We start from the raw sequence: 57,671 nt of genomic DNA, 5'->3' as shown, positions 1-57,671 counted from the left end.
GACAGCCTCTCCACTTCCCTCTGCGTTTTCCCAAACTCCACAATAAGGATCGCGGTCTTTGCCGCCAAGGCCACCAGCAGCACCAAGCCAATTTGGCCGTACAGGCTGAGGGGTTCCTTTGCGATGAGCAGTGCGGCGATGGCGCCGACGATGGCAATCGGTACCGAGAGGATGATCGCGAACGGCGTCAGAAAGGATTCGTAAAGGGCGGCCAGGAACAGGAAGGTAAATATCAGTGAAAGCACCAGGGCGATGGTGGATGCGTTGCCGGCTTTGCGCTCTTCATAGCTGGAATCGGACCAGTCGTATTTAAAGCCGTCGGGTAGTGTTTCCCTGGCCACGCGTTCGAGCGCATTCATGGCATCGCCGGAGCTGAATCCCCCGGCGGCGTTGGGGCCGCCGCTGATCTTGGCGGCATCATAGGTGTTGTAGCGCTTGAGGGTAACGGCGCCCAGGACCGGTTTGGTACTCAGAATGGCGGGTAGTGGTATCGGTTCGCCTTTGTTGTTGGTGATATAGATTTTTTCCAAGTCGCGTTCCTGTTGCCGGAATCTGGATTCGGCCTGCACCATGACCTTGAAGGTCTTGTTGTACAGATTGAAGTCGTTGACATAGATGGCGCCGAGTTGGGTCTGCAGAGTGAGGAAGATATCGCTGATTTTTACACCCAGGGTCTTGGCTTTTACACGGTCAATATCCAGCCGGATCTGGGGTGAGCCGGCTTTGAATATTGAGAAGGCGCGGGCAATTTCAGGCTGTTCGGTGGCGGCTGCGGAGAAGTCCTGAACTACCTTGAATAGTTCCTGCGCGCCGACGCCCTGGGTGTCTTCCAGCATGAAGGAGAAGCCCGCCATGGTTCCGAGGCCGGGAATGGCGGGTGCGCCGAACACCAGAATCTGTGCTTCGGGCAGCTGGGCGAATTGTGCCTGGTATTTCTGTTGCAGCGCCTGCTGTGAAACATCTGGTGACTTGCGTTCGTGCCAGGGCTTGAGTTTGGCAATCACCATGCCGGCATTCGATTGCAGCATGACATTGAGCAAGCTGAAACCATTCACCGACAGCACTTTGTCGACGGCCGGGTCTTGCATCAGGGTTTCATTAATCTGGTCGATTACGCTCTCGGTGCGCGCCAGTGCCGCCGCTTCGGGCAGCTGGACATCCACCATAAAGTAGCCCTTGTCTTCATCGGGAATGAAGCTTTTGGGTACGGACTGGAATAGTAAAAAGAGGCAGGCGAACAGGCCGGCAATGATGATGAGGCTGAGCAGAATATGGCGCGCGAGCCAGTCCACTATTTTAAGGTAGCCGCTGGCCACTTTCTCAAAGCCCCAGTTGAAGCCGCGGATCACTACGTTGGGTTTGCTGTGGCCTTCCTTCAATACGGTAGAACAGAGCGCCGGGCTCAATGTCAGTGCGTTGATCATGGAGATCAGTACGGCAACGGTAATGGTGGTGCCGAACTGTCCAAACATGCGACCGGTCATGCCGGGCAGCAACATCGTCGGCCCGAATACCGCGAGAAGAACCATCGATGTGGCAACAATGGGGCCTGATACCTCTTGCATGGCTTTGGCCGTGGCGGCGCGCTTGTCCAGGCCTTCTTCGTGCATGATGCGCTCGACATCCTCGACGACAATGATGGCATCGTCGACGACTACCCCAATGGCGAGGATCAGGCCGAACAGGGTGACCGTATTGATGGTCATTCCCATGGCGTAGAGGACGCCAAGGGTGCCGATAATAGACACTGGTACAGCGAGGGTGGGGACCAGGGCGGCGCGTACATTGCCGAGAAAAAGGTAGGTTACGATGATGACCAGGATGATCGTTGCGATCAGGGTGAAAATCGTTTCTTCGAGGGATACCGCGATAAACTCGGTGGTGTCATGACCAATGACCGCTTCAACACCTTCGGGAAAATATTGCGAAAGTTCTTCTACTTTGGCTTTTACGTTCTCGGCAACCTCCAGTGCATTGGCGTCCGACAATTTGTAAATTGCCAATAGCACGCCGGGGCCATTGTTGTATTCACCATAGCCTTTGTAAATCTGTGCGCCCAGCTCCACCCGCGCAATATCCTTCACGCGGATGACGCCACCTCTTTCATCGGCGCGCAGCACGATTTCCCCGAACTCTTCTTCCGAAGTCAGGCGGCCTTTGGTGGTGAGTACATATTGGAACTGGGTGGAGTCGGGCGATGGTGGGGAGCCCAGTTGCCCAACGGCTGCCTGAATATTCTGTTCCCGTATTGCCCCGAGTACTTCCGGTACGGAAATCTCGAGGTTGGCCATTTTCACCGGATCCAGCCAGATCCGCATACCGTAATCCAGCGGGCCGATGATTTTGGCTTCGCCGACACCGGGTACCCGCGCCAGTTCATTGAGCAAATTCAGTGAGGCGAAGTTGGACAGAAAAACGCCGTCAAATCGCTCATCCGGGGAAAACAGGTTCACCACCATCAGCATGTCGGATGAGCGCTTGCGAACCTTGATACCGCGCTTCAACACCTCCGGAGGCAGGGATGGCTCCGCCAGTGCCACCCGGTTTTGTACATCCACCTGCGCCATGTCGTCATCGGTGTTCATGTCAAACGTCATGAACAGCGTGTAGGTGCCATCGCTGCCGGAATTGGAGGTCATGTAGACCATGCCTTCGGCACCGTTCACCTGCTCTTCAATGGGGATGGCAACGGCGTTTTTTACGGTCTCGGCATCGGCACCGGGGTAGGTGGCAACCACGGAAATTTTGGGTGCGGCAATGTCCGGGTACTGATCCACCGGCATGACGATAGCGGCAAGCGCGCCCATAAAGGTGATCAATATGGCGATCACAAAAGCAAAGCGCGGGCGACGGATAAACAGGTGGCTGTCACTGCTCACAGTTTAACGGTCCGCGCTACTTGCCGGTGTCATAGGGGGTGTAGACGTCCCCCGGCTGGTTTTGCTGCCGTATTTCCATGGTCGACCTCTGGTATTCCTGGAAGGCTTCCCGCTCCCTGCGGAGCTGTTCGCGCAGCGAGTGGGGTGCCGGGCGCAGGTTTGGTGGCGTGGGGTCTTCGAGCTGCTCGATTTTGACGGGCGTGACTTCAACGGCATCGCCCGGGCTCACTTTCTGTAGTCCTTCCACCAGTACCCTGTCGCCCACTTTGAGGCCTTTGGGTACCGCCCAGTTGGGGCCGATGCGCATGCCCACTTCAATATTGGCCCGCTTGACCTTGCTGTCTTTATCCAGCAGGTAGACAAAGTGGCCCTGCTGGTCCTGGGAAACCGCCTTCTGTGGAATGACGATGCGTTCCACTTCTTCCAGAAGCTTGCCGTGCAGGGTGACATTTTCTTCGGGCAACAGCAGGCCGTCCGGATTGTGGAACAGGATGCGGGCGGCAACCGTGCCGCGGGTGGCCGCAGCCGTGGCGTCCCAGGAGAAAAATTCCCCTTTGAATGGGTACACGGTGTCGCCCGGCAGCACGATGTAAAGCTCCATGTTCGGGATGGCGCGGCCCTGTTGCTTCAGCTTTTCGATTGCGCCGTAGAACTCGTTGTAGGCTTTCTGGCCAATATGGGCGAGGACATACACCGGGTCGACTTTGACGAGTTGGGTAATCGGCACCGAGTTTGGGAGGATGAAAAAGTCACCCACCGCGTAGTTGGGATGGCCTACGCGCCCGGAAAAGGGCGCGACGATCGAGGTGTGGGACAGGTCCTGCCTGGCCTGTTGTAGTGCGGTCTGGGCGGTGTTGAGCTGGGCTTCTGCCGCCTGCATGGCGGATTTTGCAGTGTCGAAGTCTTTTGCCGAAATGTATCCCTGTGGCCTCAGGTTTCTGGCGCGGTCAAAGTTGGCCTTCGTCTGCTCGTAAGTGGACATGGCTTCCGCGATGCTGGACTCCGCCGTCGCCACTTTGGTTTCGAAGGGGTAGGGGTCGAGCCTTACGAGTTCTTCGCCTTGCTTGAAATACTTCCCCGGTGCGATGTTCTGGTAGAGGATCCTTGAGGCGACCAGGGGGAAAATCTGCGCGGTCTCTATGGCTTCTACCACGGCGGGCACTTCAAAGCTGGGTCTGAAGCGCATGCGCTGGGCTTCAACCACCTCCACTTTTTTCGGTGGCGGTGCCGGTTTGGCAGCTTCTTTTTCCCCGCAGCCAAGCGGCAGCAGGCAGGCTGCGACAACAAGATTCCGCCAGCGAAGAAGGTTACGAAGAGATTGGTACATCATTTCCCGCAACTTGAGTGAATAGACCTATCTTCCTTAATCCTAGAGGGCTGGGTGGCAGCTGGCGAAGGACGGGCCAATTGTTGGCGCGAAATTAATGTAGCTCGTTATATTTGATCCTTTTGAGACTGTTCTTTCCGATGGATTTACCGGTTGTAGTGCACCGGTACCTCAAGGGTTTCTTTCACCTGTTCCATCACCACATAGCTGGTGCATTCCTGTACTTCCGGCAGGGTCAGCAGTGTTTCTCCGTAAAACTTCCGGTAAGCGCTCATATCCGCCACCCGGGCCTTGATCAGGTAGTCGAAACTCCCGGACACCAGATAGCACTCCTGTACCTCTGGCAGTTCCGATACCGCACTGCGGAAGGCTTCAAAAGCGTCCTGTGCCGAGCGGTTGAGTCGAATCTGTACGAACACCACCAACGCGGCATCGAGGTACTCGGGGTTGATCAGGGCGGTGTAGCCCTGGATTACCCCGTCGGACTCCATTTTCTTGACTCGCTCGACACAGGGGGTGGCGGTAAGGCCGACCTGGCGAGCGAGCTCGGCGTAGCTGGTGCGACCGTTTTTTTGCAGTACGCGGAGGATATTGCGGTCGATGGTACTGAGTTCGCTGGCGCGTCTTTTCATTGGTTTAACTCACTCCGTGGTCGGTCGGCACTCGGTAATCTGCGGGCGCTGAATGCACCTGCAGATCACCGACTGGGCGGGCTTGACTTGTCCGTGGCACAAAATTTGGTCTCGAATGGCTGAAAAACGTACTCTGCGCCACATTGCTAGTGGATTCCACTAATCATATTTAAAAACATGAAGAAATCCACTTGAAATTGCTGCTTATACTGCTGGAATCCAACAAGAGAAGGGGCGCGAAAAGCTGTGCTCAATACAGCTGCGCTCAATACAGAGTATCGAGGAGAAATCGTTATGTTGATCGGTGTCCCAAAAGAGATTAAGAACCACGAGTACCGCATCGGCCTGACTCCAGCGAGCGTTCGCGAGCTGATTGGTAATGGCCATGACGTAATCGTGCAAAAAGACGGCGGTTCTGCCATTGGCTTTACCGACGAAATGTATGAGCAGGCTGGTGCCAAGATCATCGAGAGTGCCGAAGAAATCTTCGCCACCGCCGATATGATCGTAAAGGTGAAAGAGCCCCAGCCCCACGAATGCGAAATGCTGCGCCCGGGCCAGCTGCTGTACACCTACCTGCACCTGGCGCCCGATCCCAAGCAGACTGAACTGCTGGTGAAATCCGGTGCAACCTGTATCGCTTATGAAACCGTAACCGATCGCTTCGGTGGCCTGCCGCTGCTGGCGCCGATGTCTGAAGTTGCCGGCCGCATGTCTGTACAGTGTGGCGCACACCACCTGGAAAAAGCTCAGGGCGGCCTCGGCGTGCTGCTGGGCGGCGTGCCGGGCGTAGCACCGGCCAAAGTACTGATTATCGGCGGTGGTGTCGTAGGTACCCAAGCGGCCAAGATGGCGCTGGGTATGGGTGCCGACGTGACCATTCTGGATCGCTCCCTGCCGCGTCTGCGTCAGCTGGACGATATCTTCGGTGGCGCTGTGCGCACCGAGTACTCCACCAATGACGCGATTGAATCCCACGCACTGGCGGCAGACCTGGTTGTTGGTGCGGTTCTGATTCCGGGCGCTGCGGCACCGAAGCTGCTGACCCGCGACCATATCAGCCGCATGAAGAAAGGCGCTGTGGTTGTGGACGTTGCGATCGACCAGGGTGGTTGTTTCGAAACCTCCAAGGCGACCACTCACCAGGAGCCTACTTACGTTGTTGACGGTGTAGTGCACTACTGTGTAGCGAACATGCCCGGTGGTGTTGCCCGTACTTCCACTATGGCCCTGAACAACGCCACCCTGCCGTTTGCGGTAGCCCTGGCGAACAAAGGTGCCAAACAGGCTCTGCTGGACGACGCTAACCTGCTGGAAGGTCTGAACGTACACGCCGGTATGGTGACCTACAAAGCCGTTGCCGATGTACTGGGCTACGAGTACGTAGATCCCAAGCTGGCCCTGCAGAAATCCGCAGTGGAATCTGATGTAGCTGCTTAAAAGCCATTGCTTTTGAGTAGCAGAACTGAATTTTATCAGTTCTCTTCCGGGGCTACCCCAAGCCCCGCTCTGTGAGACCCGGCAGTGTCTTCTACTGCCTTTGCAGCCGCGCTTTTTAGCGCGGCTTTTTTGTGGGCGACAGAAATAGGTTTGTGGGCGGCAGAAGTAGTGCTGCCAGTTAGCTTGCCGGAAAAAGCCGGCTGAGCAGCACTGGCAGTGCGGTTTCTACCCGCAGAATTCTCGGCCCAAGGTGTACCGATTCAAAACCAGCTTCCTGCAGTTTTTCTACCTCGTAGGGGATAAAGCCACCTTCGGGGCCCACTGCCAGGGTGGTTTGCTGCCGAATGTCTATCGGGCAGGCGGAGGTGGTTACCGGGTGTGCTACCAGCTTGAGGGAGTCGCGGGCGAGTTCCGGCAGTTCATCTTCGACGAAGGGTTTGAAACGCTTGCGTAATTCAATCTGTGGCATGGCGGTGTCGACGGCCTGTTCCAGTCCCAGCAGGCACTGCTCGCTCAGTTTGTCTTCGGCGAGCCAGGGGCTTTGCCAGTAGGATTTTTCTACCCGGTAGGCGTTGATCAGATACAGTTTTTTTACACCCAGGGCAGTGGCGTGCTGAATGGTTCGCTTGAGCATTTTTGGGCGCGGAAGCGCCAGCAGCAGGGTAAGCGGCAGCCCGGGTGGTGCACTGCGGTACAGGCTTACCTTGAGGGTGATGTGCCGCTCGCCGCGCTCAGTGACCTCGCCATCGCCAATGTCGCCGTTGATCAAGCCGACTTTCATGGTGTCGCCGACTTGGGCGCGGTGGACTTCCGCAATATGTTGAAATCGGCGGTCTTCCAAACGTGCAATAACGGGATCAGTTCCGGGCGTGTTGCTCGGCAACCGCGAGTTGGAGGAAAGGCTACCCAGCGCAAAGTCTGCCGGGCTTAGCAGTATCAGGTTCATGGCAGCTTAGCGTTTGGCACTGGCAACGGCACCCTTGCCAATGCCCTCGTAAGCGCGCACCTGTATGTGTTTGCCGGGGTGATCCGAAGCGAGGACATCGGCGATGTACTGGGCCAGTTGTTCGACAGTGGTGTCGCAATCAAGCAGTTCGCAACGCTCTGCTGGGATGCTGAGTGCAAACTGCCCCTGGCGGGCGCTGTAGGCGAAGCGCAGTAGCTGGCCGTCTTGTGCCAGCAGGTCTTCCCGGGTGCCCAGATAAATATCGGCCCAGCGTGTCGCCCACAGGGATTCCAGTTCACGGCTGCGCTCGCCGTCTACATCAATACGAATACGGGAGCGGTGGCCGTGGGCAATACGTTGGCAGTTGCCGTCGTGTTTTTTCAGGCCGTGGCTGTAGTGGTAAAACGGGGTATCGATGACTTCACTGATGAAGTCGAGACTCAGCTGGTCAACGCTGGTGGGGAAAATGCCGTCCAGTTGCTGCACACACCACTTTGCAACCGACGCCGGGGTGATCTCGTCTGCAGTTACCAGCGCAAAGGCTTGGGAGGGGCCGCTGACCGTAATGGTGTCGCCATTGCCGAGCTTCCAGTCCAGTTCCACCCGGTCGTCACGCTGTTGTAGGGTTAGCCCTGGGGCGAGGGTGGGGACCAGCAGACGGTGATCCAGCTCGGTATCCAGCCAATTGCGCAGGGTCTTTTTGACGATGCCGAAGTCGCACACCATGCCCTGGTGATCCAGGGCGCCGTCCAGTGCTGCATTGGCGAGCCAGGTTTCACCAACGATACCGCGGGTCTGGTGGAGGTAACTGAAGTCCACGTTGGTGAGGCTGTCGACAAACAGGTGCATAGGTTTTCCGGCTAGAAATTGGCTGAAAAGTAAGTGAATGCCCGGATTCGGGCGCGGCACAGTATAGCTTTTTGGCGTTGTAAATTGTGGCCCTGTTACAGGGATTTTGCTGAGGGTTCTTCCCTCAAGTAAATCGAGCAGAAATTGGGGGTGGCACCTGGCGCCTGGAGTCTCTATAATCGCGCCCTCTTCGAGTGCAGCCGGCTTCTCACATTGAGTTGCAGTGCTAATCTGATTGCTCGAAGCGTTGTGGCGGCCCTTCCGGTCTCCTCGCAATGATCAGCTGTGAACCCCGCCAGGCCCGGAAGGGAGCAACGGTAGCAGTGACATCATGTGCCGGGGGTGTGCTGGTTGGGCTGCCTCCAATCTCTTCCTTCCTCTTCTATTTTTATCGCTCTTCCGCTCTTCGTTTGTTTTCCGTTTCCATAAATTTCCGAACGCCGTCTGTTCCTCTGTCGATTTTGTCTGAATTCTGAGCACTCCGTATCTGGGCTGCTTACATCGCTTTGCTTCGGTTTCGAAATTTTTGCCCAAATAAAGCGGGATACGGGGAATATTGTGCCGATGTGCCTGGGGGATCCCCTGCTGCATCTCGGCAGCGGGAAACCATGTGCTATAAATCGCGACAGTTCCTTTTTTCTTTTTGCCCGGTTTCGGGTGCCGCTCACCAGATAATTCGAAAAATTGACCAGAGGATGTCGATGAAAAATCTAGCATGGGTAATTGCCGCCGCCACTTTGGCCCTGGCGGGCTGTGATGGTGGAAACAACCAGTCAGAGTCAGCGAAGGGCGCGGCGCCATCATCTGCCGAAGCAGTTTCCTATGGTGCGGATACCACTGCTGCGGGCACGGTGGCGCAAGCCGACAGCGCCAGCGGCACCCTCGATGCGCAAGACGCCAAGGCATTTCTCGATAGTGCGCAGGCGCGGCTGGAGAAGATTGCCGAAGAGGTGAGCCATGCCAGTTGGCTCGCATCAACCTATATCAATGTTGACTCTCAATATACAGAGGCACTGGCGGTCGAGCGCTATACCTCCCTGGCGGTTGAGCTGGCCCAGCAGGCGGCAAAATTTGACGATGTCAAACTGGACCCGGAAACCCGGCGCATGCTCACCATGTTGAAGCAGGGATTGGTATTTCCTTCGCCGAACGACCCCAAGTTGACGGCGGAACTGGCGCAGATCGGCTCAAAAATGCAGGGAATGTATGGCGCAGGCAAGTATTGTCCGGGCCAGAAAACGGGTGATGATGAGCCGGCCGGTGATGGCGAAGAAACGTGTTACACCCTGACGGAAATGGGCCAGAAGATGGCCAACAGCCGCGATCCCAAGTTGCTGAAAGAACTGTGGGTGGGGTGGCGCAAGGTATCTCCGCCGATGAAGCCACTGTACGAACGCCAGGTCGAGATCGGCAATGCCGGGGCCAAGGAGCTGGGGTATGACAATCTCAGTGTGATGTGGCGCTCCAAATACGATATGCCCGCCGATGCCTTTGCTGCGGATATGGATAACCAGTGGAGCAAGGTAAAACCCCTGTATGAAGCGCTGCACTGTCACGTGCGCGCCAAACTGAACGAGCACTACGGTGATGATGTGGCGCCGGCTTCGGGCAAAATCCCCGCGCACCTCCTCGGTAATATGTGGGCACAGGAGTGGGGCAATATTTACGATATCGTCAAAGACGACGATATGGAGGCACCTTACGACCTCACTCAGCTGGTGGTGGATTCCGGCATGAGTGAGAAGGATATGGTGAAGGTTGGGGAGAAGTTCTTTACTTCCCTGGGCTTCAAGCCGCTGCCGGAAACCTTTTGGGAGCGTTCGCAGTTCGTGCAGCCCCGCGACCGCGATGTGGTCTGCCATGCCAGTGCCTGGAACCTGGATGGTAAAGACGATATCCGCATCAAGATGTGTATCAACAAAACCGGTGAAGACCTGATCACGGTGCATCATGAGTTGGGGCACAATTTTTACCAGCGCATCTATAACAATCAGCCGTTTCTCTACAAAGAAGGGGCCAACGACGGTTTCCACGAAGCGGTTGGCGATACCATTGCGCTTTCCATCACCCCGAAATACCTGAAAGAAATCGGGCTGATGGATGAAATTCCCGGTGAAGAAAAAGACCTGGGTTACCTGATGCAACAGGCGCTGGACAAGATTGCCTTCCTGCCATTTGGCCTGCTGGTAGATAAGTGGCGCTGGCAGGTGTTTAACGGTGAAGTAGCGCCGGGGGATTACAACAAAGCCTGGTGGAAGCTGCGGGAGGAATACCAGGGAATTCAGGCGCCGGTTGAGCGTTCCGAGGCCAACTTCGATCCGGGTGCCAAATACCATATCCCCGGCAATACCCCGTACGCGCGCTATTTCCTGGCCCGTATCCAGCAGTTCCAGTTCCATCGCGCGCTGTGTGACGCAGCGGGCGAAACAGGACCGCTACACCGTTGTTCCATCTTCAAGAATCAGGCCGCCGGCAAAAAACTGCGTGACATGCTGGCGATGGGTGCGAGCAAACCCTGGCCGGATGCCATGGAAGCCCTGACCGGCCAGCGCGAACTGGATGCCTCGGCCATCGTGGATTATTTCCAGCCCCTGATGGTGTACCTGCAGGAGCAGAACAAGGATCGCGAGTGTGGCTGGTAGGTGGTACTGATAGGCGGTACTTGGTAAGCGGCACCTGGTTAGCGGCACTCGGGAAGCTGTCAGGCGCGGCCAGTTGATTGGTTTTGACTATGGCTTGGATATGTAAGGGCAATTTTGAATTGCCCTGCGTGAGCTTATCATGACGATCAGTGGCCGTTTTATCGATGCCGTAAAACACAGTATTTTTTTACGGTAACCCTTGAAAAGTTAGGATAAAGCGGCATTAAAGGATCTGAACCCTAGCCAAAAGAGGTTGCAAATGAGCGATATTGATATCGGTATTGGTGCCAAGGACCGCGAAACGGTCGCCAAAAGTCTGAAGAAGCTGTTGGCAGATTCCTACACCCTGTATTTGCAAACGCACAACTTTCACTGGAATGTGACCGGGCGACTGTTTCGGGAATTGCACCTGATGTTTGAAGAGCAATACACCGAGCTGGCGACCGCCGTGGACGATATTGCCGAGCGAATCCGCACCCTGGATGTTGTCGCCCCGGGTACCTACAAAGCCTTTGCTGAGCTGAGCTCCATCAAAGAGGTAGAGGACGTTCCGGCTGCTGAGGAAATGGTGCGTATCCTGACCCAGGGGCACGAGGCGGTAGTGAAAACTTGCCGTGAAGCGCTCAAGGCCGCTCAGGAAGCCGATGACGAATCCTCGGTGGCGCTGGTGTCGGACCGTATGCGGGTCCATGAGAAAACCGCCTGGATGCTGCGGGCCACTACCCAGTAATAACGTATCTGACCGCGAATAAAACCGGCCCTAGGCCGGTTTTATTTTGCCCTTAGCTTTCGTTTTCTGTCCTTCCCTGTTTACCTCCTGACTCTTTACCTCCTGACTCTTTACCTCCTGACTCTTTACCTCCTGACTCTTTACCTTCTGACTCTCTTCTTCCTGACTCTCTTGATCCTGGCTCTATTCCGCATTTCTTCCATTGTTCCCCCGTTATTTTCTGTGCCAGATTGACGCCTTTCGTTCGTTGCGGCTTGCAAATAGTTACTGTGTGCTGCACAGTAACTACTGTGTGTGGCACAGTATGCGTATCAGCTTGGGGCGTAGATGACAAAAGCACCGGAAAAACTCGACAGGCTGGTAATGGAAGTGCGGCGAGGGGCCCTGACCCTCGCGGTGCTGCTGGCATTGCGGGAGCCGCACTATGGCTACTCCCTGCGCAAGGGTTTGCTTGCAAAGGGACTGGAAATTGATGAAGGCACTCTCTATCCACTGCTGCGGCGGCTGGAAGATCAGGGGCTATTGCGCAGTGAGTGGCAGCAGGAAGATGGGCGCAAGCGACGCTTTTATCAGATCGATGCCGGGGGGGAAATCGCCCTCGCGGAAATGCAAAGTGAATGGCAAAGCCTGAATGATGTAATCGGACAACTCACGGAGAAAGACTGATGGATTGGTTGCAGCGCTACGTGGAAAACGTCAAAACCTATTTGCCGGCTCGACTGCGGGAGGATGTGGGCAGCGAATTGTATTCGGGGCTGCAGGACCAGTGCGATGAGCTGGCGGATCGCCTGGGGCGTGCGCCTACCGAGCAGGAAGTCCTGGCACTGCTGCAGGAGCGCGGGCATCCGATGGCGGTGGCGGCGGCTTATCAACCTCGGCGCACCCTGGTCAGTGAGCCGTTGTTTCCCCTGTACCTGCTGGTGTTGAAATGGACTTTGCTGATACTTGCCGTGATGAGCGCGGTGGGAGTGGTGGCTTCCCTGCATGGCCAGGAAAGCCCCAGTTTACTCACGGCGGTCATTGGTTGGCTGGCCGGTGTTTACGAAGGGGGGATTCACGCTTTCGCCTGGGTGACTCTGGTGTTTTACCTTGCTGGCGAAGGACTTGGTTATCGCAAAGTCTTTGCCCGCTGGAACCCGCGCTCGCTGCCGAGAATTGTAAACACCGGTAACCGGGTTCCGCGCTTTGATTCTGCGGTGGAGTTTGTTGTCACCTTGTTGGCGATGGCGTGGTTGAACGACCTGTGGCGATTGCCCGGCGCAGACGGTGGGTCGTCACTGGTTTTGTCGCCAGCACTGGGTGCCATGTTGCCCTGGCTGAATATTGCCCTTGGCCTGAGTGTGGTTACATCGCTAGTCAAATTGTTCGCGCCTTATTGGACGTGCAACCGTCTGCTGATTGACGCGGCGCTGAATAGTTACTGGTTATTGCTGCTGGCGATGCTGTTGCGGGTCTATCCGCCGTTCTCCATCGAGTGGCGCAGTGGCGATTTCTGGCAGCCGGAGCAGGGTACCTGGCAGGTTTCGGTGGGTATCGTGATTGCCATTACTGCCTGGGATTTATTGGGTAATCTGCGGGGGTTAATTCGCGCGCGTATAGCGAGTTAAGCGCCGGTGGCGGCGGTTGCCGTTGTGGTGGTTGTTCTAGTCGGCGCTATCGATGGATTTACCCGTGGACAGCGCCAGGAAAGCCTGAGCCGGGGCCGAGAGGGCGCCGATACTTTTGGTCAAAACGCCCACTTCGTGCTCCACGATGGGTGCTGATAACGGGCGGCAGATCAGCCCGTAAGATTCCATCTGTGCCCTGCATAAACTGGGGACTGCACTGACACCGAGACCGGACTGCACCAATCTCCCGATGGTGCTGAGCTGATTGGCTTCACACAATAGCCGCGGTTTGGCCCCCGGGTCCTGGGCCTGAGCAAACGCGGCATCGGTCCAGCGCCGTACTGCGGAACCGCGGTTCATGGCGATAAACGGTTCCGTCCCCAGTTCCTGCCAGCGCACCTCCTTGCGCTTACCCTGTTTGTGCCCGGCCGGAAGCACTGCAACAAAGCGGTCTTTGGCGATAGGGTGAAATACCAGGTTGCCGAGATCATCTGGCCGAAAGCTGAACCCCAACTCCGCGCGTCCCTCCTGTACTGCATTTACTACCCGTTCCATCACGATATCTTCCAACACGATATTGATGGCGGGGTGCTGACGGTGAAAATAACGCAGTAAATCGGGCAGCGGATTCATGGCGAAGGCGGGGATGGCGGCCAGAGAAAGCTGTCCCTGTTGCAGCTGGAAGCGCTGCTGCACAGCATCCAGGGTGTTGTCCCAGTTGTGGAGTAGCTGTTGTGCTCGGTCCACAAACTGCGCGCCTTCCGGCGTCAGAACCAGCTGGCGGCCGTCGCGACTGAACAGGGCGCCCCCGAGAGACTCTTCCAGGCTGCGGACAGCAATGGAGATGGCGGGCTGGGAGACGTGCAGCTGGGCACTGGCCTCCGCCAGACTCTGGGTTCTGGCGACCGCGACAAAGGCGCGCAACTGCTTGACGGTGGTGCTCATGTGCGGGGACTGGCTCTTGATGAATGTTAAGTAAAATTTAATATTGGTTAATAAGTTTAAAATAGTCTTAAGTGTTAGACCAAGGCATGATTGTTCGCAGTGCGTTAAGGCCAATAATGGCTAGTATCCAAAATAAATGGCAAAGCACCGCTCGTAGAGAGTTCTGGTAAAGAGTTACAGACGGTGCCTTAAGCAGAGAGAGTCAGTATCCATGAGCAATCCCGCGCAGCCCCTGTGGCAACCCAGCCCCGAAGCGATCGCCGCTACTCAGGTGGACCAGTTCCGCCGTCTGGTCAATGAGAATCACCAGCAGACGCTGGCGGACTATCCGGCGCTGTATCAGTGGTCTGTTGAAAACCGGGAGGCCTTCTGGGGGCAGCTGTGGGATTTCGGAAAAGTGATTGCCAGTGAGCGTGGCGAACGCGTGCTGGGTAAGGATGTGATGCCGGGCGCCGAATGGTTTCCCGATGCACGCCTGAACTTTGCGGAAAACCTGCTGCGCTATCGCGACGACAAGATCGCCTTGGTGGAGCGGCTGGAAAATGGTCGCCGTCGACAGCTCAGTTATGCTGAGCTGTTCGCAAAAACCGAGCAGCTGGCGTCGGCGCTGGCTGGTGCCGGTGTGGGTAAAGGCGACCGGGTTGCGGGCTTTATGCCCAATGTCATGGATACCGTGGTGGCCATGCTGGCAACCGCCAGCCTTGGCGCCGTGTGGACTTCCTGCTCTCCGGACTTTGGTATCAATGGTGTGCTGGACCGCTTTGGGCAGGTGGAGCCGAAAGTGCTGTTTGCCTGCGAGGGCTACTTTTACAACGGCAAGACCATCGATTCGCTGCCGAGACTACAGCAGATCGTTGAGCAGATAAGCTCTATTTCCCAACTGGTAGTGGTGCCCGTTGCGCGGAGTGCCGAGCAGACCGCGGACGATATTGTCGGGCTGGATCGCGCAGTCACGCTGGACGCGTTTGTGGGCGCGGCACCGGAGCGGGCGCTCACCTTTGAGCAAGCGGAATTCAATCACCCCCTCTATATCATGTACTCCTCCGGCACCACTGGCGTGCCCAAGTGCATCGTGCATGGTGTTGGCGGCACCCTGTTGCAACACCTGAAAGAGCATCGCCTGCATACGGATATTTCCCGCGACGATACCCTGTTTTACTTCACCACCTGTGGCTGGATGATGTGGAACTGGCTGGTGAGTGGTCTCGCCTGTGGTGCCACCCTGGTGCTTTACGATGGCTCACCGTTTTATCCGGCGGCCCAGTGCCTGTGGGATATGGCGGACGAAGAGGAAATCAGTGTTTTTGGCACCAGTGCTAAATACATTGCCGCGCTGGAAAAAGCGGGCTGCAAACCGCGGGAAAGCCACAAGCTCGACCGTCTGCGCGCGGTGCTGTCCACCGGCTCCCCCCTGGCCCATGAAGGTTTCCGCTATGTGTACCGGGATGTGAAGGCCGATGTCTGTCTGTCGTCCATTTCTGGAGGCACGGATATCATTTCCTGCTTTGCCTTGGGTAACCCTGCACTACCGGTATATCCCGGTGAGTTGCAGTGCCGCGGCTTGGGAATGGCGGTGGAAGTGTGGAATGACGACGGCAAGCCGGTGCAAGAGGAAAAAGGCGAGCTGGTCTGCGCCAGCTCCTTCCCGTGCATGCCGATCGGCTTCTGGAATGATCCTGACGGCAGCAAATACCAGGGGGCTTATTTCGACAGTTGGCCCGGTGTCTGGGCCCACGGCGATTACGCAGAAATCACAGAGCACGGCGGGGTGATCATCTATGGTCGTTCCGATGCCGTACTGAACCCGGGCGGTGTGCGTATCGGCACTGCGGAAATCTATCGCCAGGTGGAGAAGGTCGAGGAAGTGCTGGACAGCATCTGTATCGGGCAGGATTGGCGGGATGACGTCCGGGTGGTGTTGTTTGTGGTGCTGCGTGAGGGCGTGACACTTGACGACGAACTGACCCAGAAGATTCGCACCACAATTCGCGCCAATACCACGCCGCGTCATGTTCCCGCCAAAGTGATCCAGGTACGGGATATCCCGCGTACCATCAGCGGTAAGATTGTCGAGTTGGCGGTGCGCAATGTGGTGCACGGCAAGCCGGTGAAGAATCAGGAGGCCCTGGCCAATCCGGAGGCGCTGAGGTTGTTCGAAAACCTGCCGGAGCTGTCCGGCGAGTGACTTTGTGACGGCGCTGCATTGTCGGCGCTGCATTGTCGGCGCTGCATAGTAAGCGCTGTATTGAAGCTCCACAGGTAACCATTCATCGACCCTGGGGGCAGCACGCTGAAGGCCGGAGCGAGTGATCGCCCGGCCTTTTATCCGCTTCCCCTGGCTAGTCGCTTTTGCTAGCCATCTGTTCTCCGCAGTCTATTGTGCGGCGTTCAGTTGGCCTCCACGTATCTACTGGCTCAGCCGAGCCTGCTCTTCATCCATTTTGCGCAATGCCATTCGGGTAAAGTAACCGCCCATCAGGCATACAAAGCCAATGATGCCCAGGCTGAGCAGGCCGGAAAAACTGGTGAAAAGGTCGATCATTGCATCCATGGTTGCCTCCGGGCTTTGTCTGCAGCGGGCACCTGAGTGGGTCCCGAGGGTTTGTCATTTACGGTTGTCTTTCACTGAGCTCAGTGTAAAGTGGCGCGCCCTGGGACCCTTGATCCAGATCAAGGGTGGCGACGAATGATGCGCTATGCCGCGCCAGCCAATCTGCGCTACCCTGTGGGTAATAAGATTTCTCAGTTCCTGTTTTAAACCGACGGCCGCAAACCAATAATTTCTAACCAATAACGTCACGGAAGATCAGCATGATTACATATCTGTATTGGGCCGCAGTCATTGCGCTGGTGGTGTTATGCCTGTTCGCCGGCAGCCGGCTGGGCAGTCTGGGCAAAGGCGCGATTGTCGCTGCCATCATCTTTCTCGCCGGTTGGCTCGCCTATTACTTCCACTTTGAACAGGTGTTCGTAAAACGCTTTGGCGGTGTGATGCGAATCTCGGTGCCAGAGGGGCATAGGCACCTGGGATCTACCTGGAAGGACGACAATCTCTGGGTTGAAAACTACGATCCGCGGACGAATGAGTGCATCTTCAGTGAGTATTCCAAGGGCAACCTGCTTGAAGGTCGGGTGATTATCAAGAATTGCAATCCGCTGATGGAGCGGGCTGGTAACCCGGCGGTGCCGCCACGCTAGTGATTGATGGGTGGCAGCCCTTGTGATTCGTCAGTAAATCACCGGTGTGGGCAGGGCAGAGCACCGTTTTTAAGTGTTGGGTGTAAAGACGGGTAAAGTTCACACTCCCCCGGCAACTTTCACCGATGTTCAGCATCGCAGTAGTGAAGATTGGCAAACGGATTTTGGTCTTGCACGATTCTCGTTTCGCTCCCAGAGCAAAATTTTTCTCCTTACTTATCGTCGCATTGCTGGCAGTGCCTGTGCTGCTGTGGCCGCAATCCGGCTTCGCGCTGCCGTTTTTTGACAAACTGCCCAAGTTCAAAGTACGAGTCTCCGAAAGCAAGGAGCTGCAGAATTGGCTGCGGGACAAGCTCGGTGAACAGCGTAAATCCAGCAGTGTGTTGAAGTCCTACGACGATCCTCTCGATGTTGCCCGCTATGAGCGCGGCACCTTGGAGAAACTGCTCCGTTCTCGCGGTTATTACGACGGCCGGGTGCGCCAGTCGGTCACCGATGGCGAGATTGAATACAGGGTGGTACCCGGCCCTGTTTATCGCATCAAGGCGCTGGATGTGAATATGCCACCGCGGGTGAAAGGTGGCTTTCCCGGGGTGGGGCTGAAGGTCGGGGATCCGTTGGAGGCCGAGAAGGTCACCGAGGGCGTCAAGCGCATTGAAAGCTACCTGGCGGACAACGCCTGCTTGCTGAATGTCGATGTGGATTACCAGGCAACGGTCATTCACAGCGAGCAGGCGGCCAAGCTGGAATACCGGGTAGCGAATAGTCCGGAAGTGCACATCGGGCAGGTCCACGTGCAGGGCCTGTCGACGGTGGATGAAGACTTTCTGCGCAAGCGACTGAAAATACAATCCGGGGACTGCTTTAACCGCAGCAAACTGGATGCGGCCAAGCTGCGACTGTTGCGCACCAACCTGATTGCCGGCGCTAATGCCGACGTGTCGGACCCTGAGTCGGGTATTGTCGATATCACTTTCACGGTCATCGAACGCAAGCATCGCACCATCCGCCTCGGGGTTGGTTACACCTCCGATGATGGCGGCGGTATTGCCGCAGGCTGGGAGCACCGCAATATTCTCGGTCGTGGTGAAAAAATCGAAGTCGAGACTCGGGTGTACGAGGCGAAGCAGTCCCTGAAGGGCGAACTGCGTGTGCCGAGATTCTTTCGCGATGATCAGGAATTTTCCGCCACAGCGGAAGCCTCCAATGAAGAGCGCGACGCCTACGATGCGGACTCGGTGACCATTGGTGGCACCATTTCCCGGCACCACACCAAGCACCGGACATTCAGTGTCGGCAGTGAGCTGAAGTTCAGTAAGGTGCAGGAAGAGGGTGAGGAGAGTGAAAACTATAACCTGTTGTCCTTTCCCCTCGGCATCAAGATCGATACCACCGACAACCTGCTGGATGCCCGGCGCGGCGCGACCGTTGCGATGGAAGTGAAGCCGTACTTTGACCTGCGCAGCAGTGGCACCCAGTTCACCAAAAATACCCTGGTAATGACCGGTTACCATACCTTCGATGAGGTTCGTTTCGACCCGACCCTGGCGCTGCGTATTAAAGCGGGTGTAATCAGCGGCGCGGACAACCTGGAAATTCCTGCGGACGAGCGATATTACGCCGGCGGTGGCGGTTCTGTGCGTGGTTATGCCTATCAGGCACTCGGGCCCCGACGCCTGATTCCGTCGACCGTCGCCGGTGAGCCGCCCACCCTGTCGGACCCCATCGGCGGGCGCGGCTTGAGTGAAATTTCGCTTGAGGGGCGTTTCCGCTTTACCGAATCCTGGGGCGGTGTGTTGTTTGTCGATGGCGGTAATGCCTATGCCGACCCACAGCCCAGTTTTGACGACTTGTATTGGGGGGCAGGTTTCGGGGTGCGTTATATCACCTCGTTTGCCCCGGTGCGGTTCGATATCGGTTTCCCGCTGGAAAGGCGTGAAGACGTCAATGACAGCGCCTATCAGATTTATGTGAGCCTGGGGCAGGCGTTCTGATATGCAGCATGAGTCACCAGCCAACCCTTCTCATCCGGATACCGGGCCTCTCAAGCGCCGGCGCAGACTCCGTGCGCCTCGCCTGGCCCTGTACGCCGTAATCCTGCTGTTGCCATTATTACTGGCAATTTTTCTGCTGGGGTCCGAGAGCGGCCGCGAGGCCTTGACCCGCGGTGGACTTTCCATTGCCCGGCATTATTTGCCGGATCTGGACATCACCGCGGAAGGGCTGCGCAGTCCCGAACTCGGGCGCTGGTATTTCGAGTTGTTGCGGGTGCGCTACAAGGAGCAGCCCCTGGCAGAAGCGCGCAAGCTCACTATCCATGTGGATTTGCAGCGTCTGTGGCGCAACCAGATCCATATTCCTGAGCTGAGTGCCGATTCGCTGCTGTTTGATAACACCGTGCTGGGGGAATACCTCCAGGCGCATGTAACCGAAGAAGAAGTGGAAGATGCCGCGGAAGAAGTCGACGATGCCACCATGCCGGCCATTTGGATCGAGCGTTTATCCGTTGGCCAACTTACGGTAATCGACCAGGGATTGAAAAATTTTCCTCAGGTTTCGGTAAATGGCTATGGCAGCTATCGCTGGCCGGACCGGGAATCGGAATTGTCGCTGAAGGTCGCTGAAGTGCAGGGCAAGCAGCTGCGCATACAGCTGGATGGCAGCATGCTGGATCAGGACAATTACCGGCTGACCCTCTCTGCCGATGAGCAGCCCGGTGGCTTCCTCGGCAAGATGCTGCAGTTGCCGGAAGGCGAGCGCCTGGATGCGGACGGCCAGCTGTTGGTCAAACTGTCTGGCGAGAACCAGTTACACCTTGCGGTTGAGCGATTCACCCTGCCACTGGTGCACCACAGCTTCGGTCTCACCGGCCGTGCGGATGTGGTGCTATCTCCCTGGTCCGTGGCAACGGACGACCTGGTGCTGACGGTGGACGATAGCCGCAATACCGTCAGCGGCAACATCAATGGCGAGGAAATGGCATTGCAGCTGCAGCTGAATAAACTGCCGCTCGCCATTTCCCAGCCCTGGCAGGACTACCTGCAGGGTGGTTGGCTGTCGGCGGATCTGGATATCCAGGGGCCACTGAAACAGCCCAGTGCCAACGGTAGCCTGGAACTGCGGTCCAGCTACCAGCAGCAACCACTTCACCTTACCGGGGAAGTGGAAACGCTCGCCGATGATATTCATATCCGCACCGCGCGACTGAAACTGGCCGACACACAGCTGGATGTCAGCGGCAGTGTGGATATCGGTGGTGAGTCTATTGACCTCAAAGGGCTTGTAGAACAGCTGTCGCTGGCGGAAATCCGAAAAATTCTCGTCGCCCTGGAAGAAACCCGAGAAGTGGAGATACCCGCAGAGCTGGATGGCACCATTGAGCGGTTGCAGGTTACCGCGGCTGGCCCTTGGGCTAATCCGAAGCTGACCGTACAGCTGGCCAGTGATGTGCAATATCAGGAGCTGGAAACCCGGCTCGAAGGGCAGGCTGCGGGTGACCTGAAGAAGTTTGCCATCAGCCATCTACTGCTAGAGGGGGAGAACCTGAGAGTTGGTGGTAGCGGCGAAATCAATATCGAGGGCAAAGCCCTGCAGTTTCAATTGGATGTCGCCGCGCGGGGATTCGAGCCGGAGCAGTTCGGGGTACCAGTGGATCCCGGCACTACGGTAGATCTGGATGCTGTGGTTTCGGTCAAGGGACCCTGGGATAACCCGAAAATGTCCGCGCGCCTGTCTTCGGATGGTCACTACCGCGAGTACCGCTATCGCCTGCGTGGTGGTGCCGCTGGTAACGCCGAGCAATTGACCTTCGATCGCCTGCGGCTGGATCTGTACACCGGTACCGCAACCGCAGCCGAGGCGGCGCCAGAGGGGGACCGCTCACTGGTTCCCGATGAAGTCGTTGATCCCGGCCAGGATTACCCGCTGGCGCAGTCCCGCGAACGCGTGACCGGAACCGGAGCCCTGGCGCTCGACGCTGAGCAGGCCCGCGAGCGCGGCAACGCCTGGTTGGAACTGAATGGTGTGGTTGAACCAAAGGCACAGCGCGCCAATGGCAGTGTCGCCGCGCGCAATATTCCCATCCGCATGGCAAAACTGGCCGGGGTGTCGCTGCCGCCGTCGCTGATGGGGGAAATCAGTATCGACGGCCAATTCTCCGGCCCGTTCAAATCGCCGCAAGCCAGTGCCAATATCCTGGGGAGCGGCGAATTCCGCGGCGAACCCTGGCACGTGCAGGGCGACGTGAGTTACGGCAGTGCGCAAGTGATGCTGTCGGAGGTCAAACTGCTGTGGGCCAACCGCAACCAGCTGACCGCCGACGGCAGCCTGAGTGAACAGGCGCTGGACCTGGAGGTGCGGGCGCAAGCGGTACTGGCGGACTTTGAGGAATGGATCAACGCCGATATCAGCGACAGTGGCGAGCTCAGTTTGTGGGCCACCGCCAAGGGAACGCCCCGGGAACCTGACCTGGCCGGGGAACTGAAAGTTCTGGGCCGGGCCCCGGCGCTGCGCGACGATGCACTGGTGCAATCTCCACTGACGTTGTTGCTCGAGTGGCAAACCCGCGCTGGAAGTTTGGAGGCCAATCTGGATGCCAGCCACGGTAGCCGCAGTGCGGCGGATGCCCGGGCGACCCTGGCAATTGCACCCATTCTGGAGCAGCTGTTCCGGGAAAAACCAGAAGGGGAGGAATTGCCGCCGCTGCCCGTGGATCTCGACGCGAACGGCACCGCGGACCTGGCGGCGCTGGGTGCCTTTTTTGATCCGGAAATACACACCATGCGCGGGCGTCTGGATTTCAACTTGTCTGCAGATGGAACCAGTATCGCCCCCAATGCCCGCGGCAAGATTCAGTTACAAGAGGGCTACTACGAGCACCGTCCCAGCAACACCCGTTTGCGCAAAGTGGTGTTTGTGGGGGAACTGACGCCAGATGCCTGGCGTATCGTGGAAGCGAGTGCCAGAGACGGAGATCGCGGAAGGGTGGACCTTGAAGGCGCGGTTACTTTCAATGCGCCGCAGCCGCCCAGCCTGAACTTCTCTCTTAACGCGAAGAAGGCGCACCTGTTGAATATGCCCGGCGCCAAGGGGGCATTCAGCGGTGAAATTCGTCTTACCGGTACCACCGACGACGCCCTGCTTGCCGGCTCGCTCAACTTGCGCCCGCTGGCGGTGCAGGTTGAGCATTTTATTGGCAGCAGCGTGCCGGAAATCGACGTGATAGAGGTGGAGATGGACAGCGGTGAGCGAGATATGGGACCGCCATTGATGGAACATATTCGCCTGGCGCTGGAAGTCGTACTGGATCAGCAATCTTACGTGCGCGGGCTGGGGCTCGATTCAGAGCTCAAGGGCAAGGTGGAGATTGCCGGCACCGCAGCCGATCCCCAGGCCTCCGGAACCTTGACCATCGTGCGTGGCAAATTCGACCTGTTGGGTAAAAAGTTCGACCTGCAGGACGGGCAGGTGCAGTTCGAGAACAACGTAGCGGCCATCTACGTGAAGGGGGTGCACACCTATGCCGAGGGGGAGATTACCGCGGAGATTTCCGGCACGACCGACGACCCCAAAATTGAGTTCAGTTCCAACCCCGCCGCCGCCCAGGATGAAATTTTCGCCCAGCTGCTGTTCGGCAAATCCCTGACGGATATTTCCCCGTTACAGGCGGTGCGCCTGGTCAGCGTGGTGCGCACCCTGCAAACTGGCAATACCGGGTTTGATCCGCTGGCCAGCACCCGCGACCTAGTCGGGCTGGATACGCTTGACTTTGAGTCTGAGGCCACCGATGAAGGAGACCAATATTCTCTCAGCCTGGGGAAATACATCACCAGCCGTATCTACCTGGAGCTGCAGCGTAGTACAGACCCTCTGAACCCCTGGCAGGCGGAGATGCAGATAGAGTTACGTAAAAATTTGCGCCTCGATATCAAATCGTCTGAGAACAACGAAAGCGGCGGCGGAAGTGTCGAATTGCAGTGGAAGAAGGATTATTGACCGACTATAAAAACTGAACACTATTAAAAATGATGGGAGCAATCGAAATGGAATATTCAATTGTGATTCTGGCCGCTGGTTACTCTCATCGATTTGGCAGCGATAAACGCCTGGCCAGTATCCAGGGCGAACCCATGTTGCTGCGCACACTCCAGACCGCCCTGGAAGCCGCGTCCAGTCTTGAAGATACCCAGGTCCAAGTAGTATTGCGTGCCCGTGACCCGGTCATCGGCAACGGTCTCAGCAAATTTCCCGTACAAGTCCTGCACGCACCGGTCTGGCCTGTTGGAATTGGCGCCAGCCTGGCATCGTCCGTGGAACAGATGCAGCGACAGGGTGCCAATCCCAAAGCGGTGCTGGTCTGCCTGGGTGATATGCCCTTTGTCGAACCTGAAACACTGGTGACCCTACTGCAGTCCGCGGAAGAAGATCGCATCTGTGTGCCGGTCTGTGCCGGAACCCGCGGTTACCCGATCGCCATAGGGCGGCGTTTCCTGTCAGCGCTCTCGCGCCTGCGCAGAACCGGGGTGGAAAAGGTGCTGCGCATCTACAGCGATGCAGTCATCGATGTTGAAGTGGCGGATCCTGCGATCAATTGCGATATCAACCGCCCGGACGACTTCCACGCAGCAGTGCGGCAGGATCTGTTCGGTAAAATTTTTGCATCTCCCGATACAGTACCGGGTGAGCCGCTTCCATCGCCGTTGGAATAACAAAATAGGCCTCCGTCGCCACCGCAAAAAACTCTGCCGGGGACTGGGCACCATAGGTATCCAAAACCGAGGGCTTCTCAACGGAAAGCGCGTCTGTAGCTGGTGAACTCGCTGTTTCACCGTGCAGGGCGTGAATCCTCTGCCGCAACTCCGCAAATGCCTCCCGCATCACCGGAGCCCAATTCTTCCCATCCGCACTGTTTTCAAATGGCGGTCGCCCGTCCACATAGCCGTCCTCTTCATCCAGCTTGTGCGCAAATTCGTGAATCGCCACATTGTGCCCCTGCTCGGGATGGGCGAGCCCCTGTCGAATGTCATCCCAGGAAAGTACTACCGGACCGCGGTAATGGGCCTCGCCGGCACGGGCGCTCAGGTGCGTGGATTGCACATGCCCCTGGTGGCGGGTTTCCTGCGCGACATAGGCATCGGGGTAGACCAGCACCGTTTGTAGTTCGGGATAGCAATTGTTGTCCCGTTGTAACAGCAGCTGGCAGGCGTGAGCGGCAATCACCACCCGGATCTCTTCGGTAATGACCTGCCCATTGCAGCCGACAAACTCCTTGTCCCGCAGAAACAGGCTGATGTTCTGTGCCAGCTCCTGTTGCTGCTCCTTGGGCAGATAGGAATAGAGGGCCAGCCGGGATTTAAGGATGGAGTACTGTTCCGCGGTCAGCTGGCGGCTGCGCAAATACTGCCGTCGCCAGCGTTGCCACAAAATAGGGACTACCCAAACCAGAACCGCGAGCAGGATCACGGCGAGAAAAGTCTTCAATACGATATTCCTTGTTTGCTACCAGGGTTTGCTTATATGCCGCGATATCACGATTACACGATTTTGCCTGACACTGCCGGACTTTTAGTTTTGCATGGTAGAGACTCGAGGTCGCCCAGTGTAGTGCCAATGTTGACGTCGAGTCAGATTCTGCGACCATATTCGCCGCGCCCGTCAGGCGGGACTCAATAAAAATGACTGTGGCTGAACTATTTTCGGCCGTTTTTGGAATGGTTTTTGGGATAGTTTTTGGGATTGTTTTTGGGAATAGGGACGGGGTATGGATACATCGGCGGCGACGCGGCAACTGGACGCAGACGAAACACACGGGACGAGCACCGGGCTCAGCAACTCGGTGGCGTCGGGCGCGGTTTGTGACAACGATTTTATGCTTGTACCACATGGGTTCGATGGCGCGCGTCACGCGCAGGTGTGGCTGGGAGCATTTGTTGAATCGTTACCCGAGAGGCTTTGGCTGCGCTGTGAGCCGTTACTCGATAATGGCGGCGACCTGCTCGCGCACGAGTCCGTCTGCCGTGATATCCCGGTTACATTGGGGCAGCAGGTATCGGGGCTCCACTATGGGGTGATATCCATTCCAACCCTGCCGGCTTGTCGTTACCGGCTCTCACTTTGGCAAACGGGGACCGATCCGCACGGTAATGCCCGCCCAATCAAATTGGCCGAGGCGGATCTTCGCGGGCAGCCAGACGGCCTGGGCGATGGCTTCAATGTCTGGTATGGCACCTGTTTTTATCGCCACGGGGATCACGGCGCGCTGGCAGAAGCACTGGATGCGTTGCCGCAAGCACATCGCCCGGATGTTTCTTTTCTCGGCGGGGATCAGGTCTACCTGGATACCGCGTTTTCCAATACCGGTTTCACCCTGGTACCCGGTTTCAGTACCCGCAACTTCTCGCTGATGGCGCTGCGCTCTCGCAAGCGAATTCGCCGCACTTTGAATGGCATTTTCAGCAAGGAATATCGCGCGACCTGGCGCGGCGGGCTGCGTCGCTTGCTGGCGAGCGGTAATCACTATTTCCTCGCGGGTGATCACGAGTTCTGGAACGATTACCCCAATCCTCCGGGCTTTTTACCAGTGCTCTGGTCGCGCAAAGTTCGCGATATTTGGAAGGATACTGCGCGTAGCCTGTTCGATGCCTATCAGTTGCCCCAGGGGCAGCCCTCCAGTCAGTTTGATATTGGTTCGGATCTCAGCTTCTTTGTACTGGACACTCGACTGCAGCGGGAACCTGGTCGGGATGGCCGCTTTACCGACAACAAAACGTTTACCCGTATGCAGCAGTGGCTGGAGGGGCTTCGGACGCCCGGAGTTCTGGTTCTGCCGGCCCCCATTCTCACCCGCTGGCAATTCCAGACTCCCGGTCGCGGCAAAGCCTTGAAAGTGGCACTGGGGTTCGGCGATCACTCCCTCGCTGACACTGGCCAATACCAGGACCTAGTGCGCGCACTGAATGCCTGCAGTCAGGATGTGTTGGTGCTGGCGGGGGATGTGCATTTCAGCCGATTGGCGCAGTTTGAACTGAACGGCAAACAGGTGGTGGAGGTCGTATCGTCGCCCCTGTCCTGCCTGCCCAGCGCTGCGGCGGTGCCCGATCAGGAGCCGGGACATTTTCCGCATCGACCCACCGACGACATTCGTGCACAAGTACGCTACCGGCATTCCGGTAGCACGCGCAACGAAAGACAGGGCGAAATCAGCAATAACAATTTCGTAACCGTGCGATTTACTTCGGTCGATGATGGTGTCAGTGCAGAAGTGCTGTGCTGGGATTTCAAAGCCCGGGATGCACAGGGTGCACCGAAAATTGATTGGGAAGAACGGCACATTTTATTGCGGCAGCGTTCAGTAGAGTCAACCTCCCTAGCTTGAACATTATTTTCACTAATTGGAGAGTCTTGTGCATTCCGCCTCACCCCCGGTCGCTCTGATTCCCGGCTTTATGCTGGATGCGACACTCTGGAATGAGTTCAAAAATTACCTGCCGGAAGACTGGTCCATCGTTGATGCCCCCCTCGGCGACGGGCCGACCATTCGCGATATGGCTCGCCAAATTGCCGAAAACCTTCCGCAGCGGTTTGTCTTGATCGGCTTTTCTCTCGGTGGCTATATCGCAAGACAGCTGGCTGCGGATTACCCGGAGCGTGTGGAAGCGCTGATCATTGTCGCCAGCTCGCTTCGCGAAGACACCGCGCAGCAGAAGAAAGCGAAAATGCAGGCGGTACAGGCGTTGACCCCGGAGAGGTTTCGGGGCCTGAGCAATAGCACCATTGCCCATTCGCTGCACCCGGACAATGCTGCGGATAAGGCGCTGGTTGCTTATATCAAGGAAATGAGTCGCCGGCTGGGATACCAAGCGCTGGCGACGCAATCGGCTCTGGATCGCTCCCAGGTCCCGGCGGCGACCATCGACTGCCCGACGCTGGTGATCGCGAGTCCGAACGACGCCTTGCGCTCACTGGAAGAAGCAGAAGAACTGGCGGCGGCGATTCCCAATGCCGTGCTGCGGCTGATTGAAGACTGCGGCCACATGATCCCGTTAGAACAGCCGCAGGCACTCGCGGAATCCATCGTGTGCTGGCTGGAGCAGCTCCGATAGCGAATTAGCTTTTGACCGCGGTTGCTTTTCCACTAAACAGTCCGGTGACAATGGAAATCAGCGCACTGATCCCCAGTAACCAGCAGTAGTGGATACTGCCCGCTAAAGCCAGCGGGGAAACTTTTGCCAGCGACGATGCCAGAAGTATCTGTGCGCCGTAAGGCAGCAGTCCCTGGACTGTGCAGGAGTAAATATCCAGTAGGCTGGCGCTGCGCCGCGGGTCCACGCCGTAACGTTCCGCCATATCTTTGGCCAGTTGCCCGGTAAGCAGGATCGCAACGGTATTGTTGGCCGTGCAAACGTTGGTCAGCGCTACCGCGGTGCTGATCCCCAGCTCGCCGGTTTTGCACCCGGGCTGGCCGCGGCTGCCGATCTGGCTGATGCGGTCGATCTGCTGCCCCAGCCAGGCCAGTCCGCCACCGGCGCGCATCAGGGCGCCGAGGCCGCCGATCATCAGCGACAGAATCAGAATCTCCTGCATGCCGGTGTAGCCTGCATAAATATCCTTGGACAAGTCCGCGATGGCGTAATCCGGCTGCAGGCCCAGCCCGATCGCGCCGGCGAGAAGAATGCCGATAAACAGCACCAGCAAAACATTCACGCCGCTCACCGCCAATACCAGCACCATGATATAGGGCAGCACCCGAATCAGCTCGTAGTCGCCGGGTGCGCTGACCTGTGCGGTAGTGCCGGAGAAATACAGCCAGATCAACGCAATGACAGCGGCGGGCAGGGCAATGAGCAGGTTCATGCGGAACTTGTCCCGCATTTTTACTCCCTGAGTGCGGGTGGCAGCGATGGTGGTGTCGGAAATGATCGACAGGTTGTCGCCGAACATGGCCCCACCCACCACGGTGCCGATGGTGAGTAGCATCGGTAATTCCGTCGCATCGCTGAGGCCCACCGCGATGGGGGCGATAGCGGCGATCGTACCCATGGAGGTACCCATTGCGGTTGCCACAAAGGCGGTGATCAAAAACAGTCCGGGTAATACCAGTGTCGGAGGTATCACACTAAGGCCGAGATTGACTGTTGCATCCACGCCGCCAACGGCCTTGGCGACACTGGCGAAGGCGCCTGCGAGCAGGTAGATCATCACCATGGTGATGATGGTTGGATCCCCAGCCCCGTGTATGAAGGTCTCAATACGCCGGCTGAGTGGGCCATGGGCAAGTAGAATAGCCAGGGCGATAGCGGGCAGAATCGCGACCGGAGCCGATACCTGGTAAAAGGCCATGTCCTTGCCCTGGGATTGATACCACAGGCCAGCGCCTACAAAGAGCGCGAGAAACAAAAGCAGGGGGAGAAGGGCGCGCGCTGAGGGCGCAGGGGATTGTTGTGCCATGGATACTACTGGACCGTACAATTCGCTTTCAGTTGCCGACAGCAAACGCCGGCAAATTTTGAAGGGCGCGGATTCTAAAGAGTATAGGTAACACTGGCTAATAATTTGTTGTGCGCATCGGGGATGTCGTCGTTATATCTGCAATACGGCTGGAAAATGGCCGAATAGTTGCAGGTATTATGAAAATTCGTCACGGCCGCCTATCATCGGGCGCAGTCATGAGTGTGGAGAATAAAAATAAATGTTGAACCGGCGTTCCTTTATTGTTGTGGGACCATTGTTGTCATTGCTGTTTTACGGGCTGCTTAGTCATCTGGGGATGGCCTACCTGCCGGCGGTGACTGCCGCAATTACGTTGTTGACCGTAATCTGGTGGATTACCGAAGCGCTGCCCATTCCCGCAACCTCCATAGTCCCCTTTGTATTGCTACCGCTTTTCGGAGTGGGGGACCACAAGCTGGTGGCGTCCTCCCTGGGCAGTCATGTGATTCTGCTGTTGATGGGGGCGTTCATGCTCTCCAAGGCACTGGAAAAAAGTGGCGCGCACGAGCGGCTTGCGCTCTACATGCTTAAGCTGGTGGGAGTTTCCAGCGGGCGCCGACTGGTTCTTGGGTTCATGCTTGCGGCAGGGCTGCTCAGTATGTGGATCTCCAACACCGCGACGACACTGATGATGCTGCCCATCGCTCTGGCGATTCTGTCCCGGGCGGATAACCATCGCCTGACCATTGCGTTGATTCTGGGGATAGCCTATGCCGCCAGTCTCGGCGGCGTGGGCAGCCCATTGGGTACGCCGCCCAACGTGATTTTCATGGGTATTTATGAAGAGGTCACCGGGCGCGAGTTCAGCTTCCTGAGCTGGATGAAGATCGGTCTGCCTGTAGTTTTGCTTACCCTGCCATTAATGGCGTTGTGGCTGACGCGCAGTATCCAGCTGCAGAAGCCACTGGAATCACCGGCAGTGGGGGACTGGCGGCCAGAAGAGGTCAGGACCCTGGCAGTCTTTGGGCTGGCGATTGTGTTCTGGGTAACCCGCAATGAGCCCTTTGGTGGCTGGAGCCAGTGGCTGAACGTGCCGGGCGCCGGTGACAGTACGGTTGCGCTGGCGGCGGTGGTACTGATGTTTATGGTGCCCAATGGCAAGGGCGGGCGACTGCTGGACTGGCCCACGGCAGAAAGCATTCCCTGGGGCATGTTATTGCTATTTGCCGGTGGTATCGCCATCGCCAAGGGATGTGTGGAATCCGGTCTCAGCGACATGATGGGGCAGGCACTGACGTTCCTGACCGCGATGCCCCTGTGGGTGATGTTGGTACTGCTGTGCCTGTCCGTTACGTTTCTCACCGAAATTACCAGCAATACCGCGACGGCTACTCTGCTGATGCCGATTCTGGCCGTTGTCGCGACCAGTGCCGGCTTCGACCCCATGGTGCTGATGATCCCGGCGGCCATGTGTGCAAGTTGCGCCTTTATGCTGCCCGTAGCGACCGCGCCCAATGCGATTGCCTACGGTACCGGTAAGGTGCGAATTCAGGAGATGGTACGAGAGGGGGCGGTACTCAGCGTGCTGGCTTCTCTCGTTATTGCCGCCGTCTGCTGGGTGATGCTGGTGTAGTCAGGTAGTTGGCAGCTTAATGATCTTTTAAGCTGCCATTTTGTGGTCAAATATATCGAAAATTGCGTCAGTATCCACCGAATGCTTCTCTCTGTTGTGGCAGGGCGCTATTCCTTGATCTGCTCCACTGAATTGGGTTTCCTATGGGGTTTCCATTCAAGCCGGAGGCAACCCAATAATGAAGAAAATATCCCTGCTCGCAGTGGCCAGCGTACTGGCGGCCTGCTCGGGAGAATCCCCGGAGACGACCAAATCCATGAGTGAAGCCGAGACGGTGAAACCCGCGGTATCGCAACAAGCCGCGGCGCTGACCTATCCGCAGACCCGCAAAGATTCCGTGGTAGATACCTACTTCGGTACCGAGATTACCGACCCTTACCGCTGGCTCGAAGATGATCGCAGCGCGGAAACGGAAGCCTGGGTGAAAGCCCAGAACAAGGTGACCTTCAATTATCTGGACCAGATCGGTTACCGCGATACCCTGAAGCAGCGCCTGGAAGCCCTGTGGAACTACGAAAAAGTCGGTTCTCCTTTCAAAGAGGGTGACTACACCTACTTCTATCGCAACGATGGCCTGCAGAACCAGTACGTCGTCTGGCGCAAGAAAGGGGACGGCGAAGCCGAGATTTTCCTGGATCCGAATAACTTCAGCGAAGATGGCACTACCTCACTGGCGAGCCTGAAGTTTTCTAAAGACGGTTCCATTGCGGCTTACTCCATTTCTGAAGGTGGCAGCGACTGGCGCAAGATCTTCATTATCAATGCCGAGACCAAAGAAGTACTGGAGGAACCGCTGGTCGACGTTAAGTTTTCCGGTATTTCCTGGAAAGGAAACGAGGGCTTCTACTATTCCAGCTACGACAAGCCGGAAGGCAGCGAGCTCTCTGCCAAGACCGATCAGCACAAGCTCTATTACCACAAGCTGGGCCAGGCACAGTCTGAAGACCAGCTGATTTTTGGTGGCACTGCGGAAGAGAAACGTCGCTACGTTTCCGGTTATGTGACCGAAGACGATCGCTTCCTGGTAATTTCCGGCGCGACCTCCACTTCCGGTAACGACCTCTTTATTCAGGATCTCACCAAAGCGGATGCACCGTTGGTGCCAGTACTGACCGATTTCGATTCCGATACCAGCGTGATTGATACCCAGGGCAACAAACTGTTCCTTGCGACCAACCGCGATGCGCCGAACAAGAAAGTGGTTACCGTGGATGCGGCCAAGCCGACCCCGGAAAACTGGCAGGACTTTATTCCGGAAACGGAAAACGTGCTCACCGTATCCACCGGCGGTGGCTATATCTTTGCGGAGTATATGGTCGATGCCCTGTCCAAGGTGTATCAGTACGATTACCAGGGCAAACGCGTGCGCGAAATTGCGTTGCCAGGTCCGGGCAGTGCTTCTTCACTCGGCGGCAAGTACGACGATGAAACCCTGTACTATTCCTTCACCAACTACAAAACGCCTTCCACTATTTTCGCATTCGATGTGAAAAAGGGTGAATCCAGTGTGTATCGCGAGTCCGGTGCGGAGTTTGATCCTGCGGGCTACGAGTCCAAGCAGGTGTTCTACACCTCCAAGGATGGCACCAAGGTGCCAATGATGATCACCTACAAAAAAGGCCTGAAGCTGAACGGTAAAAACCCGACCATTCTCTATGGCTACGGTGGCTTCAATATCAGCCTGACGCCTTCTTTCAGTATCGCCAATGCGGTATGGCTGGAGCTTGGTGGCGTTTACGCGGTGCCCAATCTGCGCGGTGGCGGCGAGTACGGTAAAAGCTGGCACGATGCCGGTACCAAACTGCAGAAGCAGAATGTGTTTGACGACTTTATCGCCGCCGGCGAGTACCTGACGGAACAGGGCTACACCTCCAGTGATTACCTGGCCATCCGCGGCGGTTCCAACGGCGGTCTGCTGGTGGGCGCGGTGATGACCCAGCGCCCGGATCTGGTGAAGGTGGCGCTGCCGGCGGTTGGCGTGATGGACATGCTCCGTTACCACACCTTCACTGCGGGCGCGGGTTGGGCCTACGACTACGGTACCGCCGAGCAGAGCGAGGAGATGTTCGAGTATCTGAAAGGCTATTCGCCGGTACATAACGTCAAAGTGGGCGTGAACTATCCGGCAACCCTGGTCACTACCGCCGATCATGACGATCGCGTGGTACCGGCGCACTCCTTCAAGTTTGCGGCCGAGCTGCAGTCCAAACAGCAGGGTGCCGCGCCCACCCTGATCCGTATTGAAACCAATGCGGGCCACGGCGCAGGTACGCCGGTGTCCAAGACCATCGAGCAGTACGCGGATATTTTCGGTTTCACCCTGTACAACATGGGAATTACCGAATTGCCGCAGAGCTAATCGGATTCAGATCTGGTACAGATCTGGCACTTTGGATTCGTTCAAACAAAACCCGGCAATCGCCGGGTTTTGTCATTTTATCGGCATCATTGGAATGGAGAATTCTCCGGGATGCAGGGCTACCTGCTTGTCGCCATTCGAACTATTATGCGGAACCTAATTTTACCCATGCTCAGGATTGCCACTGCCTCTGGTGCAGCACAGAAGCCTATGCCGTTACAGATTGAACTCGATTCGCGCCCGGCGATACTGCCGCTTTATTTTCGCGCCCTTACGGCCCGCAAATCCGGCTGCCCGGGACCCGCACAGGAGTCGGTGCTTGCCAGCGTCAGTCTGTGCGATCAGGCCATCGACCCCCAGCACTTGAATGCCTACCGTGAAGTCTGTGGCTTCGCCCCCGGCCACCAGGTGCCGGCGACTTACCCTTTTGTACTGGCGATGCCTTTGCAGTTGAAATTACTGGTATCCGAGGCTTTCCCCTTCCCGGTGCTGGGGGTGGTGCATACACGCAATCGCATAGTGCAGCACCGCCCAATACTGGAGAGCGAACGTCTGGATATCCGTTGTGAACTGGGTGCCCCGGTTCCCGTCAAGCGAGGCTACGAGTTTGAGCTGGTGACCAGGGTGCATGTTGGAGAGGCACTTGTTTGGGAATGTATCAGCACCTTGCTGAGTCGGGTTAAGCATCCGGACGGAAAAAAAGCGCGTCCGCCTGGAGAAGAGAAGGGTGCCAATCGCTCATTGAATTTCAATGAGGACACCGCGGAAAAGTGGCTGATACCCGCAGATACTGGTCGTCGCTATGGACGTATATCCGGCGACCGCAATCCCATTCACTTGAGCGCACCTACCGCAAAAATATTCGGTTTTCCCCGCGCCATTGCGCACGGCATGTGGACCAAGGCGCGATGCCTGGCCGGGCTGGAGCAGGGCACCTATGCCGGAAAACTGCCGGATCAGTTCACTCTGGATGTGAAGTTCATCAAGCCGGTATTTCTGCCCGCAGAGGTGCATTTCCAGTGGGCAGCGGGTGACGATGTCACCGGGTTTGCCGTCAGCAGCAGTGCGGGTAAGCGGGTGCATCTGTCCGGCCAGATAGCGTGCGGCTAAACTTTTGTTCTGTGCCGGGGGGAACTGTCTGAAAAATGAGCTTTGGTGTGGAAAATTTCCGGTCACCTGGAATTTTTTTGTGATCCAGGTTTGGCGCTCAGGAATAAGTTCCCAACTTGAGCCGTTGCTTTATTCAGTAATTGCCAGTCATCAAGAGGCTACACATAATCGCCCGTTAACAAAAAAATAAGTTAGTCCGGGGGATTTATGAGGCTGGTTAAATTTAGTGCAATTTTGCTGTCGAGCGTGATTGTTACTGCCTGCGGTGGCGGAGGTGGGGGGGATGGCGCTGGGTCCTCCAGCAGTAGTTCTTCCAGTAGCAGCTCGTCCAGCAGCTCTTCTTCCAGTTCGTCATCCAGTAGTTCGTCGAGCAGTTCCTCATCCAGCAGTTCTTCTGGTGGTAGCTCTTCCAGCAGCTCATCCGGCAGCAGTTCTTCCAGTAGTTCATCCGGCGGCAGTGAAAACCCGGTCGTGCAATTTACCCTGACCACCGAAGTGGGTGAGGGCGGCAGCATCGAGCCGACAGAACTGCTCGTTGACAGTGGGGCTACAGGCGTCTTTACCCTGACAGCCGACGAAGGCTATGTGATTGATTCCGTTTCCGGCTGTGACGGTGCGCTGGAGGAGGATCAGTATGAAACCGGCGCGATTGCTGGTGACTGTATCGTCAGTGCTAGCTTCAAGATCGCGGATGCGGGGGCGGATGCAGAAGCACCTGTGGCAAGTATCCTCTTCCCCTGGAAAGTCTCCCGCACCGAGGAAGGCAGTGTTCTGGTCAAGGGCGTAGCCTCGGATAAGAACGGCATTACATCAATCAAGGTGAATGGGGTTGAAGCAAATATTTTACCCCTATCTTCCGAGGTTTCTCCGCTGGAAGTTCATCGCTCGGCGCCTGCCGCATTCACTTCCTATAGCGGCATGGAAAGTGAAGTAACAGAAAGTGAAGTAATGGAAGAGGACAGCACAGCAGAGGCCGAGTCGGAAGTAACCTGGGAGGTTACCCTGCCTCTGGAAGATGCCGACAGTACGCTGCTGGTGGTGAGCACTGAAGACGATCAGGGCAACGTTGAGGAATCCGCCAGTGTTGCCGAGGTAATCTCGAGAAAAGTGCCTACCCGGTTTGTGGTGGACGCGACGAATCGCCGTTTGCTCGGCCAGGCATCACTCGACCAGCTGATTGCCTTTGGGTTGGACGATGCGAGTTACAGCCCGCTCAGTGTCTCGGGTCTGGGTTACTGTGATGGTCTTGCCTATCGCGCCAGCAGCAACAGTGTGCTCTGCGGCCAGCTCAGTGACAACTGGGTAAGGTTGACCAGTGTGGACATGGCTTCCGGCGGAAAAACCCAGCTCAAATTCCAGAACCTGAATTTGGACACCGACAAATGGCTGTATGCCCATCTCTATGGCGCACAGCTGACCGCGGATGAAGCCTCTCTGTATTTGCTGTTCAAATATTTCTCGGTCGATGGTTATGACTTCAGTAAAACCGTGGTACAGCGCTACGACTTTGTCGGTGACAGTATCACCACCGTGATCGATGGCGAAACCGCCGATGGCCAGGTAATTAAGTCTGATAGCTTCGCGTTGGCGGCCGATGGGCTGTTACTGTTTAGCGACTATTGGGGTAATGAAAATGCCGATGGTGTGCGCAAGGTTTCCCTTGATGGCGCCACCGCAACGGATCTTTTGCCGGTTTCCGACCTTTTATTGGCCGGGATTGCGGTGAATGCGGCGAATACAACTGCTTATTTGGCGGGCTACGAAGGCATTGTTAAAGGTGACCTTGCATCGGGTGAGATAACTACACTGTCGCTGGAATCAGAGGAGGCGTTGTACAACATTGCCCAGGTTCGTTCGGTAGGGCTGGATGAAGCCAATAGCCGTATCCTGGTGGCAGATTCCAGCTTCGAATATGTGATGGCGATTGATACTGAATCCGGAGCACGCTCCGAATTTGCCGGCAATGGCGTGGGTAGTGGCAAACGGATGGTAGCTCCCCGCGGTGTCGCGCTGGATGAGACGGCAAATAAAGCGTATCTGCTGGATGATGGCGGTAATGCTGCGGAGTATCTGATCGAAGTCGATTTGGAGAGTGGCGACCGCACTGTGGTGACCGGTTTTGACTTTGAATGTAATCACACGGCCCAGGACCTGCTGCTGGATTCCGCCAACAATCGTCTTTATGCGGTGTTCCCAAATGCTATTTTCAGTATCAATCCTACCGATGGCAGCTGGTCGAAACTCGTAGATGGAACACCTTCCGGTTATGACTGTGGCTCAGGTATTTTTAGCTTTGTCGGCGCGACACTGGATACTGTCAATAAACAGCTGCTGGTAACCGATACCGAATTGAACGGGGTCTGGTCGGTCGATCTGGCAACCGGGGCGTTAGATGCACTGGTACAGTCTGAAGAACTTTTTGATGTGCCCGTGGATGTTGAGCTGGATGCCGAAAAGGGCTTGTTGTATATCCTGACGCAGGCGGCAGATGGCCTGTATAGCTACGATATGGCAACGGGTGAAACCACGGGTCTTTTACAAAACTGCACTACTGCGCCCATCAACAATGCACTCAACCCTGAGTTCGAAGCTGTCAGGAGCCTGAAACTGGATCCCGAACGGGGTTCTATGTGGGTGGCTGGTGGTGTGATGGCAAAGGTCGATATGAATGCCGATGCCTGCGCTGCAGAAGTGAAGCACAATGCACCGGTATTTAATATGGTACTGACCAGCAAGCAGCAACTGCTAGGTACGACGTTCAATCAGCTGATGCAGCTGGACTTCGAAAGTGGTAAGCATGTGATCATTTCTAAATAATGATTCTGCCAAAAAAAGAGGCCGCAATTGCGGCCTCTTTTTTTTGTGTGTAACGGACTGGTAGTGGTCGCGTTATTTTGCCGGCGTCACTGGTTGGCGCTGTTGCCCAAAGAGCCGCGAACCGAGCCAGGATTTAACCTGGCCAGTCGCTGTCGCAATATCCAGTCCAATGGAGTAGAGCGCCGGTACCAGTAGCAGGGTGACAAAGAAGGCCACAAACACCCCGAACGCCAGTGCCACAACAATGGGTTGCAAGAAGGCCGCCTGGATACTGCGCTCCAGCATCATCGGTACCAGGCCGACAATGGTGGTGACGGTGGTCAGCAGGATCGGGCGGAAGCGGGAGACACCGGCTTCCACGATGGCTTTGATGGGCTCCATGCCCTGATCCCGCAGCCGGTTACAGCGGTCCATCAACACCAGGTTGTCATTCACCACCACCCCCGCGGCCGCGGCAATGCCGAAGTAACTGAAGATGGCCATGGTCATGCCCATCACACCGTGGCCGAAAATGGCTCCGACGAAGGCGAAGGGAATGGCGACCAGAATCAGGATCGGCTGGGAGTAGCTGCGGAAGGCCACGGCCAGCAGGCTGTACATGCCGAAGAAGGCCATGATGTAGAGCCCCAGTACTTCCTGGATAAAGCGCTTCTCTCCCTCGGCCTGACCCACGGCGCCGCGAATAATGCCGGGGTAACGTTTTTCCCATTCGGGGAAAAAGTTTTCGTTCAGGTCCTTCATGATGTCGCCGCGCACATCGTCTTTCAGGTCTGCCATTACCCGCGCTGCGCGATTGCCGTTCCAGCGCTGGATACGCTTGATACCCGGCGCGTATTCCAGGTCTGCGACCGCCAGCAGGGGGACCTCACGGCCGTCACTGGTGCGCACACGGAAGTCTTTCAGGCTCTCGATGGAGCGACGGGACTCCAGCGGGTAGCGCACCATGACTTTGACATCCTGTCCGGCACGGGGCAGCCGCTGCACTTCTTCACCGAAATAGGCCTGACGCACCTGGCGGTTTACGTCGGCCAGGGTCAGCCCCAGCTTGGTGGCGCCGGGCTTGAGGTCGATACGGATTTCTTCCGAGGCGCCTTCGAGGTTGTTGCGCACGTCATACAGGCTTTCATAACTGCGCAGCTGGGTTTCCAGATCGGCGGTGGCAGCGCGCAGAATATCCAGGTCCGGGTGGCGAATGGAGAGCTCGAATCCCGGGCCGTTATTGTTGAGGGAGTACTGTACGGACACCTCTTTTGCGTCCGGCACATCACCGAGCAGCTCCCGTAGACGCAGTGCCGCGTCCTTGGCTGACATGTCGCGGGTTTCCGGTGGCGCCAGTTGCACAATGGCCATAACGCTGTCGCGACGGGAGCGGGTATACCAGTTTTCGATCAGCACGCCTTCGCCATTGGTGCGCTGGTTTACTTCTTCTTCCAGCTGCTTTTCCGCATCCTGTAACTGCGCCAGTACTTCCAGTGCGCGGCTGTAAGGGGCGCCCTCCGGCATAATGACGTTGACGATGACCTGATCGGATTCAATATCCGGCATAAAGCCTTTCTTTACCCAGCCACTGCCAAACAGGCCGAAACCGATCATGATGACAGCAATAAAAATACTCAGGGTCAGGTAGCGCCGATCCACGGCCCACTGGCCGATACGGCGATAGTGGTTCTGGGCGAAGTAAATGATGCTGTCGGCGATGCGCTGTTGCACGCGTCCGAAGCGACCGGGTTCGGTGATCGGTTTCAGCTTGCTGAGGTGGGCCGGCAGAATGAACAGGGACTCAATCAGCGAGAAGAGCAGGGCGAGAATTACCACCCAGGTGATGTGACGGGTGAACTCACTGGTGGAACCGCTGATAAAAATCCAGGGTAAAAAAGCCAGGATAGTGGTCACTACCGCAAAGATCACTGGCTTGGCCACCAGCTGGGTGCCGAGGACCGCTGCGTTCAGGCCGCCACCGGGATGCTGGTTTTCCGGGTTGTGGGATTCCGAGTGAATGGATTCCCCAACCACAATGGCGTCGTCCACCACGATGCCCAGTACCAGCAGGAAGGCAAAGGTGGAGAGCATATTCAGGGATACCCCCACGCTCGGCAACAGTACAAAGGCACCGGCGTAGGCAGTGGCGATACCGGTTGCCACCCAAAAGGCTACTTTCGGGCGCAGGCTGAAGACCAGCACAAGTAGCACCAGCAGCAAACCCTGGAACGCAGAGCTGCTGATGGTTTCCATGCGGCCTTTGAAATCCTCAGCGTTGTCGGTCCACAGGGTGAGCTTGGCACCGGCGGGCAGGGTTTTGCTGCGCTCGTCGATCCATTTGCGGATGGCGTCTGAAGCGGTGACGATATCCATGGTTTCCGTGCTCATGACCTGCAGCAACACGGCCGGTTCGCCGTTCAGGGTGGCCAGGATTTCGTTGTCTTCAAAACCGTCGATGACCTCGGCCACATCGCCCACACGAATGGTGCCGCCGTCGGCGGTCTGGCGCACGATGATATTGGCAAATTCCTGCTCGCTGTCGGCCTGGTTGCGCACCTTCAGCTGATAGGCGCCCACTTCGGTGCGCACGGTACCGGCTGACTGGTTGATCGAGCTGTTGCGGATGGCATCTGCCAGTTCCTGAAAGGTCATGCCGTAGCGGCGCAGGGCCTGTTCGCTGACCTCGATGGAAACCTCTTCCATGCGGGTGCCGAACAGCTCCACCACGGAAATTGCCGGCAGGGTGGTGGCCTCGCGGCGCAACTGCTCTGCCAGTCGTTTGAGTTCCCGCTCGCTCAGGTCACCGTGCACGGCCACGCGGATAAATTCCTGGCGGTTGACCCACTGGTGTACCTGCGGCGGTTCTATGTCGCGGGGGAAAGACGAGATGCCGTCCACGCGGATCTTCACGTCGTTCATAAAACGGGCAAAATCCACGGTGGTTTCCGCGAGGATGTAAACTTCGCCCTGACCTTCGGAAGAGGTTGAGCGCACCCAATCGATGTTGTCGAGGTCACTGACCGCCTCCTCGATGCGGGAGACGACTTGTTCTTCCACTTCCTGTGGGGCGGCGCCGGGCCAGTTCACCCGGATCTCCAGACCGGGGAAGCGCACCTGGGGATCCATTTCCCGTTCCATACTGGAAAAACCGATCAGACCGGCGACAAAAATACCGATCATCGCGAGATTGGCGGCGACGCTGTTGCGCGCCCACCAGGCAATCAGACTATTCATGTGCGCGCTCCGTTAGTTCTGCGAAAGGTTACGAGCCAGGTGGGTAATAGGCTGTACCGCCATGCCGTCGACCGCATTGGCCACGGTGGAGGTCACTACCCGCTCGCCATCGCGGATGCCGGAGGCAATCACCACGCGGTTCTCGGAGGTCGACAGTACATTCACAGTGCGGATGCTGAGGCGGTCGTTTTCATCGACTACATACACCTTGTCGGCGTTGCGCAGGGCTTCCCGTGGCATGACCACCGCCTGGCGCTCCTGCACACCTTCCGCTTCGGCAGATACGAATAATCCGACCGCCAGTGGCGTAGCGCTGTCGCCAACGCGGCTGGCGCCTTTGCCGTAGGGGTCATTGACCTCTGCCACGGCGTAGATCAGGCGGGTTTGCTGGTCGATGTTTGCCTGGGTGCGCACAATGCGCCCCTGCCACTGGTGTTCCTGGCTGCCGACCAAAGCAGACAGGGTGACCTCTGGGCCGCGGTGATTCGCGGTGGCGACAAAGCCCATGGGCAGACCCAATTCCTGCAGCTGTGAATCGGTCAGGGGAAGGCGTACTTCCACCCGATCGGTGGCAAATACACGGCCGAGCGCGGTGCTGGGCGTTACATACTGGCCAACACCGACATTGCGCGCCATCACACGACCGCGGAAGGGCAAATTGATCTTGGTGCGGGAGAGGTTCAGTTTGGCATCCGCCAGTTCGGCCTGGGCCGAACGCAATTTGCTTTCCGCCTCTGCGACCTGGGGCTGGTTGACCTGCAGGGGGGTGGGTTCTTTATTCGGGTTCAGGTTGAGCCACTGCTGTCGCTTCACCGTCGCTGCCGCTTTGGCCTGCAGTAGCAGCACCTCCGCCTGTGCGACGCCGGCTTCTGCCTGCGCGACCGCCAGCTGGTAGTCCGCATCGTCCAATTGAATCAGCGTTTCCCCGGACTCAAAACCGGCGCCCTCGGCAAAGCGGTCGGCAATGGCGACAATGCGGCCGGAGATTTGTGGTGTCAGGTCGATTTCCGTATGGGCGCGTACTTCACCCTGGGTGGACACCGACAGGTGTACGGCTTCTTCTCTGGCCTCGGAGTAGACCAGTGAAACCAGGCGCTGTTCCTCTTCCTTCTTTTCCGGCTCTGGCTTCGCCGCCGACATGAGTTGTACCGCCCCAAATGCGACCGCCAGCACCGCGACCGGTGCTGCCGCTTTCCAGTATTTGTTATTCATGTTTCCCATTTGCCTGTAATTTTTCCGTGTTCGCCTGGCCAAGTTAGCGCCAGGGGCGGCCTCCGTAGTGGAACACTCCGATAACATCACGAAAGGCCAAGGTTTGCCTATCCACCGGAAGCCGGGATGAGCTGGATTGTCGGTGAATGCCTGTAAAGTTCTTTTTTATGACTGCTTGGAGTGGCCGTTTGGATGCGGGCGCAAAAAAAATAGTTGGGGAGGGCGAAGGTGGCGGGTTAGATGTCGAGCGAGCTGCCGAAGAGGCGAAGTATTTGGAATATTCAGGTGGGTGGTTGTTAAACGCTTGTCCTTTAATGGGTTGCTCGGGGGAATGGCCAGCGCGAATCCCTGCGCTGGGTAACCGGGGTCTTTCTGCGAGTTCTTTCCGCGGGTTCTTTCTGCGGGCTAAATGCGGACTAAAAGGGGCGAGTGATGCAGGTCACGCCTGCAACAGTTCGGAAAGTGTTGTGACCTCATAGCCGGCATCGCGCAGTCGCGAGCTGATAATTGGCAATGCCCTGAGTACCGGATCGTGCGTAGTGGTTAGAGGGCGCAGCAGTAGTACTGCACCGGGAGAGGCATTTTCTAATACGAAATCGGCAATTTCCGCAGGGTCTTCCTCATGCTGCTGGTGTGACAACAAGTCCCAGTGAGGTATCGCATTGGTGGTGGATTTTCCCGGGATATCGGGCAGCGCCATATTGAAATCCATTGGTTGTCGGCGTTTCAGGTTGGCGAGTAGTTGTTGGGCTCGGCTAACGTGCTGGAACGTTTGCAGAGAGGCGCGCTTGCTAAGCGGCGGACGCTCGGGCTGGATCAGCGTTGCTTTAAGGTCGAGTTCTTCCAGGGCATTTTGTAGTAACTCGGAGGCACCCGGAGACAGGGTGTCATCCAGAGCCAGGACAATACGACGGTCGTCACTACAAAGAACTTCCATCGGCAGGCTGAGTAGGGCGATGGCCATGGTGCGACGCAACAGGATACGAAGGGATTTTATGGTCGACATACCGGTAAGGGGGCTTTCCTGGTGGTTCTTAAAATGGGGTTCTTTAGGTGGCTTTCTAACAGGATTTCTAACAGGGTTTCGAAATGGATTTTGAGAAGGTTTCTGGTGGGGCACTTAATGGCGTCTGGGAGTTTGTGGAGCCCCTGAAACGAAAAAAGCCGTCTGGACCAGACGGCTTTTTAAATCTGTAGCGGTGTTTCAGCGCTCAAGCAATTCCAGTTTGCCCGTTTTGCCATCCCACTCTGCTGCGTCCGGTAGCGGATCTTTTTTTTCGGTGATGTTTGGCCACACTTCGGCAAGCTCGGCATTCAGCTCGATATATTCTTGCTGATCATCCGGCACTTCGTCTTCCGAGAAGATGGCGTTAGCCGGACACTCAGGCTCGCACAGGGCGCAGTCGATGCACTCGTCGGGGTGGATCACCAGGAAATTGGGGCCTTCGTAGAAGCAGTCTACCGGGCACACTTCCACACAGTCGGTGTACTTGCACTTGATGCAGTTTTCCCCAATTACGAATGTCATTTTTGTCCCTCGATGATGCTATGGCGTGGCCGCTGCCCGGCCAGCTCCCCGCAAGAAGCTGTGCCTAATTCTGAAAGCAGCGGATTTTAGCAAGTAATGGCGCGAATTGTAGTGGCTTTTGAGTCGAATTGGTTGGGTGCTTATAACAATTTGCGCAGGGCGTAGAGTTGTTCCAGCGCCTGGCGCGGGGTCAGGTCGTCCGGATCCAGGGACTTCAGTGCCTCAACCGCCGGGTGCGGGGCGCTGCCAAACAGGTCGACCTGTGCGGGGGCGGCGGGCTTTGCTGGCGCAGCGGGGGATTTTGCCGCTTGTGATGGCGTTGGCGCCGGCTCTGGTGCTGCTGGTTGCACGGCTTTCTGCGCTGGTGCGCCGGGGCCAGAGTCGCGGGTGGTGTGGCCTGCTTCCAGGGCGGCGAGCCGCGCCTTGGCTTCGTCCAGTACTTCCTGCGGAATACCAGCCAGCTTGGCAACCTGCAATCCGTAGCTCTTGGACGCGGGGCCCTCCTGAATGCGGTGCAGAAACACGATGGAATCCCCGTGCTCGGTGGCGTTCAGGTGGATGTTGGCCGCCTCCGAGCACTGCTGCGGCAGTTCGGTCAGCTCGAAATAGTGGGTGGCGAACAGGGTAAAGGCGCGCACCCGGTCGGCCAGAAACTGGGCGCAGGCCCAGGCCAGCGACAGCCCGTCGTAGGTACTGGTGCCACGGCCGATCTCGTCCATCAGGATCAGGCTGTGTTCACTGGCGTTGCGCAGGATATTCGCCGTTTCGGTCATCTCCACCATGAATGTGGAGCGTCCACCGGCGAGGTCGTCGGCACTGCCGATACGGGTAAATATGCGGTCCAGCAGACCGATGCGGGCGCTGTCGGCGGGCACGAAACTGCCGCAGTGGGCGAGCAGGGCGATCAGCGCGGTCTGGCGCATATAGGTCGACTTACCACCCATGTTGGGGCCGGTGATTACCAGCATGCGGCGGGATGCGTGCAGGTCGATGTCGTTGGCCACAAACGGGTCGTCGAGTACCTGTTCCACCACCGGGTGACGACCGCCCTCGACATGGATACCCGGTTTTTCCGACAGCTCCGGTTGGGTCAAACGCAGCTGGTCCGCGCGCTCGGCCATATTGGCGAGGACGTCCAGCTGGGAGACTGCCGCGGCCGCGGTCTGAAGCTCAGCGAGGTGTTCGTTCAGAATGGTGATCAGTTCCTCGTACAGGAACTTTTCTCGGGCAAGAGCGCGGCTCTTGGCCGACAGTGCCTTGTCTTCAAACTCCTTCAGCTCGGGCGTGATAAAGCGCTCGGCATTTTTCAGGGTCTGGCGCCGGATATAGTCCGCGGGGGCTTTGTCACTCTGGCCGCGGCTGATTTCGATAAAGTAGCCGTGTACCCGGTTGTATCCCACTTTTAACGTCGGGATACCGGTGCGCTCTTTCTCGCGCACTTCCAGCTGCACCAAATAGTCACCGGCGTTTTCGCTGATGCCGCGCAGCTCGTCCAGATCCTCGTCATAGCCGTCGGCGATCACGCCGCCCTCGCGGATGACTACTGGCGGGTTCTCCACCAACGCGCGCTGCAGCAACTCGACCGTTTGTGGCCACTCACCCATCTCCCGGCTCAACTGACCGAGTAATGGTGCATCGGTCTCACTGAGCTGGCTCTGCAGCTCGGGAAACTGGGCCAGGGACATACCCAGGCGCGACAGGTCGCGGGGGCGGGCGGAGCGCAGGGCCAGGCGGCCGAGTATGCGTTCCATATCGCCAATGGGTTTGAGCGCATCGCGCAGTGGCTCGAAGCGGTAGTCGCCAATCAGCGCGGCAATCGCCTGTTGGCGTTGCTGCAGCGTGGAGAGGTTGCGCAGGGGGTTGTTGAGCCAGCGGCGCAACAGGCGACTGCCCATGGCGGTTTTACACGCATCGAAAACTGACAGCAGGGTATTGTCATCGCCGCCGTTAAGGTTGCTGTCGATTTCCAGGTTGCGGCGGCTGGCGGGGTCCAGGGCCACGGTGTCTTCACTGCGTTCAGTGCGCAGGGTGCGAATGTGGGGCAGTTCGGTGCGCTGGGTATCGCGCGCGTATTGTAGCAGGCAACCCGCGGCACACAGGGCCGCATGCATTTGGCTGCAGCCGAAGGCCTCGAGGTCCATGGTGCCGAACTGGCGGTTCAGCAGACGCAGGGCGCTTTCCAGGTCGAATTCCCAGGGCGCGCGGCGGCGCATACCCGGACGGCGCTCTATCTCCGCGGGCAGGGTCAGGTCTTCAGAGACCAGCAACTCGGTGGGGCTGTAGCGCTGTACCTGTTCGGTTAACGCTTCCAGGGATTCCACTTCCTGCACCGCAAAATGTCCGGTGCCCACGTCCAGTAGCGCCAGGCCAAATTTGTCGCCCAACAGCACGGTCGCGGCCAGCAGGTTGTCCCGGCGTTCGTTCAGCAGCGCCTCGTCGGTCACGGTGCCCGGGGTAACGATGCGCACTACCTTGCGCTCCACCGGTCCTTTTGTCGTGGCCGGGTCGCCAAACTGCTCGGCAATGGCCACCGACACACCGGCTTTGATCAACCGTGCCAGGTAGCCCTCCGCCGCATGGTAGGGAATTCCTGCCATGGGAATCGGCTGACCCCCGGACTTGCCGCGGGCGGTAAGGGTCACATCCAACAGTTCCGCCGCCCGCTTGGCGTCGTCGTAGAACAGCTCGTAGAAGTCACCCATGCGGTAAAACACCAGCTCCTGGGGGTGCTCGGCCTTGATCCGCAAATACTGGACCATCATTGGCGTATGTTCGGGTTTCTGGTTCTTATTGGCAGCGGCAGTTGCGGGCATTGGATTTGATAATTCTTTTAAAATCAGGGAGTTGTGGTGTTGACTGGGAGGCGCACCGAACGGGTATCGGCACTGCTCAAGCTGGCGCAGAGGATACCAAACGTGGGGGTAAACCACTATTGGCGCGTGAGTGTGGCGGGTATAGCGGGTGGGTAAGGGTGGCGAAGAAGGTTACGGAAAAGGGACCGTTGGGTCGGGATGAGGAGCATCCGTATAATGGTGGACTTTCCACATCCTCAGGAATCGCAATCAGCATATGAAATATATCTTAGGTGCCTACGCCACAGCTCCCGTTTCGGACAGCTGGCAACCGGAGTTGCAGGAGTCCTATCTGAATGGCATCAAGCAGATAGAGAATATCCGGGGTATCGAGCATCCGTTTACTGGCCAGTTGCATGCCCACGATGACGAATGGTTCCTCCGCAATATTGATCCCGACTGGAGCTTTGTGTTCACCGGCGTCCCGGGCGTCATGGAGCGGCTGGCTAAGGACGGCACCTTTGGTATCGCCTCTGATGTCGAGTCAGGGCGTACTGCCGGAATCGATTTTTACCGGCAAATGCATGCCGCGGTGATCAAACTCAATGGCCACCTGGGGCGAAAAGCCGTTGAAACTATCCAGTTGCATACCAGCCCCAACCGCACAGCGTCCCCATCGTCCTCCGATGCTCTCAAGCGCTCTCTGGAAGAAATTGTATCCTGGGACTGGGATGGCGCCGGCTTGGTGATTGAGCATTGCGATGCGTTTGTTGAAGGCTTGAAACCTGAAAAGGGCTTTTTGACGCTTGAGGAAGAAATAGAATCCATTCTTGCGGTTAATCAACAGTGCGGCAGTAACTTGGGGCTTTCTATTAACTGGGGGCGCTCGGCCCTGGAAACGCGCAGCATCGAGGGCCCGCTGGAGCATCTTCGTATTGCGCGAGAGGCCGGGCTACTGCGTGGTCTGATGTTCTCAGGGATTTCTGATTGTGATACACCCTACGGTGTCTGGCGTGATACCCATATGCCACCGGCCGAAATTTTTCCCGGTGGGCATTTTGCAAATGGATCATTACTCACTCGTGATCAAATAGCTTTGAGTCTGGAAGTTGCAGAGTGGCAAAGGCTCGATTTTATTGGAGCGAAAATCGGCGTGCGCCCGCAAGCGTTGGATGGGCCCACCCGGGTAGCCTACAACCGGGACTGCCTGGCCGCGCTGGATTTACTGATATCTGGGCGGTGATGTACAGGGCCGGCCATTGACCGGCCTTTTTTTTGCGTTTTTGATCGCGCTTCAGGTTGAAGTACCCAGTGCTATTTGCTGGCTTTCCGTTTCCCGTCTTTACAGTAATTAACCGCTTTTCCGCCCTCCGTCGCTTTAGCTTACAAATGAGATGCATTATCATCTCGTTCTTTGACTATTCAGACTCGGGAACAGGAATCCGGCATCCGTGGCAATTTCTTTCGGAACCGTGCGTCAGTGGCACTGGATCAGCTCTGCGGTGTGCCTGGTCGGGATACTGCTGTTTGCCATTACTGGCATCACCCTCAATCACGCAGGCGAGATACCGGCCACACCAAAGCTGGTGAGCCACGAGCTGGTTGTGCCCGAGGCGCTGATTCAGGATTGGCGGCCTGCCGAACTCGTGGAACCGCATTTGCCCGCTGATTTGATCGAGTGGCTGGCTGAGGAACATCGCATCCTCGTCCCTCGTCGGCATCGTGGTGACTGGGATGACGGTGAATTTTATATTGCCATGCCGAAACCCGGCGGCGATGCCTGGCTGTCGCTGGTTCCCGAGACTGGCGAGCTGATTTTTGAAAGCACTGATCGCGGTTGGATCGCGTATTTCAATGACCTGCACAAGGGCCGGGATACCGGCAGCGCCTGGCGCTGGTACCTGGATGTCTTTGCGGTCGCCTGCGTAGTCTTCTGTTTGACGGGCTTCTGGCTGCTTTGGCAGCAGTCTAGCAGAAGGGTTTCCACCTGGCCGATTACGGCATTGGGGGTGTTGATTCCGCTGGTGATTGCCCTCGTATTTATTCACTAACTCTATCGACGATCGGGAAAAGACATGGAAATGAAGTTGTTCAAAAAGCTGGTGGCCGTTGCGCTGTTTGGCCTGTGTGCGGCGAGCGCTGTTCAGGCTGAGAGCCTGAAAGTAAGCATCGAAATCCCGCGCCTCAATGTGGCGGAATACCACAACCCCTATGTGGCGGTATGGCTGGAGGATGAATCCCGCAAAGCGACCCAGATTGCCGTGTGGTATGACCTGGAGATGCGCAACAACGAAGGCGAAAAATGGCTCAAGGATTTGCGCCAGTGGTGGCGCCGTGGCGGGCGCGGACTGGATGTTCCGGTGGACGGTATCACCTCCGCCACCTATGGCCCCGGTGAACACGCGCTGGAAGTGGCTATCGCCGACAGCGATCTCGCCAAGTTGGCGCCGGGCAAATATCGCCTGCGTATTGAGGCAGCACGGGAAGTGGGCGGTCGTGAGCTGATCGAAATCCCCCTTACCTGGCCACTGGAAAAATCCAGCTTGCCACTGTCTGCCAAAGGAAAAGAAGAGCTGGGCAGCATTCAGGTTGCTCTGCTGCCCTAACGAGTTACTCGATAGTTTCTCGATAGTTATTTGCCCGACCGCCAATCTATATAAAGAAAGGACATTCTGATGAAACACTCCTCCCTCGGTAAAGTTTTACTGGCCGGCCTCATGACTGCCGGCGTCGCCATGCAGGCGCAAGCACACCGCGCCTGGATTCTGCCCAGCTCCACGGTACTTTCTGGTGAGGCGCCCTACGTTACGTTTGATGCGGCCGTATCCAATACGATTTTCTTCCCGGATCACGTTGCCATGGGAATTGAGTCTGTGACCGCAATTGCGCCCAATGGCGAATCGGTTGCACTGGAAAATGGCGCCAGAGGCAAATACCGCAGTACGTTTGATCTGCAGTTGAAAGGTGAGGGTACCTACCGGGTTGGACTGGCTTCTTCCGGTCTCCGCGCTGTGTGGAAAGATGAAGAGGGCAAGCGCCATATGTGGCCGGGCCGCGGTCAACAGGCGAACGATGCGGACTTCGCAACGGCCGTGCCCAAAAATGCCAAAGAGCTGCGGGTTACCCAGAGCTCCCGCCGTATTGAAACGTTCGTTACCTTGGGCGCGCCTTCGGACTCGGTACTTAAGCCCCTGGGTGTTGGCCTGGAACTGGTGCCGGTGACGCATCCGAACGACCTCTACGCCGGAGAGAGCGCAAACTTCAAACTGTTGATTGATGGCGAACCGGCAAAAAATGCCGAAGTCATGTTGATCCCCGGTGGCAGCCGTTACCGTGACAGCCAGGATGAAATCAAGGTGAAGGCGGATGCCGCTGGCCTGTTCAGCGTCACCTGGCCGAGTGCGGGGCAGTACTTTATGGAAGCAGAATACGAAGACGGTAAAGCCAAGGCACCGGCGACCAGTCGCCGCGGTTCCTACACCGCAACCTTCGAAGTGCTGCCACTGTAACCATTGAAAATCCGTCGTAAATCGGGAGTCAGCGGGTGACAGAATTCCAGCGCCTGGCGATCGCACTGAGCTGCACCTTGCTCTGGCTCCTGTGGGTCCTGATTCTTGTAGTGCGCCACCGCCACACGCTGGAGGCGACCCGTCGCCTCCAGCTGTCGCAAAAGGCCGGCGGTGTACTCATCGCCTATGCCAGCCAGAGCGGTACTGCCGCTACGCTGGCTCGCCAGAGCGCAGCCCACCTGGAGCCTTCGCAGGCGGTTACGGTGCTGCCGTTGAGCCAGGTATCTTCTGAGGCACTACAAGCCGCGAAAAAAGCCCTGTTTGTAGTTGCCACATATGGGGAAGGGGAGGCGCCGGATAACGGTCAGCGCTTCGCCAGAAATTACCTCAGTGGCGGCAGCGCTGCCGGACTGGACCTCTCCCACCTTTCTTATGCCGTTGTCGCCCTGGGTGACAGTACCTACGAGCGCTTCTGTGCCTTTGGGCAACTGCTGTTCGATGGCATGGCGCAGCTGGGTGCGAAAGCGCTGGAGCCAATACACAAGGTCGACGGTGCCCGCGGTGATACCAGCGGCGTTGCCAGTGCCATGCCAGCCTGGTTCAGCGCGCCTGAGCCTGAGGAGGTCGGCAATGCAATCAGCAGGTCCAGTATCTGGTGGCGACTGGCTGGGCGGCGTTTGCTTAACCCCGGCAGTCCAGGGGCGCCTCTATTTGAGTTGACGCTGCGGGCGGTGAACGACTGGCCCAAGTGGCGCGCGGGCGATGTGTTTGTTCTGCAGCCCCGCCAGGAGCGGGCGCAGGTGTCCCACTGGCTTGCGCGGCAACAATTGGATGGCAGCCAGTGGATTGCCGTCGGCGGTCGCGGCCAGACGCTACAGGCCTGGTTGCGCGATCGCGCACTGCCGGAAGCGGAGTTTGACCGGGACAAGCTGCTGCGGGGGGACTTTTCCGAGTTCCCGCTGTTGCCCGCGCGCGAGTATTCCGTGGCTTCCTGCCGTGAAGAGGGCGCTGTGAAACTGATCGTGCGGCAGCAATGTAGCAAGGATGGGCAACTGGGGCTGGGTTCCGGCTGGTTGACGGAGTTCTGCGAAACCGGCGAGCTGTTTGCCGGCAGCCTGCGGGAAAACGGTAATTGCCACACCCCGGATCACCAGCGTCCCATACTGTTGATCGGTGCCGGTAGTGGCCTTGCCGGGCTGCGGGCGCAGCTGGCAGAGCGCGCCGCACAGGTAAATCCGGGGCCAGCCTGGCTGCTGTTTGGCGAGCGCTGCCCGGAAGCTGACCGGCCACTGGCTGCGGAGCTGGAGGCCTGGCACAAGCGTGGAACCCTGGTCCGCTGTGACCGGGTCTTTTCCCGCGGCGGGAAATCCGAATATCGCTATGTACAGGAATTTCTCGCGGCACAAGAAGAATCATTGCGCGCCTTTATTGCTCTCGGCGCGGACATCTATGTGTGTGGCAATCGCGCCGGTATGGGTGAGGGTGTGCACAAAGTGCTCCAGCAATTACTGGGCGAGCGGGAGCTTGAAGCACTGCTGGAATCCGGGCGCTACCGGCGAGACCTGTACTGAATCCGGCTTTTCCTTTAGGGTCTTAAAACTAGGGTCTGGAAAAACCAATAACAGGAGTGGGCCATGTGTGACGAGCTGAACAGTAAGGATGCGGAAACCTATTTTCTGCAGCGTGGACTCGGTAAGGGCGTGAGTCGCCGGGGTTTCGGGCGTTTGGGCGTCGGCGCTGGCCTGTTGGCCATCTTGCCCTGGTCTGTTTCTGCGCAAAGCGGGGCAGAGAGCGGGGTTAAGGTAACTGAGGGCAAGGTAATGGTGCCCACCCCGGATGGCGAGGCCGACTGTTATTTTGTGCACCCCGCGGAAGGGCACCACCCCGCCGTCATTCTATGGCCAGATATTTTCGGCATGCGCCGCGCCTTCCGTGACATGGGCAAGCGCCTGGCTCAGTCCGGGTACGCGGTGCTGGTGGTAAACCCCTATTACCGAACTATGAAGGGCCAGCTGGTACCGGACGATGCCAAAATTATCGGGCCGGAATTGCGCAAAACCATCTTCCCGAAAGGCCGCGAGCTGGCGGGCACCTTGTCCCCGGAAACCTGCGTGACGGACGGAAAAGCATTTGTTGCCTGGCTCGACAAGCAGGCAGCGGTAGACCCTGCGAAGAAGGTCGGTACTGCCGGATACTGCATGACGGGTTCCTATACGTTCCGCCTGGCTGCGGCCATGCCGGAGCGCATTGGTGCCGGTGCCTCTTTTCATGGCGGTGGCCTGGTTACCGAGGCCAGCGACAGCCCCCATCGGCTGGTGCCGAAGATACAAGCGGGGTTTCTGGTGGCCATTGCCGAAAACGATGACGAGCGCCAGCCGGAAGCAAAGGATGCGCTGCGTGAAGCCTTCGAGGCCACTGGGCTGGATGCCACTGTGGAAGTCTACGAGGGCGCGATGCATGGCTGGTGCCCACCGGATTCTATGGCCTATAACCAGGCGCAGGCAGAGCGCGCCTGGCTGGGAATGCTTAAGCTATTCGGCCAACGCCTTGCCTGATATTTTCGTTGAGGCGGGTGCGTTGCGCGATTGTAGCGTTCCTGAAAGCCCTGTAATTTTTCATTACTGAAATATTGTTTTTCGGATGTTGGCCGCCCTGAAAAGGGCGGCTTTTTTACGCTCAAACAGGGGCCTTCAATAATATTTCTTGCGGTAGGCGTAGGGGGTATAGCCGGTCCATTTGCGAAAGGCACGAATAAACGTACTGGATTCCGCAAAGCCGGTGAGAAGGGCCACCTGCTCAACGGACATGTCCGGGTTGGCCAGATGCTGCATGGCAACGTCCCGCCGCAATTGTTCCTTCAGCTCCCCATAACCAATACCTTCGTCGCTCAATTGCTGGCGCAGTTTTTTCGGGCTGCTGCCGAGGGCTTCGGCAACGCCGACCAGGGTGGGCATCTCAATCATATTCTGACGCAACAGCGAGCGGGTTCTACCGATCCAGCTTTGCAGGTTGTAATTGCCGAGCAACAGATTCCGCTGCGGGTTGCGCAGAAAGGTGTCCAGGGTTTCCTGAGTCTGCCTTACCGGTTTTTGCAGCAGATCCCGCTTGAATTGCAGTTCACAATGATCGGCGGAAAACTGAATCGGCGTGCCGAGAAAAATCGCGCGGTATTCCCGCGCGTGCTCAGGTTCGTCGTAGTTCAGGGTTACCAGGTTGATTCTCAAGTTGTGGCGGGTCAGCCAGGAGGCGAAGCGATGCAGCCCAAACATGACCAGCTCAAAGGCGTAGGGCTCCGGTTGTGGCTGATTACCCCAAAGGGAGAAACGCAGTATCGCCTGGTCGCCATCGAGCAGCAGTTGAGGTTTCAGGCCGCGCTCGATCATGCCGTAAAAATGGCAGTAACGTTTGAGTGCCTGGCCCAGGTTACGGGTGTGAATCATCCAGTGGGAGAGGGCTGCGCCGGTGCCGAGTTTCATTGGCGGTTGGGTGTAGCCGAGGATCTCGTCACCCATTTCGCGCATGGCGAGGGTCTGCAGGTCGGCGTACTGCCGTGCGCTGACGCGGGCCGTTTCGTCCTGCAATATTTTGGGGGGGATACCGCAACGCTGTAGCAGTCGGCTTACGCTGAGCCCCTGTTCGGGCGCGTAGCGCAACACGGCGTGTAGAAACGAAACCGGGATGGAGAAATCCTGCATCGGGCACCTTCAATGTGGCTTCCCGCCATTTTGTGTAATGGGAACAAAATGTCAATTTTTGGGGTTTGATGTTCTTGTTGGAACAGGTTTGGCCACACCATAATGGATAAAAGGTTCATATTTAATCGAGTGTTGGCCTAAGCCGGCGGTATCGGGCAGCAGGCATTCGCCATTTTGAGATCAGGTTAGAACAACAGGATTCAGCGATGACTCACACAGCCTATATCTACGATGCGATCCGCACCCCGCGGGGCAAGGGCAAAAAGGATGGCTCACTGCACGAGGTAAAACCGGTGGCGCTGGGGGCGGGGCTGCTGCGGGAGCTGCAGAGCCGTTACGACCTGGACACCAGCCGTGTGGACGATGTGGTGATGGGGTGTGTCTCTCCGGTCGGCGAACAGGGGGGCGACATCGCCAAGACCATAGTGCAGTTCGCAGACTGGGATGAAAGCGTGGCCGGGGTTCAATTGGACCGTTTCTGTGCCTCCGGTCTGGAAGCCGTCAATATCGCAGCGATGAAAATTGCTTCCGGCTGGGAAGATCTGGTGGTTGCCGGCGGAGTTGAATCCATGTCGCGGGTGCCCATGGGAGTTGCCGGAGGTGCCTGGCTGAACGACCCGGAAGTGAATGTACACGACGGCACCGTTCCTCAGGGAATCGGTGCCGATACCATCGCCACCATTGAAGGTTGGGATCGCACTGCCGTAGACAGTTACGCACTGGCGTCACAGCAGCGCGCGGCAAAGGCCCAGAGCGAAGGTTATTTCGACCGCTCCGTGGTGCCGGTAAAAGACCTGAATGGCATGACTATTCTCGCTCGGGATGAATTCATCAAGCCCAACACTACCCTCGAGGTGCTCGGCCAATTAAAACCTTCTTTCGCACCCATGGGCAGTATCGGGTTTGACGATCTGATGTTGCGCAAGTACCCCCATTTGCCCGCCGTGAATCACGTGCACACACCGGGCAATTCCTCCGGCATTGTGGACGGTGCCTCCGCGGTGTTGATCGGCAGTGAAAAAGCCGGTAACGACCTCGGCCTTCAACCCCGCGGTCGAATTGTGGCCACTGGGGTGCTGGCCACCGATCCCACCATCATGCTGGTAGGTCCGGGGCCTGCGGCGAAAAAAGCTCTGGCAAAAGCGGGTATGACGACCAAAGACATAGACCTGTTTGAAATCAATGAAGCCTTTGCTGCAGTGGCGCTACGCTTTATGAAAGATCTGGATATCTCTCACGAAATCACCAACGTTAACGGTGGCGCCATCGCCCTGGGGCACCCATTGGGCGCCACTGGGGCCATGCTGGTGGGCACCATGCTAGACGAGCTGGAACGCCGCAATCTCAAGCGCGGCCTGGTGGCCCTCTGCGTCGGCGGTGGTCAGGGTATTGCCACCATCATCGAGCGGGTTTGACTTGCACGCAAATACGGGTGAGCGGAGAACAAATTCAGAACAGGGCTAAGACAATGGCTGATAAATACCACGGCTTCATCTACGAAAAAGACAGCAACGGCATAGTGACGGTTACCATGAATATGGATGGCCCGGTCAATGCCATGAACAAGCAGTACCGCACCGCGATGGCGGAAACCCTCGATCGCCTGGAAAAAGAGACGGAACTGACCGGGGTTGTTATCGCCTCCGGCAAAAGCACCTTCTTTGCTGGCGGCGATCTCAAGGCGCTTTCCAGTGTTGCGCCCGGCGGTGAGCCGGAACAGTTTGAAATGATCGAGTCGGGCATCAAGGCACCCCTGCGCCGCCTGGAAAAATTGCCGGTGCCAGTGGTGGCGGCAATCAATGGCGCAGCCCTCGGCGGCGGACTGGAAATCTGTCTCGCGTGCAATCATCGCATTGCCTGGAATTCTCCCAAGGTTTCCATTGGTCTGCCTGAAGTCACCCTGGGGTTGCTACCCGGCGGCGGCGGTGTAGTGCGTTCCATTCATATGCTGGGTTTGGAAAAAGCGTTGCCAATTTTGCTGGAAGGCAAGCATATGAAGGCCGGTGATGCGCATAAGGCGGGGCTGGTAGATCAGTTAATCGAGGTGGCCGAAGATCTGGTCAGTGCTGCGAAATCCTGGATTGCAGAAAATCCACAGGCCGCGGTTCAGCCTTGGGACCACAAGGGCCACAAGGTACCCGGTGGCGATATCTGGAGCCCCAAGATCAACGCCATTCTCTCCAGTGCCCCGGCGATGCTCTTCAAGAAAACTCGCGGCCTGTTGCCTGCACCGGAAAAAATTCTCGATGTGGCGGCCCAGGCGGTAACGGTAGATATCGATACCGCCCTGCGCTATGAGTCCCGCGCGCTGGCCTATCTGATTACCACACCCGAGGCGGTGAATTTGATCACCACCGGCTTTTTCCAGATGAACAGTGTCAAGAGCGGAGCCAGCCGACCGAAGAAAATTGAAAAGACCACGGTTAAAAAAGTCGGCATTCTCGGTGCCGGCATGATGGGGCAGGGCATCGCCTATGCATCCGCCCGCAGTGGTATCGAGGTGGTACTGAAAGACATCAGTGTGGTGGCGGCGGAAAAAGGCAAATCCTATTCTGCGAAGCTGATGGACAAACAGATAGAGCGCGGCCGTGCCTCTGAACAGGATAAGCAGCAGTTATTGAACCTGATTAAGGCGACGGATCAATACGAGGATCTGCAGGGCTGTGATCTGATTGTGGAAGCGGTGTTCGAGAATATTGAACTCAAGAGCAAGGTCACTCGGGAGGCTGAACCTTATCTCACTGAGACTGGGGTGTTTGGCTCCAATACTTCGACCTTGCCGATCAGCCAGTTGGCTGAGGTGAGTAAAAGACCGGAAAACTTTATCGGTATCCACTTTTTCTCGCCCGTGGATAAAATGCCCCTGATTGAAATTATCTGTGGTGAACAGACCAGCGACGAGGCCCTGGCCAAAGCGTTTGACTACGCCCAGCAGATCGGCAAAACCCCCATTGTGGTGAATGACTCCCTCGGCTTTTTCACCTCGCGGGTGTTCAGTACCTTCCTCGACGAAGGCGCGCGCTTGCTGGTAGAGGGGTTAGATCCGGTGCTGATTGATGCCATGGGCAAACAGGTGGGGATGCCGGTGGGGCCGCTCACTATTCAGGATGAAGTCAGCCAGGAGCTGACCCGCAAGGTTGCGGAAACCCATCGCGAGATGGGTGTGTTGGGGGCCAAGGGTGACAATAGCTGTAACATCGAAGTGTGTGAGCGCCTGATCAGCGAATTTGACCGCGGTGGCCGCTATCACGGTGGTGGCTATTACGAGTATGGCGAAGATGGCAGCAAGTCCGTCTGGCCAAAACTGTACGAGCTGTACATGCGGGAAGACGTAAATCTGCCCAATGATGATATCAAGGACCGGCTTTTGTTCCGTCAGGTTATTGAAAGCCTCAAGTGCCTGCAGGAAGGGGTATTGCGCAGCGTGGCTGATGGCAATGTGGGATCGCTGCTGGGAATCGGCGCACCCATGTGGACCGGCGGCTTTATCCAGTTCGTCAATACTTACGGCCTGCGACGATTTATCAATCGCGCCAATGCGCTGGCTGTGCAGTATGGTGATCGCTTCCTGCCGCCGACTATCGTGGCGGAAACCCTGGCGAAAGGTGAAAGCTTCAAGTGATCTTCGCATAGACGAGGGGCGCCTGGTTCCGCAACCCGGGCGCGCTATCGCCAACGGTACCAATGTCGCAATTTTTGACCTGAATGACACCAGAGGTGTTGCAGTGGCCGAGTCGCTCGGTGAGCGGGCCATCTTTTGCAAGGTCAATGTGGTCGATGAAACCTCGGTGGTTGAGGCCATGACCCGGGTGATTGGGATCCTCGGTCTGAATGGAGGCGGTTATGGGTGTACTGAGCGGATTTAAAGTCATTGAATTGGTGGGTATGGGACCTTGCCCCATGGCGGGTATGCTGCTTGCGGATATGGGGGCAGAGGTGATCTGTGTGGATCGCACTCTTAAGCCTGATCCCATGTATGCCAAGGATATGAGTCGACGCGGTAAAAAATCGGTCGTGCTTGATCTCAAGAGTGACAGCGGTCGCGAGATTTTTCTCAAACTGGTGGCCACCGCGGATGTGCTCATCGAAGGCTTCCGTCCGGGGGTGATGGAAAAACTGGGTATCGGCCCGGATGAATGCCACAGGATAAACCCGGAACTGATTTACGGGCGCATGACTGGCTGGGGCCAGCAGGGGCCTCTGGCACGGAATGCCGGGCACGATATCAATTACATTGCGCTCACCGGCGCACTGCATGCCATCGGCCGCAAAGGGGAGAAGCCGGTAGTGCCGCTAAACTTGGTGGGTGATTTTGGCGGCGGCACCCTGTTTCTGGTTATGGGCATTCTCGGTGCGCTGCTGGAAACCGGTCGCTCTGGCAAAGGGCAGGTAGTGGATGCGGCCATGGTGGACGGTGTAGCGAATCTGATGTGGATGTGTCACAGCTTCCACGCGGCGGGCCTGTGGAATCTGGAAGAGCGGGAAAGCAATATCCTCGATGGTGCTGCATTTTTTTATGATACCTACGAGACCGCTGACGGAAAATATCTGGCACTGGGAGCCATAGAGCCGCACTTTTTTACCGAATTTGTAGAGTTGATGGGGCTGGACAAGACCACCTTTAACAATGCCGCGCAGAATGAGCCAGGCCAGTGGCGCACCCTGAAAAATGTATTGGCGGAACGTTTTCGCCAGAAGACCCGCGACGACTGGTGTGCGCTACTTGAAAACACCGATGCTTGCGTTTCTCCGGTGCTGAGTGCTGACGAGGCTCCGCAACATTCACACAACAGTGCTCGCAACAGCTATATCCCCATTGATGGATATCTGCAGCCGGCGCCGGCGCCGCGGTTCAGCCGCACTCCGTCAAGCGTGTTACACGGTCGACGTCGGGCGGGCGCAGATACGCGCGCGGTTCTCGCGGGGCTGGGGTTTCGCGCGGAGGAATTAGATCAACTGGAACAACAGGGAATCGCGGCCAGTACCAGCTCTCGGGAATCTGTGTGACGGGAGCCTGGGCAATGAAGTTATTTGAAACGTTTTTTACCGAGTGAGCGATCGCATAGCCATCATTACCCTGTTTCAAAGGTGGCGTCTGGAATTGCGCTAGGCGGTGGGCAAGTCCAGTAATGACGATGGTGTGCGGGAGACGATTGAATCGGTGGCGCGAATGGTTCTGTG

At 57.2% G+C, this 57,671-nt stretch carries 42 protein-coding genes and 1 other RNA gene (1 of these 43 only partly in view); 27 read left to right on the top strand and 16 right to left on the bottom strand.

Annotated elements, in window-relative coordinates; genetic code table 11:
• The 3 genes from GRX76_RS14725 to GRX76_RS14715 all read right to left on the bottom strand — a co-directional run.
• Nucleotides 1-2,879, bottom strand: partial view of an efflux RND transporter permease subunit gene (locus tag GRX76_RS14725; RefSeq protein WP_236250386.1) — the 5' portion only. The gene continues 313 nt to the left of window position 1, outside the view; the window shows 2,879 of its 3,192 coding nt (coding positions 1-2,879); it begins with the start codon at nucleotides 2,877-2,879; the stop codon falls past the left edge of the window.
• Nucleotides 2,880-2,895: 16 nt separating this feature from the next.
• Nucleotides 2,896-4,209: an efflux RND transporter periplasmic adaptor subunit gene (locus GRX76_RS14720; protein WP_160154005.1), complete on the bottom strand. Its 1,314-nt coding sequence runs from the start codon at nucleotides 4,207-4,209 to the stop codon at nucleotides 2,896-2,898.
• Between the two features lie 143 nt (nucleotides 4,210-4,352).
• The gene (locus tag GRX76_RS14715) at nucleotides 4,353-4,838 is read right to left on the bottom strand and encodes an Lrp/AsnC ligand binding domain-containing protein (protein ID WP_160154004.1); all 486 of its coding nucleotides are present in this window, start codon (nucleotides 4,836-4,838) and stop codon (nucleotides 4,353-4,355) included.
• Between the two features lie 294 nt (nucleotides 4,839-5,132).
• Here GRX76_RS14715 and ald point away from each other — a divergent pair, with 294 nt between their 5' ends.
• Complete coding sequence (gene ald, locus GRX76_RS14710) at nucleotides 5,133-6,278, top strand: alanine dehydrogenase (protein ID WP_160154003.1); 1,146 nt, start codon at nucleotides 5,133-5,135, stop codon at nucleotides 6,276-6,278.
• 178 nt (nucleotides 6,279-6,456) lie between these two features.
• On the opposite strand, the gene GRX76_RS14705 is transcribed toward ald, so the two are convergent.
• Both GRX76_RS14705 and GRX76_RS14700 read right to left on the bottom strand, forming a co-directional pair.
• A complete protein-coding gene (locus GRX76_RS14705) occupies nucleotides 6,457-7,224 on the bottom strand; it encodes a 16S rRNA (uracil(1498)-N(3))-methyltransferase (RefSeq protein ID WP_160154002.1) in 768 nt (255 codons plus the stop codon).
• Between the two features lie 6 nt (nucleotides 7,225-7,230).
• On the bottom strand, nucleotides 7,231-8,073 hold the full coding sequence (locus tag GRX76_RS14700; RefSeq protein WP_160154001.1) for a 6-carboxytetrahydropterin synthase: 843 nt from the start codon (nucleotides 8,071-8,073) through the stop codon (nucleotides 7,231-7,233).
• Nucleotides 8,074-8,332: 259 nt separating this feature from the next.
• Between GRX76_RS14700 and ffs the strand changes: the two genes are divergently transcribed.
• The 5 genes from ffs (at nucleotide 8,333) to GRX76_RS14675 (ending at nucleotide 13,052) form a co-directional block, all read left to right on the top strand.
• Nucleotides 8,333-8,429, top strand: an RNA gene (gene ffs / locus GRX76_RS14695) — signal recognition particle sRNA small type.
• A gap of 345 nt (nucleotides 8,430-8,774) precedes the next feature.
• Nucleotides 8,775-10,715, top strand: coding sequence for a M2 family metallopeptidase (locus tag GRX76_RS14690; RefSeq protein WP_201276829.1), 1,941 nt, complete (start codon nucleotides 8,775-8,777; stop codon nucleotides 10,713-10,715).
• Between the two features lie 259 nt (nucleotides 10,716-10,974).
• Nucleotides 10,975-11,445: a Dps family protein gene (locus tag GRX76_RS14685; protein WP_160154000.1), complete on the top strand. Its 471-nt coding sequence runs from the start codon at nucleotides 10,975-10,977 to the stop codon at nucleotides 11,443-11,445.
• Between the two features lie 327 nt (nucleotides 11,446-11,772).
• The gene (locus GRX76_RS14680; RefSeq protein ID WP_160153999.1) at nucleotides 11,773-12,111 is read left to right on the top strand and encodes a PadR family transcriptional regulator; all 339 of its coding nucleotides are present in this window, start codon (nucleotides 11,773-11,775) and stop codon (nucleotides 12,109-12,111) included.
• Nucleotides 12,111-13,052, top strand: a complete 942-nt coding sequence (locus GRX76_RS14675; protein ID WP_160153998.1) for a hypothetical protein — start codon at nucleotides 12,111-12,113, stop codon at nucleotides 13,050-13,052. The genes GRX76_RS14680 and GRX76_RS14675 overlap by 1 nt, the downstream gene beginning before the upstream one ends.
• A gap of 36 nt (nucleotides 13,053-13,088) precedes the next feature.
• Here the strand turns inward: GRX76_RS14675 and GRX76_RS14670 are convergent, their stop codons facing one another.
• Nucleotides 13,089-13,997 (bottom strand): LysR family transcriptional regulator, encoded by a 909-nt coding sequence (locus GRX76_RS14670; RefSeq protein ID WP_160153997.1) that lies wholly within the window; start codon nucleotides 13,995-13,997, stop codon nucleotides 13,089-13,091.
• 211 nt (nucleotides 13,998-14,208) lie between these two features.
• On the opposite strand from GRX76_RS14670, the gene GRX76_RS14665 reads away from it, so the two are divergent.
• Nucleotides 14,209-16,182: an acetoacetate--CoA ligase gene (locus GRX76_RS14665; RefSeq protein ID WP_160153996.1), complete on the top strand. Its 1,974-nt coding sequence runs from the start codon at nucleotides 14,209-14,211 to the stop codon at nucleotides 16,180-16,182.
• A 222-nt stretch (nucleotides 16,183-16,404) separates the two neighbouring features.
• Here the strand turns inward: GRX76_RS14665 and GRX76_RS14660 are convergent, their stop codons facing one another.
• Nucleotides 16,405-16,548 (bottom strand): DUF3149 domain-containing protein, encoded by a 144-nt coding sequence (locus GRX76_RS14660; protein WP_201276828.1) that lies wholly within the window; start codon nucleotides 16,546-16,548, stop codon nucleotides 16,405-16,407.
• A gap of 260 nt (nucleotides 16,549-16,808) precedes the next feature.
• Here GRX76_RS14660 and GRX76_RS14655 point away from each other — a divergent pair, with 260 nt between their 5' ends.
• The 4 genes from GRX76_RS14655 (at nucleotide 16,809) to GRX76_RS14640 (ending at nucleotide 23,902) form a co-directional block, all read left to right on the top strand.
• A complete protein-coding gene (locus GRX76_RS14655; protein ID WP_160153995.1) occupies nucleotides 16,809-17,195 on the top strand; it encodes a hypothetical protein in 387 nt (128 codons plus the stop codon).
• Between the two features lie 170 nt (nucleotides 17,196-17,365).
• Nucleotides 17,366-19,189, top strand: coding sequence for an autotransporter assembly complex family protein (locus GRX76_RS14650; RefSeq protein ID WP_236250385.1), 1,824 nt, complete (start codon nucleotides 17,366-17,368; stop codon nucleotides 19,187-19,189).
• 1 nt (nucleotide 19,190) lies between these two features.
• The gene (locus tag GRX76_RS14645; protein WP_160153993.1) at nucleotides 19,191-23,189 is read left to right on the top strand and encodes a translocation/assembly module TamB domain-containing protein; all 3,999 of its coding nucleotides are present in this window, start codon (nucleotides 19,191-19,193) and stop codon (nucleotides 23,187-23,189) included.
• A gap of 47 nt (nucleotides 23,190-23,236) precedes the next feature.
• Nucleotides 23,237-23,902, top strand: a complete 666-nt coding sequence (locus tag GRX76_RS14640) for an NTP transferase domain-containing protein (protein ID WP_160153992.1) — start codon at nucleotides 23,237-23,239, stop codon at nucleotides 23,900-23,902.
• Here GRX76_RS14640 and GRX76_RS14635 read toward each other — a convergent pair.
• Nucleotides 23,793-24,674 (bottom strand): zinc-dependent peptidase, encoded by an 882-nt coding sequence (locus GRX76_RS14635; RefSeq protein WP_160153991.1) that lies wholly within the window; start codon nucleotides 24,672-24,674, stop codon nucleotides 23,793-23,795. The genes GRX76_RS14640 and GRX76_RS14635 overlap by 110 nt on opposite strands.
• 280 nt (nucleotides 24,675-24,954) lie before the next feature.
• Between GRX76_RS14635 and GRX76_RS14630 the strand changes: the two genes are divergently transcribed.
• The gene (locus GRX76_RS14630) at nucleotides 24,955-26,568 is read left to right on the top strand and encodes a hypothetical protein (protein WP_160153990.1); all 1,614 of its coding nucleotides are present in this window, start codon (nucleotides 24,955-24,957) and stop codon (nucleotides 26,566-26,568) included.
• 28 nt (nucleotides 26,569-26,596) lie between these two features.
• Complete coding sequence (locus tag GRX76_RS14625) at nucleotides 26,597-27,295, top strand: alpha/beta fold hydrolase (protein ID WP_201276827.1); 699 nt, start codon at nucleotides 26,597-26,599, stop codon at nucleotides 27,293-27,295.
• Between the two features lie 4 nt (nucleotides 27,296-27,299).
• On the opposite strand, the gene GRX76_RS14620 is transcribed toward GRX76_RS14625, so the two are convergent.
• Nucleotides 27,300-28,640 (bottom strand): Na+/H+ antiporter NhaC family protein, encoded by a 1,341-nt coding sequence (locus GRX76_RS14620; protein WP_160153989.1) that lies wholly within the window; start codon nucleotides 28,638-28,640, stop codon nucleotides 27,300-27,302.
• Nucleotides 28,641-28,881: 241 nt separating this feature from the next.
• Here GRX76_RS14620 and GRX76_RS14615 point away from each other — a divergent pair, with 241 nt between their 5' ends.
• From GRX76_RS14615 to GRX76_RS14605, 3 genes are all read left to right on the top strand, one after another.
• Nucleotides 28,882-30,255, top strand: coding sequence for an SLC13 family permease (locus GRX76_RS14615; RefSeq protein WP_160153988.1), 1,374 nt, complete (start codon nucleotides 28,882-28,884; stop codon nucleotides 30,253-30,255).
• A 178-nt stretch (nucleotides 30,256-30,433) separates the two neighbouring features.
• Complete coding sequence (locus tag GRX76_RS14610) at nucleotides 30,434-32,614, top strand: prolyl oligopeptidase family protein (RefSeq protein WP_160153987.1); 2,181 nt, start codon at nucleotides 30,434-30,436, stop codon at nucleotides 32,612-32,614.
• 168 nt (nucleotides 32,615-32,782) lie between these two features.
• Complete coding sequence (locus GRX76_RS14605; RefSeq protein WP_160153986.1) at nucleotides 32,783-33,724, top strand: MaoC/PaaZ C-terminal domain-containing protein; 942 nt, start codon at nucleotides 32,783-32,785, stop codon at nucleotides 33,722-33,724.
• A gap of 191 nt (nucleotides 33,725-33,915) precedes the next feature.
• Here GRX76_RS14605 and GRX76_RS19205 read toward each other — a convergent pair whose 3' ends face one another.
• The gene (locus GRX76_RS19205) at nucleotides 33,916-34,215 is read right to left on the bottom strand and encodes a hypothetical protein (RefSeq protein WP_201276826.1); all 300 of its coding nucleotides are present in this window, start codon (nucleotides 34,213-34,215) and stop codon (nucleotides 33,916-33,918) included.
• Between GRX76_RS19205 and GRX76_RS19200 the strand changes: the two genes are divergently transcribed.
• The gene (locus GRX76_RS19200) at nucleotides 34,196-36,541 is read left to right on the top strand and encodes a hypothetical protein (protein ID WP_201276825.1); all 2,346 of its coding nucleotides are present in this window, start codon (nucleotides 34,196-34,198) and stop codon (nucleotides 36,539-36,541) included. The two genes, GRX76_RS19205 and GRX76_RS19200, sit on opposite strands and share 20 nt — an antisense overlap.
• Before the next feature lie 72 nt (nucleotides 36,542-36,613).
• Here GRX76_RS19200 and GRX76_RS14595 read toward each other — a convergent pair whose 3' ends face one another.
• From GRX76_RS14595 to mutS, 5 genes are all read right to left on the bottom strand, one after another.
• Complete coding sequence (locus GRX76_RS14595; protein ID WP_160153985.1) at nucleotides 36,614-39,754, bottom strand: efflux RND transporter permease subunit; 3,141 nt, start codon at nucleotides 39,752-39,754, stop codon at nucleotides 36,614-36,616.
• Between the two features lie 12 nt (nucleotides 39,755-39,766).
• Nucleotides 39,767-40,966 (bottom strand): efflux RND transporter periplasmic adaptor subunit, encoded by a 1,200-nt coding sequence (locus tag GRX76_RS14590; RefSeq protein ID WP_160153984.1) that lies wholly within the window; start codon nucleotides 40,964-40,966, stop codon nucleotides 39,767-39,769.
• Between the two features lie 439 nt (nucleotides 40,967-41,405).
• A complete protein-coding gene (locus GRX76_RS14585; RefSeq protein WP_160153983.1) occupies nucleotides 41,406-41,972 on the bottom strand; it encodes a hypothetical protein in 567 nt (188 codons plus the stop codon).
• Between the two features lie 198 nt (nucleotides 41,973-42,170).
• Nucleotides 42,171-42,494, bottom strand: coding sequence for a ferredoxin FdxA (gene fdxA / locus GRX76_RS14580; protein ID WP_160153982.1), 324 nt, complete (start codon nucleotides 42,492-42,494; stop codon nucleotides 42,171-42,173).
• A 140-nt stretch (nucleotides 42,495-42,634) separates the two neighbouring features.
• Nucleotides 42,635-45,307, bottom strand: a complete 2,673-nt coding sequence (mutS, locus tag GRX76_RS14575; RefSeq protein ID WP_160153981.1) for a DNA mismatch repair protein MutS — start codon at nucleotides 45,305-45,307, stop codon at nucleotides 42,635-42,637.
• Between the two features lie 256 nt (nucleotides 45,308-45,563).
• Between mutS and GRX76_RS14570 the strand changes: the two genes are divergently transcribed.
• From GRX76_RS14570 to GRX76_RS14545, 6 genes are all read left to right on the top strand, one after another.
• Entirely contained in the window at nucleotides 45,564-46,529 is a 966-nt protein-coding gene (locus GRX76_RS14570) for a DUF4862 family protein (RefSeq protein WP_160153980.1), read from the top strand.
• A gap of 208 nt (nucleotides 46,530-46,737) precedes the next feature.
• Nucleotides 46,738-47,337, top strand: coding sequence for a PepSY-associated TM helix domain-containing protein (locus GRX76_RS14565; protein WP_160153979.1), 600 nt, complete (start codon nucleotides 46,738-46,740; stop codon nucleotides 47,335-47,337).
• A 24-nt stretch (nucleotides 47,338-47,361) separates the two neighbouring features.
• Nucleotides 47,362-47,892, top strand: coding sequence for a DUF2271 domain-containing protein (locus tag GRX76_RS14560; RefSeq protein ID WP_160153978.1), 531 nt, complete (start codon nucleotides 47,362-47,364; stop codon nucleotides 47,890-47,892).
• Between the two features lie 69 nt (nucleotides 47,893-47,961).
• Entirely contained in the window at nucleotides 47,962-48,795 is an 834-nt protein-coding gene (locus tag GRX76_RS14555) for a DUF4198 domain-containing protein (RefSeq protein ID WP_160153977.1), read from the top strand.
• 35 nt (nucleotides 48,796-48,830) lie between these two features.
• Nucleotides 48,831-50,366 carry an NADPH cytochrome P450 oxidoreductase family protein gene (locus tag GRX76_RS14550; protein ID WP_160153976.1) on the top strand — a complete coding sequence of 512 codons (1,536 nt, stop codon included), beginning with the start codon at nucleotides 48,831-48,833 and terminating at the stop codon, nucleotides 50,364-50,366.
• Between the two features lie 63 nt (nucleotides 50,367-50,429).
• A complete protein-coding gene (locus GRX76_RS14545) occupies nucleotides 50,430-51,350 on the top strand; it encodes a dienelactone hydrolase family protein (RefSeq protein ID WP_160153975.1) in 921 nt (306 codons plus the stop codon).
• Between the two features lie 135 nt (nucleotides 51,351-51,485).
• Here GRX76_RS14545 and GRX76_RS14540 read toward each other — a convergent pair whose 3' ends face one another.
• Nucleotides 51,486-52,490 (bottom strand): AraC family transcriptional regulator, encoded by a 1,005-nt coding sequence (locus tag GRX76_RS14540; protein ID WP_160153974.1) that lies wholly within the window; start codon nucleotides 52,488-52,490, stop codon nucleotides 51,486-51,488.
• 206 nt (nucleotides 52,491-52,696) lie between these two features.
• On the opposite strand from GRX76_RS14540, the gene GRX76_RS14535 reads away from it, so the two are divergent.
• From GRX76_RS14535 to GRX76_RS14520, 4 genes are read left to right on the top strand one after another with little or no spacing between them, the layout of a single operon-like run.
• Entirely contained in the window at nucleotides 52,697-53,905 is a 1,209-nt protein-coding gene (locus GRX76_RS14535; protein WP_160153973.1) for an acetyl-CoA C-acetyltransferase, read from the top strand.
• 53 nt (nucleotides 53,906-53,958) lie between these two features.
• The gene (locus GRX76_RS14530) at nucleotides 53,959-56,112 is read left to right on the top strand and encodes a 3-hydroxyacyl-CoA dehydrogenase NAD-binding domain-containing protein (RefSeq protein WP_160153972.1); all 2,154 of its coding nucleotides are present in this window, start codon (nucleotides 53,959-53,961) and stop codon (nucleotides 56,110-56,112) included.
• The gene (locus GRX76_RS14525; protein WP_160153971.1) at nucleotides 56,096-56,356 is read left to right on the top strand and encodes a hypothetical protein; all 261 of its coding nucleotides are present in this window, start codon (nucleotides 56,096-56,098) and stop codon (nucleotides 56,354-56,356) included. Before GRX76_RS14530 ends, GRX76_RS14525 begins: the two co-directional genes overlap by 17 nt.
• Complete coding sequence (locus GRX76_RS14520) at nucleotides 56,334-57,497, top strand: CaiB/BaiF CoA-transferase family protein (protein ID WP_160153970.1); 1,164 nt, start codon at nucleotides 56,334-56,336, stop codon at nucleotides 57,495-57,497. The genes GRX76_RS14525 and GRX76_RS14520 overlap by 23 nt, the downstream gene beginning before the upstream one ends.
• Nucleotides 57,498-57,671: the final 174 nt, after the last annotated feature.

The organism is Microbulbifer sp. ALW1 (genome assembly GCF_009903625.1).
Classification (GTDB): Bacteria; Pseudomonadota; Gammaproteobacteria; order Pseudomonadales; family Cellvibrionaceae; genus Microbulbifer.
The sequence above is the reverse complement of the archived record's forward strand: the minus strand, read 5'-3'. Positions and strand labels throughout refer to the sequence as shown.

Excerpts from the sequence above, each read along its gene's own strand:
- GRX76_RS14720 (WP_160154005.1), bottom strand. The coding sequence starts at position 4,209 with ATGATGTACCAATCTCTTCGTAACCTTCTTCGCTGGCGGAATCTTGTT.
- GRX76_RS14715 (WP_160154004.1), bottom strand. The coding sequence starts at position 4,838 with ATGAAAAGACGCGCCAGCGAACTCAGTACCATCGACCGCAATATCCTC.
- ald (WP_160154003.1), top strand. The coding sequence starts at position 5,133 with ATGTTGATCGGTGTCCCAAAAGAGATTAAGAACCACGAGTACCGCATC.
- GRX76_RS14705 (WP_160154002.1), bottom strand. The coding sequence starts at position 7,224 with ATGAACCTGATACTGCTAAGCCCGGCAGACTTTGCGCTGGGTAGCCTT.
- GRX76_RS14700 (WP_160154001.1), bottom strand. The coding sequence starts at position 8,073 with ATGCACCTGTTTGTCGACAGCCTCACCAACGTGGACTTCAGTTACCTC.
- GRX76_RS14690 (WP_201276829.1), top strand. The coding sequence starts at position 8,775 with ATGAAAAATCTAGCATGGGTAATTGCCGCCGCCACTTTGGCCCTGGCG.
- GRX76_RS14685 (WP_160154000.1), top strand. The coding sequence starts at position 10,975 with ATGAGCGATATTGATATCGGTATTGGTGCCAAGGACCGCGAAACGGTC.
- GRX76_RS14680 (WP_160153999.1), top strand. The coding sequence starts at position 11,773 with ATGACAAAAGCACCGGAAAAACTCGACAGGCTGGTAATGGAAGTGCGG.
- GRX76_RS14675 (WP_160153998.1), top strand. The coding sequence starts at position 12,111 with ATGGATTGGTTGCAGCGCTACGTGGAAAACGTCAAAACCTATTTGCCG.
- GRX76_RS14670 (WP_160153997.1), bottom strand. The coding sequence starts at position 13,997 with ATGAGCACCACCGTCAAGCAGTTGCGCGCCTTTGTCGCGGTCGCCAGA.
- GRX76_RS14665 (WP_160153996.1), top strand. The coding sequence starts at position 14,209 with ATGAGCAATCCCGCGCAGCCCCTGTGGCAACCCAGCCCCGAAGCGATC.
- GRX76_RS14660 (WP_201276828.1), bottom strand. The coding sequence starts at position 16,548 with ATGGATGCAATGATCGACCTTTTCACCAGTTTTTCCGGCCTGCTCAGC.
- GRX76_RS14655 (WP_160153995.1), top strand. The coding sequence starts at position 16,809 with ATGATTACATATCTGTATTGGGCCGCAGTCATTGCGCTGGTGGTGTTA.
- GRX76_RS14645 (WP_160153993.1), top strand. The coding sequence starts at position 19,191 with ATGCAGCATGAGTCACCAGCCAACCCTTCTCATCCGGATACCGGGCCT.
- GRX76_RS14640 (WP_160153992.1), top strand. The coding sequence starts at position 23,237 with ATGGAATATTCAATTGTGATTCTGGCCGCTGGTTACTCTCATCGATTT.
- GRX76_RS14630 (WP_160153990.1), top strand. The coding sequence starts at position 24,955 with ATGGATACATCGGCGGCGACGCGGCAACTGGACGCAGACGAAACACAC.
- GRX76_RS14620 (WP_160153989.1), bottom strand. The coding sequence starts at position 28,640 with ATGGCACAACAATCCCCTGCGCCCTCAGCGCGCGCCCTTCTCCCCCTG.
- GRX76_RS14615 (WP_160153988.1), top strand. The coding sequence starts at position 28,882 with ATGTTGAACCGGCGTTCCTTTATTGTTGTGGGACCATTGTTGTCATTG.
- GRX76_RS14610 (WP_160153987.1), top strand. The coding sequence starts at position 30,434 with ATGAAGAAAATATCCCTGCTCGCAGTGGCCAGCGTACTGGCGGCCTGC.
- GRX76_RS14605 (WP_160153986.1), top strand. The coding sequence starts at position 32,783 with ATGCTCAGGATTGCCACTGCCTCTGGTGCAGCACAGAAGCCTATGCCG.
- GRX76_RS14595 (WP_160153985.1), bottom strand. The coding sequence starts at position 39,754 with ATGAATAGTCTGATTGCCTGGTGGGCGCGCAACAGCGTCGCCGCCAAT.
- GRX76_RS14590 (WP_160153984.1), bottom strand. The coding sequence starts at position 40,966 with ATGAATAACAAATACTGGAAAGCGGCAGCACCGGTCGCGGTGCTGGCG.
- GRX76_RS14585 (WP_160153983.1), bottom strand. The coding sequence starts at position 41,972 with ATGTCGACCATAAAATCCCTTCGTATCCTGTTGCGTCGCACCATGGCC.
- fdxA (WP_160153982.1), bottom strand. The coding sequence starts at position 42,494 with ATGACATTCGTAATTGGGGAAAACTGCATCAAGTGCAAGTACACCGAC.
- mutS (WP_160153981.1), bottom strand. The coding sequence starts at position 45,307 with ATGCCCGCAACTGCCGCTGCCAATAAGAACCAGAAACCCGAACATACG.
- GRX76_RS14570 (WP_160153980.1), top strand. The coding sequence starts at position 45,564 with ATGAAATATATCTTAGGTGCCTACGCCACAGCTCCCGTTTCGGACAGC.
- GRX76_RS14560 (WP_160153978.1), top strand. The coding sequence starts at position 47,362 with ATGGAAATGAAGTTGTTCAAAAAGCTGGTGGCCGTTGCGCTGTTTGGC.
- GRX76_RS14555 (WP_160153977.1), top strand. The coding sequence starts at position 47,962 with ATGAAACACTCCTCCCTCGGTAAAGTTTTACTGGCCGGCCTCATGACT.
- GRX76_RS14545 (WP_160153975.1), top strand. The coding sequence starts at position 50,430 with ATGTGTGACGAGCTGAACAGTAAGGATGCGGAAACCTATTTTCTGCAG.
- GRX76_RS14540 (WP_160153974.1), bottom strand. The coding sequence starts at position 52,490 with ATGCAGGATTTCTCCATCCCGGTTTCGTTTCTACACGCCGTGTTGCGC.
- GRX76_RS14535 (WP_160153973.1), top strand. The coding sequence starts at position 52,697 with ATGACTCACACAGCCTATATCTACGATGCGATCCGCACCCCGCGGGGC.
- GRX76_RS14530 (WP_160153972.1), top strand. The coding sequence starts at position 53,959 with ATGGCTGATAAATACCACGGCTTCATCTACGAAAAAGACAGCAACGGC.
- GRX76_RS14520 (WP_160153970.1), top strand. The coding sequence starts at position 56,334 with ATGGGTGTACTGAGCGGATTTAAAGTCATTGAATTGGTGGGTATGGGA.